This window comes from Polymorphospora sp. NPDC051019, from assembly GCF_040683055.1.
Lineage (GTDB): Bacteria > Actinomycetota > Actinomycetes > Mycobacteriales > Micromonosporaceae > Polymorphospora > Polymorphospora lycopeni.
The window spans coordinates 57672-115342 of record NZ_JBFBCH010000013.1 but is presented as its reverse complement, the minus strand read 5'-3'; the positions used below and the strand labels follow the sequence as shown (position 1 = coordinate 115342).

Here is a 57671-nt window from a genome sequence, read left to right as displayed (position 1 = left end):
CGCCGCCGGCCCGTAGCCGCAGGTCGGCCAGGCAGTACCGGCTGCTCCAGCTTCCGTTGGCGGAGTACACGATGTGCAGCTGCCCGTTCGGGTCGCGGACCGGCTGCGGCGCCTCGTTGATGTACGGGTTGCCGACGACGCGTTCCCACGGTTCCCGCGGCTGCGAGATGATGTAGCGGCCGCCGGTGGTCGTGGTGGGGCTGGTCATCCGGGCGATGTAGAGGTTCTGCTCCACATTGGTGTCGCCGGCCCAACCGGACCACACGAACCAGCGCTGGCCGTTGTGGGTGAACGGCACGCCGTCGATCGCCCACTTGTCGCCGGGCAGGGCGACCTTCGTGGCGGCCGAGTAGCCGGAGTCGGCGGTGGCGGAGCTGATGTGGTACATCCGGTGGGCGGCGCTGCGGCCGGCGGCGAAGTAGATGTGGTATCGACCGTCGTGGTGCACGATCTCGGGCGCCCACACCTCGCCGAGGTTGCCGGTGTCCCGCCACACCTGGCGCTTGGGCGCGGTGGCGATGCCCTCGAGGGTGGACGCCGTCCGCACCGCGACCCCGCCGTCCACGGACTTGGCCGAGACGTAGAGGCCGCCGACCCGGATGACGCTGGGGTCGGCGCCGCCCAGCGTGGTACGGCCGAAGGGCTGCGGCTGCGCGGCGGTGTCGGTTCCGGCCACGGCAGCGGTCGGCGCGTGCCCGAGTGCGAGCGCGCCCACCAGGGCGGCGGACGCGATGCCGGCGAGTCGGCGTGGGTGAGGCATCAGAATGTCCTCCTGATCGCTTGGTCCCGGCGGGCGGCCAGTTGTCAGAGAGCGCTCTCAGAGTATTGCCATGGCGTGAACGGTCGTCAATGTTCTGATACCAATTGTTAGGAAAGTTTTCTGAAGGCTCCGATCCTGCGGCCCGCGCTGTCAGCGGCCGGTGGACCCGTCGATCTGCTCGCGGAGAATGTCGGCGTGGCCGGCATGCCGTCCGGTCTCCTCGATCATGTGCACGAGGACCCACCGCATGGACGGTGCCGGTCCCCGGCGCGGGGGACGCGGGGCAGGATGAGCCAGATCCGGGCAGGCGTCGATGACCTTGTTCGCCCGGTCGACAGTGCTGCGGTAGTCGGCGAGCACACTGTCGACCGTGTCCTCCACGGACGGCCGCATGGTCGCCCGCCAGTTGTCGACATCCTCACCAAGGAAGTAGAACCGCTCGACGTACGTCAGATGCTTGAGCAGCCCGAGAAGGCTGGTGCCCGACGGCACTCCACCTGCCCGCACCTGTGGTTCCGGCGTACCCACGACCTTGTCCGCGATCGACGTACGTAGATGGTCGAGGAAATCCCGCAGGGTGGCCTTCTCGCCGGCGCCGGTCCACGGCGGTCCACTGTCCTTCGCCCGCCTCCCAGGCATGACGTCACTCCTTCCGATCAGATGGTCGCGTGATTCCGGCGGCTCGCCGGACCAGCAGGACGTTGTCGACGACGGTGGCAGTCTCACCACCGGGTCCGGTGGCCCGGCGGCGGGGCATGTCGGCCCGCAAGACGCACCACCGCGCCGGGTCGAGATCGAGTTCGGCGGCGATCTCGATGGGCGTGGGGAAGTGGGCGTCGGGGGCCTGGTTCCACGACCACGGCGCGGTGGAGCCGTGGTCGACGACCAGCAGAAGACCGCCGGGACGCAGGGCATCCGCCGCGGTACGCAGGACCCGGCTACGGTGCAACGCAAACGGGGTGTGGAAGTACTGGGCAGACACGAGATCGAACCGGCCGGCCGGAAAGCTCCTGGCCAGATCGTGCTGCTCGGTGGCGACCCGGTCCGCGACGCCAAGTTCCCGGGCGCGATCCCGCACCCGCTCGACGGCGGTCGTCGAAATATCCACCGCGGTCACGTGCCAGCCCCGCTGCGCGAGCCAGATGGCATCGCCGCCAGCGCCACAGCCCAGATCCAGTACGGCGCCACAGGGCAGCGGTGCGGCAATCTCGGCGAGCAGCGGGTTCACGCGTACGCCCCAGCTGCCCCGGGTGCGGTAGTGCCGCTCCCAGAACGCCTCGGCGTCCCCGCCGTGGTCGCCCGCAGGTCCTCGGCTTCGGGTGAAATCCATCTGTGGGTCGATCCCCTCGTCGGCCGGCGTGCCGCGCGTGATCCGTACGCAGTCGATGCCAGGTTGGTGTACCGCCAGCATCGCCACCACTATTTCCTACTTGCAAGAAAAATTGCGGATCCGCATCATCGGATGCATGGACAACCCCGCAGAAGACGTGCTGGCCGGAGTCGGAGCGCGTCTGCGCGCCCTGCGCCAGGCGAGGAACGCCACGCTGGCGGCGCTGGCAAACGAAACCGGCCTCACCGCGAGCACCCTGTCCCGCCTCGAGAACGGCAAACTCCGCCCCACCCTGGAGCAGTTGCTGCCGCTGGCCCGGGCACACGGCGTACCACTCGACGATCTCGTCGCGGCGCCACCCACCGGCGACCCGCGCATCCACCTGCGACCCGTACGGCGATCCGGGCTGGTGATGGTCCCACTGACCAGGCGGGCCGGCGGCATCCAGGCCTACAAGGTGATCTACCCGCCGGCCGGCCGATCGCCCACGATGAACCTGCAGACCCACGAGGGATACGAGTGGTTCTACGTCCTCAATGGACAGGTTCGATTCGTGCTCGGCGAGCGGGAATTCCAGCTCGGCGTCGGCGAAGCCGCAGAGTTCGACACCCGCATACCGCACTGGATCGGCAGCGCCGACACCCAACCCGCGGAACTGCTCGCACTGTTCGGCGCACAGGGAGAACGCGCCCACCTGGCACCATCGGGGCACTGACCCTTCCAGCCTCCACCGGCCGTGTCCGACGTACGCAGAGTGGCATCCTCCGCCCGAACCACAGCCCATGTGCCGGGGAGCGGGCAGAGGCGGACCGTCTTTGCGTGGCTGCCTGCGGACCACCGCCCCCCGTGTGCCGCAGGGGGGGCGGTCGTCAATCAGTTCGGCGGCAATCTCGGCGTAGGGATCACCCCGCGTGCGCGGGAAGCAGCGACCGGTCACGGTCAACAGCGGCCGCAATCCGGGATCACCCCCGCGTGCGCGGGGAGCAGAGATGGGGTGCAGGGCTCTTGGCTTTTATGGAAGGATCACCCCCGCGTGCGCGGGGAGCAGCATGTCCTTAGCGCTTACGCCACGGGATTTCAGGGATCACCCCTGCGTGCGCGGGGAGCAGCATGATCTCGCCGGTTTCGATGGCAACCCACAGGGATCACCCCCGTGTGCGCGGGGAGCAGGTGTCGCGGTGGGCGGCGCGGCGCGACTCCCCGGGATCACCCCCGCGTGCGCGGGGAGCAGCCTGTCCGTGCCCGACCGTCACCGGAGGCCCCGGATCACCCCCGCGTGCGCGGGGAGCAGCGCGGCTACGGGCGAGCGGTGGCCTGGTCGATGGGATCACCCCCGCGTGCGCGGGGAGCAGTGTTCGGCTCCGAGTTCGGGGCGCACAAGCTGCGCCAGGGATCACCCCCGCGTGCGCGGGGAGCAGCAGCGCTTCGAGAGCACCGAAAACACGCACACGGGATCACCCCCGCGTGCGCGGGGAGCAGGTCAGATCAGCTATCGAGCAGGTCGTGGCCAAGGGATCACCCCCGCGTGCGCGGGGAGCAGTGGCCGAGCGCCTTGAGCACGCGGTCCAGCTCGGGATCACCCCCGCGTGCGCGGGGAGCAGGTCAAGGCCACCGCCGAAGCGTCGGTGGGGGCGGGATCACCCCCGCGTGCGCGGGGAGCAGACGGGGGGTGGTTCGATTGCTTACGCGTGGACCGGATCACCCCCGCGTGCGCGGGGAGCAGGCGGCACCAGCCTCTACCGGAATGGCCTTGTGGGGATCACCCCCGCGTGCGCGGGGAGCAGCCGGTCAGCAAGGCGACGCCGCCACATGCCGGGGGATCACCCCCGCGTGCGCGGGGAGCAGGGGTTTGCGGGATTGGAAAACCCCGGTCTAACAGGATCACCCCCGCGTGCGCGGGGAGCAGGTCGTCGAACACGGCTCGGAGCCCCTCGGTTGAGGATCACCCCCGCGTGCGCGGGGAGCAGAGCGGCACGCTGACCCTTCAGGTGCTCGACGACGGATCACCCCCGCGTGCGCGGGGAGCAGATGCTCAACCGGACCACCGCGCAGCGCAAGGCGGGATCACCCCCGCGTGCGCGGGGAGCAGCTGTCCGGCTGGATGACCCGCGCCGCCCGCCGGGGATCACCCCCGCGTGCGCGGGGAGCAGGACGTGGATCCGCGGGGGTCCCTGCTGTTGGCGGGATCACCCCCGCGTGCGCGGGGAGCAGGCCCCACCCGTTGGTCGTGGGACGGACAGCGAGGGATCACCCCCGCGTGCGCGGGGAGCAGCGGATTCCGACGCAGTGGACGACGCACGTCCGTGGATCACCCCCGCGTGCGCGGGGAGCAGATCGTGACTATCAACGGCCGGGCCGGCTGCCGGGGATCACCCCCGCGTGCGCGGGGAGCAGACGGTCTATAACAAGACTGCCATTGGTGCGAAGGGATCACCCCCGCGTGCGCGGGGAGCAGCCAGGTAGAGATCGCGGCCGCGGCCTCCAGTAGGGATCACCCCCGCGTGCGCGGGGAGCAGACTTCCTGACCGGGTGCTCTAGAGATCAACTAGCCGATTTTCCTTCACTTTAGTCGGCAAGGCCGCCATCTGAACTCCCTGGCTTGGCGCGGGACCAATGTCTGGCCTGAATCATCATGGCGGACGGCTCGTGGAGCCGGAAGTCGTGACCGAAGTGTTGGGGTGACCTTCTCGAGGCGTGGCGGCTTGCCGTATCCGAAGGTTGTGAGGGAGTGGCGGTCTGCTCCCCGTGCGTCGGGCAACTCCCGCCCGATCGAAACCCCACAGTGGACGGATGACCTCTCATTCACCTGCCGGTGGCAGGCGTTGATGACCCGGTCGGCCGTCTGCGTAGTCGAGGATCTGGGTTCGGCGTAGGTGGCGCGGTCAGGCGTTGAGGCGTGTCGGCAGAGTTCGCGGCGACCTCGGTGTGAAAGCGGGTGCGGGCGGCCAAGCGGGCCGGCAGGACCTCCGGAAGCTCTCCGAAAGTTTCAGGGCCAGCGGCTCGATGTCGGGATCGTCGAGCCTGTTGTCGACGCCCGCCCAGAGTTGGCTCGGCCTGCCATCGTGGCAATGGTCAGGTATGGAAGTTGGCGACGTGGCGGCAGTCAAGATCAGGCTTCGGGCGGCATTTCCGGAAGTTGTTGACGAGAAGTCGGCGGCGGATCGATACTCGGGAACACCCAATGCATCGGGTGTCATCGATCAAACGCCTGTTGCGACCTTGCACTCCGGTCGTCGCCGTATGACGACCGGTCAACCTCAATCGTGTTACCACGCCCGCGCGCGGTGGCCGGCGCTCTGACCGCCGACAGCTCGCGGGGCCGTATCACGCTGCCTGGTTCCCGCCAGCCGTCCCAAGGAGGGATCATGCCCATGAACGACGTCACCGCCCGTCCGAGAAGCCGCAGACGCGGGCCAGTCAGGCGGCTCATCGGCAGCGCCAGCGCGGCAGTGCTGATCGCGGCCACCATGATGCTGCCCGGCACCGCTCATGCGGCCGTGACCTCGAACCAGACCGGCACCCACAACGGCTACTTCTACTCGTTCTGGACCGACAGTTCCGGCACGGTCTCCATGGAACTGGGGGCCGGCGGAAACTACAGCACCTCGTGGCGAAACACCGGGAACTTCGTCGCGGGTAAGGGCTGGAGCACCGGCGGCCGGCGGAGCGTGACCTATTCGGGCAGCTTCAACCCGTCCGGCAACGCCTACCTGACCCTCTACGGATGGACGAGGAACCCGCTCGTCGAGTACTACGTCGTCGACAACTGGGGCACCTACCGGCCCACCGGTACGTACAAGGGCACGGTCACCAGCGACGGCGGTACGTACGACATCTACGAGACGATGCGGTACAACGCTCCCTCCATCGAGGGCACCAGGACCTTCCCGCAGTACTGGAGCGTCCGGCAGTCGAAGAGGACGGGCGGGACGATCACCTCTGGCAACCACTTCGACGCGTGGGCGCGCAACGGCATGAACCTGGGCAGTCACGACTACATGATTCTCGCCACCGAGGGATACCAGAGCAGCGGAAACTCCAACATCACCCTGGGGAGCGGTGGCGGTGGCGGTGGTGGCGGTGGTGGCGGCTGCAACGCGACGCTGTCCGCGGGCCAGCAGTGGAGCGACCGCTACAACCTCAACGTCGCGGTGTCCGGCTCCAGCAACTGGACCGTGACGATGACCGTACCGTCACCCGCCGGAATCATCGCGACCTGGAACGTCAGCGCCAGCTACCCCAGCGCCCAGGTGCTGACCGCCAGGCCCAACGGCAACGGCAACAACTGGGGCGTCACCATCCGGCACAACGGCAACTGGACCTGGCCGACCGTCTCCTGTAGCACCGGCTGACCGTCCGCCGGGCACCCCGGCGCCTGTGGGCCCGGCGGCTCCTGGCCGCCGCGCCCCGGGCGCCGCGCCACGGTCGGCCACCGGTCATGCGGTGCGCCGGCCCGCGCACCAGGTGCCGGTGACCCTGATCCCGGCGATCCTCTCGGGGTTGGCGCGTACCGGGTCCCGGTCGAGTTCGACCAGGTCGGCGGCGGACCCGGTACGCAGCACGCCGGCCCGTCCGGCCATGCCCAGGGCCGCGGCGGCGTCCCTGGTGTACGCCGCGAGGGCCTGTTCGACGGTGAGTCCCTCCTCGGGGTGGACGACCGTGCCGCCGGCGACGCGACGGGTGACCGCGGCCTGGATGCCGGCCAGTGGTGACAGCGTGCCGGCCGGGTAGTCGCTGCTGGCCGCCACCGGCACGCCCGCGTCGAGCATCGTGCGCAGCGGAATCAGCCGCAGAGGGGCGGGCAGCGGCAGCATGGTGAGTTCCGCGCCGAGGTCGTACAGGAAGGACGGCTGGGCGACAACGTGTGCGCCAGAGTCGGCGAGTCGGCGCGCGGTGGCGGGGTCACAGATCATGGCGTGCTCGATCCGGACCGGGACGCCGAGCCCGTTGACGGCGTCCAGAGCGTCGGTCACCGCGCCGTTGCCGACGGCGTGCAGGGCCGGCGTCAGGCCCCGGGCGACCGCCGCCCGTACGGCGGTGGTCAGCCGGTCGCGGTCCAGGACACGCAGGCCGTTGTGCCAGCGGCCGTCCGGGCGACGGACCGGGGTCCCGCCGCGGCGGGACAGGGCGAGGGCCCGGCGGCCGTGACGCAGCACCGCCAGCGGCATCCCGGCGGCGGAGCGGAGGAGCTGCCGGCCGGTGAGGCACAGGTCGCACCGTTCGCCGCCGTCGATGAGGAGTTTGAAGCCGCCGAGCGGGGTGCGGGGGTGGCCGGGATCCTGGTCGGGGTCGAGGTCGGGCATGGTGGGATCACCGATCTCGGCGGCGCCGACGTGCCAGCGGTGGACGGTGACGGCGAGATCGGGTGCGGCTCTGGCGTACCGGCCGGCCCCCTCCGGGGGTACGGCGAGGTCCGCGATGCGGGTGATGCCGTGCCGGGCGAGGAGCCGGCTGTGTGCGGTGGCGCGTTCCACCCAGTCGGCGTCTCCGGTGGTGGCGCGCCGGGTGAGTGACTCGGCGATGAAGCTCGCCTGTTCGACGAGGACACCGGTGGGGCGGCCGCGGCGGTCCCGTTCGAGGTGGCCACCGCCCGGGTCGGGGGTGGCGGTGCCGTATCCGAGCGCCGACAGTCCGGCGGAGTTGATGGTGGATTCGTGGTAGCTGACCGATAGCAGGTGCAGCGGCCGGTTGGGGCAGGCGGTGTCCAGTTCGGCGGCGGTCGGCAGGCGGCCCTCGGCCAAAAGGAGCGGTCGTACGCCGTGCAGGCGCAGCCAGCCGGTGCCGGTGTCGGCGCGGGCGATGGCGGCGATCCGGTCGAGGAGGTCCCGCAGCCTCGCCGGGTGGTCGTCGAAGGCTCGGGTGTACCGGTCGCCGGCCACCAGGTAGAGGTGGTGGTGCGGGTCGACGAAGCCGGGCAGCAGGGTGCGGCCGGCCAGGTCATGGTGGGTGGCGCCGGGGCCGGCGGCGGCCCGTACGGTGTCCGCGTCGCCGACGGCGGTGATCACGCCGCCGTCGATCGCCACGGCGTCGACGACCGGGTGGACCGGGTCCATGGTGCGGATCGTGCCGCCGCTGAAGACGGTGCTCACGTCAGACTCCGAGCTGGGCGAGCAGCCCCGCGGTCCAGGCCGCGAGGAACCGTTCCTGTTCGACGTGCCCGGGCGGGCAGCCGTAGGTGAACTCGCTGATCGCGAAGTAGAACAGGGACGACAGGGCGACGGCGGCGACGGCCGTCGCGTCGAACCCGGGCCGGTCACCGGCGAGTTGTGCCAGCCACCCGGCGACCTCGTCGAAGCCGGGTTGGAACAGCCGCTGGTACACGTCGGAGAGGTCGACGGGCAGGTCGCCGCCTCGCAGGACGAGCCGGTAGAGGTCCCGGTCGGCCGCGACGTAGGCGAGCACGGCGCGGCCGGCGACGCTGATCGCGATGCGTGGGTCGTCCAGGTCGGTGATTCTCGGCATGTTCTGGGCGGCGCGGCGGCTGTCGAGGACCCGGTCGAAGGCGGCGACGAGCAGTTCGCGTTTCGATCCGATGTGCCGGTAGAGCCCGCCGGCGCCGGGGGAGAGGCCGGCGGCGGCCTCGATCTGGGTGATCGTGGTGGCCTTGTAGCCCCGCTCGGCGAAGAGACGTAGGGCCACGTCGATGATCTCGTCGCGTCGACTCACGGCGAAAGTAAATACTTACTTACCCACCGGCGCAAGCGCGACCCCGGCCGGCGTCACGCGGCGGTGGAGGAGGGGACGGTTGCTAGCCTGCTCCCGGGGTCAAAGTTCGTCGAACGGGAGCAGTGATGACACCCGCGCCAGCGGTCGCCACCGCGGTGACCTTCGTGTGGCTCGGCATGGTGCTGGCCATCTCGTTCCTGGAAGCACCGTTGAAGTTCCGCGCTCCCGGCGTCACCCTGCCGATCGGGCTCGGTATCGGCCGGCTCGTCTTCCGCGCCCTCAACACCGTCGAAGTCGTGCTCGCCGCCGTACTCGTCGTCGCGCTCGTCGCCGGCCACCCGTCGCGCGGCGCGGTCACCGCCGTGACGGTGGCCGTGGTCGCGTTGATCGTTCAGCTCACCCTGGTCCGGCCACGGCTGACCCGCCGGTCGGACCGCGTCCTCGCCGGTCACGATGCGCCCCGGTCACGTAGCCACCACGCCTACATCGCCCTGGAGATGATCAAGGTCATCGCCCTGATCTCTGCGGGAATCCTGCTGCTGACCGCCTGACAACGCCGCCATCCGTCTGGTCGACCTCGTCCGGGTCACCGGAGCGCAGACGGGGTCTCGCCCTCATCGGCCGTCGGATCAACGGCAGCCGCGAAGGCTTCCGCCAGACACTCGTAGTCGCGCACGAGGGGGCCGACCAGGCGCGGCTCGGCTTCCAGGGCATCGACCAGGCCGTGCGCGAGGTCCCGGATGCGATCGGCCCGTGCGGGGCGACGAACCCGCGAGCGCCGGTCGAAGCTTCGCCACCGTCGAAACGCCACCTTGGCGATCCGCTCGCGTTGCTCGGCGGTGGGAAGCGGGCATCCGGCCGCGTGCAGCCGCTCGAAGGCTGCGATCACCCTGGCGTAGTCGTCCACTCCGCTCCTCCGAACCGCGCTGCCCGTCCCACCACCACGATCATGACCCGTGCCTCCGGCTGCGGCGAGACCGGGCGAACACCGGGCCGGCCGGCCGGCCGGCGGAGCCGACGGGCCCGGTGCGTACGCGATCAGCCGGTGGCGATCGAAACGCCGTAGGTGCGCAACGAGGCGTTGATCGGGACGTAGTACACGTAGTTGTAGCCCGGGGCGTAGATGGCGCTGGGGCAGGCGCTGTTCGGGACGGGGTTCTGGCCGGCGGTGATGGTGCCGAGGGCGTTCGCTGTGCCGTCGGGCCGGTAGGCGATCACCGGGCCGCCGCTGTCCCCTGGCGCGACGGCGCACCGGCCGGCGACCTGTCGGGCCTGGATCAGCGGTCCGACGGTGTCGCACGGGATGCCGTTGACGGCGAGGAAGAGGTTGACCGCGGTGACCTGGACGCCACCGAGTTCGCCACTGGAGGCTCCGTTGGGGATGACCCAGTTGCCGACGAAGCTGTCGGCGGTGCCGCTGACGGCCACGCTACCCGGTGCGAGGTCCTTGAAGACCCGGCCGAAGGAGGGGGCGTCGATGATCTCGATGTCCTGGCAGAGGATCTTGCTGTGGATGCTGCCCATGGGGACGCCGGCGCCGGTGGTGACGGTCTGACCGTTCTCGCCGCAGTGACCGGCGGTGAGCATTTGCTGGGGGCCGCCCAGGTTGATCGCGAAGCCGGTGCTGCACGCACCGATCGGTGACCAGAACCGGCCCCCGCCGTAGTAGGGGGAAATGTCGGCCTGCCGGCTGTGGGTGGCCACCGGCCGCTCACCGGTCACGACCGAGACCGGGACGGCGGACTCGCGTACGGCCGGCGCCATGCCGACCTGTGCGCTGTCACCGGTGACGGTCAGTTGGACGCCGCTTCCGTCGACCTTCGGGATGACGTTGACGACGTTCGGTACGGCGGCGAGCCGGCGGGCCGCGCCGGCCAGTTCGACCTCCGAGAACCGGGCCGGCAGCAGTCTCACCGGGACGGTGCGGTTCAGGTCGGTGATCAGTGAACGCACCGTCCCGCCGGGATCACCCTTCCAGTAGACCCGTACCTCACGGTTCTCCGGGGCGGCCACGATCCCGGCGAAGCCGGCGTTCCTGGCCGAGGCAATCTTCTCTGCCACGGCGTTGAGCCGGGTCTGGACGTCGACCAGTTCCGACCAGGTGGCGAACCCACCGGGTACGGAGCCGACCAGCCCCGCGCCGGGTGCGGTGGGCCTGGCGTCGACCGCCGGGGGTGCTGCCGGCGCCGGACCGGCGAGCGACGCGGCGACGAGCACGGCGACGCCCACCGTGACCAGGGCGCGACGCGGCATCGCACGCCGAGCCGAGGACTGTGCTCCGATCATGATCATGTGCGGGCCTCTTCCTCCCGAATCGGAGCGGCCGGTCGACCGCTCCGATTCGGGAGTGTTCCGCTTCAGGCACGTACCGTCACCCTGCGTGATGATTCTTTCGCGCGCGTTCCCAGTTGCCGGGTGCACCAGTTGCATTGATCTCATCCGGTGCATATACCTCCAAAATCCACTATCGCCGGCGGCAGTAGTGGCATGGGACAGCGCTGGGGGCAGGCCGGGCGCTGTTGACGTAGACCCGGTCCTCCAGCCCGCAGTTGACGGCCGCCCGAGCCAGGTGATCATGTGGAGCGAGGTGTCCGACCCGGCCCGGCGCGGCCGTGACGCGGCACGGATCAGCCGGCCGGCTCCAGGACGAAGACGGGGATCAGACGCTCGGTCTTGGTCTCGTACTCGGCGTACGGCGGGAAGGCCGCGACGGCCCGCGCCCACCATTCGTCGCGCTCGGCGCCGGCCACCTCGCGGGCGACGTACGGGTCGATCGCGGTGCCGTCCTGCAGCGTCAGGGCCGGGTTCGCCTTCACATTGTGATACCAGGAAGGGTGTTCGGGGCTGCCGCCCTTGGACGCGACCATCGCGTACCGGCCGTCGTGCTCGACCCGCATGACGGGGACGTAGCGCTCCTTGCCGGTCCGCGCGCCGGTCGTCGTCACCAGCACGATCGGGCGATCCAAGATCAATACGCCCTCGGTGGTGCCCTGCGTGAGGATCTGCTCGGTCTGCCTGCGGACCCAGTCGGTCGGGCTCATTTCGGGATTCGTCGTCACAACTGGCCCCAACCGTCCATCCGGCATCACTATTCCGCCGGTGACCGACCGATCACCGGTGCGGTTCAGAATCCGCACAGCAACTGCTGCAACCGCTGTAACTGGCCCGGCGGCAGCCCGCTGCGGACCCGCCGGGGATCCGAGGGGCGGCGGCCCCACAACAGCAGCAGCCGGGCCGCCGGATCCGTCTCCACCGCGGGACCGTCGTCGGGTTCGACCAGCGCGAACCGCCCCTCGCCGCGCCGTACCTCGACGACGAGATCGGGCTGGTCGGGGCACCGCAGCCGGGCGGCGAAGTCGGCCCCGGTTCCGCCCGCACCGGCCAGACCGGTTGCGAGCAGCGAGTTCTGCAGCATCCGTACCGAGTGCGCGAGCAGTTCGGGCCGGGCCAGCACCTCGTCGCCCTGGCCGTCGTCGCCGACGAGGTCCCAGCGGTGCACGGCGAACTCCTGCCGCATGTGCAGGACCAGTTCCCCGACCGGCATGCCCCACCCCAACCCGGGAACTGCCGCGGTCGGATCGGGGGCGGCAAGGTGCTTGAAGAGTTCGGTCATCTCCCGTTCGCCGGTCTCCAGCCGGCGGCGCAGCACCCGGTCGTCCAGCGCCTGGTACGGCAGCTCCCGCGCCGCCCAGTCGGTCACCGCCGGAGCGGGCCGCCCCTCGAGATGGGCCCGGGCCTGCTCGGTCAGGAGTTCTACACCGGAGACCAGGTGGGCCACGACCTCGTGCGCGGTCCAGCCCTGGCAGGCGGTCAGCGCGTGCGGTGGCACGTCCTGCAGGGTGTCGAGGAATACGTCGATCTCCGGCCGACCCCGCGGGTCGTCGCGGTCCGTCGCTGCGGATGGCACGTTGAGGACCATTCACCCTCCCGGCGGTGATCTTGTTTCGGATGCTAGCGCACGGAAGGCCGGCTACCGTCCGCCATAAGTGCAGGTTGCGGCCACGTTCGGCGGGTGCGGGGCGAGCCGGGCCCGGGCCGGTTCGGTACGGTCGCCGGGTGAGCGACGACGAAGACTTCGCCGACCTCATCGAGCGGCACCGGGGCGAGCTGCGAGTGCACTGCTACCGGATGCTCGGGTCCTTCGACGAAGCGGAAGACCTGGTTCAGGAGACGTTGCTGCGGGCCTGGCGGGGCCGGCACGGATTCCAGGGGCGCTCGTCGATCCGCGCCTGGCTCTACCGGATCGCGACCAACGCCTGCCTCGACGCCCTCACCGGTCGGGCGCGGCGCGTGCTCCCACACCACGTCGGACCGCCGTACGACCCGGGCCAGCCGCAACCCGCCGTCGTCGCCCCCTCCTGGCTGCAGCCGTTTCCCGACCACCTGTGGGAGCCGGTCGCGCCGCACTCCGACGAGCCGGAAGCGAGGGTCGTCGCGAAGGAGACGCTGGAGTTGGCGTTCCTGGCCGCGATCCAACACCTGCCACCCCGGCAGCGCGCCGCGGTGATCCTGCACGACGTGCTCGGCTGGCCGATCCGGCAGGCGGCCCAGACACTGGACGGCACCGTCGCATCCGTCAACAGCGCGCTGCAACGGGCACGAGCGACCCTGCGCAAGCACCTGCCACCGGGCCGGGCCGACTGGGCACCGTCCGCCCCGCCCACCGACGAGGAGCGCACGGTGCTACGCCGATACATGTCGGCGGCCGAACGGGGCGACCTCAACGAGATCGCCGAACTGCTGGCCGAGGACGTAAGAACGACGATGCCGCCGTACCCGGAATGGCTCGCCGGCCGACCGGCGGTGCTCGCGGCACTGTCGACGAGCTGGGACCCCAACTCGCCCGAGTACGTGGGCACGTTCCGGATGCTGCCGGCACGGGCCAACGGCCAGCTCGCCGCCGCGGCCTACGTACGACGCCCCGAAGAGCACTCGTACGCGCCGTTCGCGATCGGGGTGCTGTGCGTCGAGAAAGGCCAGATCACGGAGATCACCGCATTCCACAATCCGGCCCTCTTCCCGGCGTTCCGGCTGCCACCGCGCCTCGACCGATAGTTTTTCCGGGCGACCGTAGTCTCAAGAAGCATGACCAGAGTTCTCTACTCCGCGACCATGTCACTCGACGGCTACATCGCCGGCCCCGGCGGTGACATGTCCTGGCTCGCCGAGCACGTCGGCGGCCCCAACCCGGTGGCCGACGACCTCGTCGGAAAGATCGGCGCGCTGCTCATCGGCGCCCGCACCTACTACGGCGACGACCCGAACCGCGACACCGACAAGGAAGGCGCCTTCGGCGGCCAGTGGACCGGCCCGCAGTTCGTGCTCACCCACCGGCCGCCCACCAACCCCGTACCCGACACCACCTTCGTCGACGACCTGACCAGCGGAGTGGCCGCGGCCAAGGCCGCCGCCGGCGACCGGTACGTCAACGTCCTCGGCGCCGACGTCGCCGCCCAGTGCCTGGCGGCGGGCCTGCTCGACGAGATCCTGGTGTTCATCGCACCCGTACTGCTCGGCGACGGCGTACGCCTGTTCCACCACCCCGGTGGCGCCCATGTGCGGATGGACGAGGTCACGACCGCGCAGGGTCCCGTACCGACCATCTGGCTGAAGGTCCGGCGGTAACGGAGGCCGCGACAGGCGTGCCGCTCCACCGCGTCCGGCGGGGGAGCGGCACACCACGCGCACTGCCAGTGTTCCGCGTATGAATCCCGCCTACCGGGTCAGCGGGCGGCGACCCGTCAGGCCGCACGGACGGAGCCGCTGCGGACAGTAGGGTCGTCAACGTGGTGAGCGTACCGGTGGGTAGGCACATAGTCGTCGTCGGAGCTGGCATCGTCGGCGCGTCGGTGGCCTACCACGCCGCCCGGGCGGGCGCCGCCGTGACGTTGCTCGATGCCGGGCGGCCAGGCGCCGGCGTGACGGCGGACTCGTTCGCCTGGGTCGGAGCGTCCGGCGTACGTACCGGTCCGGCGGCCGGGATCCGGGCCACCGCGACGGAGGAGTACCACCGGGTCGAGGCCGAGTTGCCGGGACTCCCGGTGACCTGGTCCGGCTCACTGAGCTGGCGCGCGGAAGGCAGCGCGCCGGAGGCCGGACCCGGGCAGGAGATCGTGGACGCGGCCACCGTGATGACGCTCGAGCCCAACCTTCGACAGCCCCCGGAGTGGGCCGTATGGGCACCCGACGACGGCGCCGTCGACCCGGTCGGCGTGACCGAGCGGCTGGTCGCCGGCGCCCGCGCCCATGGCGCCCGGGTACATCTGGACACCGCAGTCACCGCGGTCCGCCGGGATGCGGCGGGCCAGGTGGCCGGGGTCGAGACGGCCGTAGGACCCCTGTCCGGTACGACTGTGGTGTTGGCGGCCGGCGTTGCCACGGCCGCGCTCGGCGCGTCGCTCGGCGTGCGTGTCCCGGTCGAGCCTTCACCGTGCCCGCTCTTCCGGCTTCGCGCGCCGGCCGGCCTGGTCCGCACCGTGGTCAACACTGAGGACTTCGATCTCCGGCCGGTCGCCGCGGACCGGCTGATCGCCGCCGCGGACTCGCCCGCACGGACCCTCGCCGCCGTCCGGTCCACCTTCCGTGGTGCCGGGAGCGTCGAGCTGCTCGGCACACGGCTCGGAGTACGCCCGATGCCGGCCGACGGTGAGCCGATCGTCGGTCCGGTCGCCGACGTACGCGGTCTCTACCTGGCGGTGATGCACTCGGCGGTCACGCTTGCCCCGGCCATGGGTCGCCTCATCGCGCGGGAACTGGTCAACGGCATCGACGAGCCGGTGTTGTCGGGTTGCCGCCCCGATCGCTTCTAGCGTCCCGCATCTGAATCTCGCTCACCGGTGGTGTGCGGCAGGATCTCGGCGGCGGTCTTGGTCCAGGTGAAGGGGTGGCGTCGGTCGTTCCAGCCGTCGATGAAAGTGCGGATCGCGGCGATGAGTTCCTTGACGTTGTCGAACGACCCCGCGCAGACCTCGACGAGGTTGAGCCGAGATCCGGAGGGGTCGGGGTGAAGTGCGCGCGTGCACCCTGGGGTTCTTCTTCAGCTGGCGATCTCGGGGCGCTCGTGGGTGTGGTGGTTGTCAGGCCTATCCGCGCCGGCAGTTGCACCTCGTGCTGTGGCGATCTTTCGCAGGAAGTCGCCGAACTCAGCCTTGCTAACTGAACGATCCCGACCACGACCGGCAATCAAGCGGTCCACATGGGAGCACTCCACGTGCGCGGGGAGCAGCTGCGCCAGACGGACGACCAGTGATCGCCGACGGGATCATCCCCGCATGCGCGGTGAGCAGTACGAGCGGCTGTACCGGCGCGGCTCCGCCTCCGGATTACCCCCGTCTGCACGGGGAGCAGCCCTGCTGGTACACCTCCTTCGCGATCTGCTTCGGATCAACCCCGCATGCGCGGGGAGCAGCTTGACCTGCAACTCGCTCGCGGTGATGCCGAGGGATCACCCCCGCGTGCACGGGGAGCAGGATGTTGCAGACGGATCAGTGTGGGCCGACCGGGGACCACCCCCGCGTGCGCGGGGAGCAGCTCAGGTCGCTGAGGTCGCGGGCGAGCGCCTCGGGATCACCCCCGCGTGTGCGGGGAGCAGACCATGTTTCGCTGGGCATAGTCCTTGTGCTGGGGATCACCCCCGCGTGCGCGGGGAGCAGGGGTGAACACGCCGCTCGCCCCACTCCGGCACGGATCACCCCCGCGTGCGCGGGGAGCAGAGGGCGATCCGGCGGGCTCTGCTGCTCGACAAGGGATCACCCCCGCGTGCGCGGGGAGCAGTTGTGGCGGCTGACGGTCTACGACGACCGGGTGGGATCACCCCCGCGTGCGCGGGGAGCAGCTTGTCTTCCTTGACCCCCTTACGCGGGACCAAGGATCACCCCCGCGTGCGCGGGGAGCAGGATCAGGACTACATCATCTGACCCGACAATCAGGGATCACCCCCGCGTGCGCGGGGAGCAGATGTGTTGGCCTAGCCTCAGCCGCTAAGGCACGGGATCACCCCCGCGTGCGCGGGGAGCAGAGTGACGCACGACCTAACGCTGTGGTCGGCCCGGGATCACCCCCGCGTGCGCGGGGAGCAGGTCGCGGTCCGTGAATTCCGCTCGTACTGCATGGGATCACCCCCGCGTGCGCGGGGAGCAGGGTGAGTACAACAATGGATGACAACAGACGACGGGATCAGATCACCCCCGCGTGCGCGGGGAGCAGAAGGACAGCGACGTGTCCCCGGTGGACCGGGCGGGATCACCCCCGCGTGCGCGGGGAGCAGGCTCATGCGGTCCGTCCGTGACATGCAGGCCAGGGATCACCCCCGCGTGCGCGGGGAGCAGATGCGGGGAAAAGAACGTCGGTCGGATGCCGCGGGATCACCCCCGCGTGCGCGGGGAGCAGCGCCTCGGGATCGCCTTCTGCCTGAACGTCGAGGGATCACCCCCGCGTGCGCGGGGAGCAGATGTCACCGCGCTTTAGCTCCGAACGGCTCACCGGATCACCCCCGCGTGCGCGGGGAGCAGGAGGCTCCAGGTGTTGACCTGACACTCGAACTGGGATCACCCCCGCGTGCGCGGGGAGCAGGGGTCCACGATCGCCCGCCAGAACGCCCGGACCGGATCACCCCCGCGTGCGCGGGGAGCAGGCTTTCTGACCTGGTGCTCTAAAGATCAAGTAGGCCGTTTTTCTTCACTTTGGTTGGCAAGCTTCCATCTGGATTTATCGATTCGGCAAAACCAGCGTCCCGTGCGAACTATTGAGACTAGAGGCTAGGGTTCCGGCCTTCAGCTCCATTGTAGAAGGGCGGGTAGTCCGGACCTCTGTTCGTACGGGAGCGTGCCGTGGACGCCAAGGCCGGCACCACCGACGAGGCCCGGGTTTCCGTCCCGTCAGCTGTCACCGGCTACCCGCGTAGAAGTTCACCGTCGTTGCGCTGTGTCCGGTATCCGTGGGCGGCCGCCCAGGGCCCGTAGCGCGTTGACGATGACGGCGACGTCGATGCCCTCCTGAAGAAACGCGCCGGCAACGGGCGGCAGCAGCCCGAACGCGGCCGCGACCATGGCGACCACTGCCATCCCCATGCCGGCGGTGGCGCTCTGCACCGCGATCGCCCGGGACCGGCGGGCGATCTCCACCGCATCGGCGAGCCGGTCCAGCCGGTCCACCGACAGCACCGCGTCGGCGACGTCCGCCGACGCGGTCGCTCCGGTCGCCCCCAGTGCCACGCCTACCCCGGCGGCGGCCAGCGCGGGGGCGTCGTTGATGCCGTCGCCGACCATGACGGTCACGCCGTGCTCCGACTCGGCGCGTACCCGGTCGACCTTCTGCTGCGGGGAGCAGCGGGCCACCACGTCGTCGACGCCGACCGCCCGGGCCACCCGGTCGGCCGCCTCGGGCCGGTCCCCGGTCACCATCACCAGCTTCGAGAAGCCGGCCTGCCGCAGCCGCCGTACGGTGTCGGCGGCGTCCGGGCGTACCGGGTCACGCAGGAGAACCGCACCCGTCGGACTGCCGTCGACGCTGACCCACACCGTCGACAGGCCGTCGGTCTCGGCCCGGTCCCGTTCGCGTACGGCCCATTCCGGCAGGTCGCCGCCGTGCTGCCCGACCCGGACCAGCCGACCGTCGACCCGGCCCCCGGCCCCTTGACCGGGATCCTCGGTGACCTGCTCGGGCACCACCGGCCGCAGCCCCCGCTCCCGGGCCGCCCGCACGATCGCCGCCGCCAGCACGTGCGCCGACAGTTGCTCGACCGAGGCCGCCAGCCGCAGCACCTCGTCCCGGTCACCGCCGGGCGCCGCCACCACCCGATCCACCCGCGGGCGGCCGGCGGTCAACGTCCCGGTCTTGTCCAGCAGCAGGGTCCGGGCCCGGCCGAGCAGTTCCAGCGATCCGCCGTCGCGAACCAGCACCCCGAGGCGGGCCGCCCGGGACAGCCCGGACACGATCGCGATCGGGGTGGCCAGCAGCAGCGGGCACGGCGTCGCCACCACCAGCACCGCGACCGCCCGTACGAACTGCCCGGACACCGCCCACGCGAGACCCGCCAGGACCAGGGTGAACGGTACGAACGCCGCCGCGTACCGGTCGGCGAGCCGGACCATCGGCGCCTTCGCCGCGTTCGCCTCCTCGGCCAGCCGGACGATGCCGGCGTAGGTGCTCTCGGCCGCGGTGCCGGCGGCCCGCAGCCCGAACGCCGCGCCGGCGTTGACGACGCCGCTGGCCAGCCGGTCCCCGGCCGGCCGCTCGACCAGCCGCGACTCGCCGGTCACCACCGACTCGTCCAGCGTCGCCGGCTCCTCGGTACGACCGTCGACCGGTACGACCTCGCCGGGGCCGACCAGTAGCCGGTCGTCGCGGCGTACCCGGTCGACGTCGACGGTCTCGATGCCGCCGTCCGCGGTGCGGCGGCGGGCCGTACGCGGAGCCCGGGCCAGCAGTTCGTGCAGGTCCCGGCTGGCCCGGCCCTGGGCGTATATCTCCAGCGTGTGACCGGTGGCCAGCATCAGCGCCACCACCGCCCCGGCCAGGTACTCACCGGTCAGCAGGGTGCTGACCAGGGCCAGGGTGGCGATCACGTCCACGCCGATGCGCCGCTGCCGCAGCGACCGGAGCAGCCAGCGCAGCGTGACCAGCAGGGTGACCAGGGCCGCCACGGCCCAGCAGGCGTCGGCGGCCCGGCGCGATCCGGCGATCCAGAAGCCGGCGCCGAGCAGCACCACGACCGTCAACACGGCCAGCGGCGCGAAGTCCCGCCACCGCCGCCAGCGTGGTGTCCCACCCATGCTTGCCACATCCCCGGCCGAGGCACGCCCGAACATGCCGGCCGGACCCGTCGGGGTGACTCCGCCGAGGTATCCGGAACCACCGGCACCGGCCCGGTCTGTTGGGCACGATGGAGGCGACGGGGGTGGGGATGGCAGGCGACCGCCTCGAACTCTTCGCCGCCGCCCGGCATTTGCCGGCGATCGAAGAGTTGGCTGCGGGCCAGCGAGGCGCTGGCTCACCGCGACACGGCTCGGGATCTTGATGGTCCCGCTGAGCTGGGTTGTCGAGGTGTCCGCGGCCCGGCAGACCCTGCGTGGAATCCTGTCCGGCCTCGGCCAGCCCGGATGCGGGACGAGCCGGTGCCGCGTACGCCCCGCCTGCCGGTCAAGCAGGTCATGAATGGGGCCGGGCACCGCCGCGACTTACCTGAGCGCGGTACAGGACCGTGACGGCTGGTCTGGCAGGCTCGGCCCACATGAACCACGGAAAAGACTGGTACGACTGGCACCGCCCTTACGCCGACCACGGCTCGCCGCTGGCACACAGGCTGCGCCTTGTTCAGCGGCACATCGCCGCGTGGCTCGACGAGCGGCCCGGCAAACCCGTGACCGTGGTCAGCGTGTGCGCCGGCCAAGGCCGCGACATCCTCGACGTGCTGGCAGCGCGCCCTGACGCCACGCGGGTCGGTGCCACCCTGATCGAGTACGACCCGCGGAACGTAGCCGCAGCCCGAGCAACAGCAGCCGCCGAAAACCTCGACACGGTGACTGTCATGCAGGCCGACGCGGGCGACCTCGCCTCGTACCGACAGGCGGTGCCCGCCGACCTCGTCATCATGGCGGGAGTCCTGGGCAACATCAGCGACGCCGACGCCCGTACCACCATCAACGCGCTGCCACAGCTCTGCGCCCTCGGTGCCACGGTGATCTGGACCAGGACCCGATCTACGCCCGACCTCACGCCAGCGATTAGAACGTGGCTGGCCGACGCGGGATTCGCCGAAGAGGCATTCCACGCCCCCGACGGTGTCCTGTTCTCCGTTGGCGTCCACCGCTTCACCGGCACCCCGCAGCCGTTGCCTGCTGGCGGCAAGATCTTCCAGTTCATCGCATGATGTCAAACCGAAGCGCCGACGCATTGGGAGATCGGAGGTAGGTCTGGTTGCTCGGCCGGGCTCATCCCGGGCGGTTGCCTTCTCACGGGCTGCGGGCTGTCATTCGGCGATCGGCGCCACCATCATCCCGACCGCCCCGCAGGTTTGCGGCGCGTTGGCGAACTGGTCACCGTCGAGGACGTAGAGCAGCCCGTTCCACCGGCGTGACGACGGAGATGCGCTGGCCTCTGGGGAGGGGCTGTCGTCCATCGCCTTGACGCAGGGGTAGAGGTGGCGGGGGGCCGCGTCGTCGAAGAGCTGGCTCCACGATCTGCGGCAGGCATCCACCGGGGACTCCTCGGCGGAGGAAGCCGCCTCACCCATGCGCTGCAGCCCGGCGGTGGCGCACAGGAAGGCATCCCCGTTCGCAGGAAGGGCCTCCCGGGGGGCGGTGGGCGCGCCGTACCCGCCGATCGCGGCGGTCGCGCCCCCAGCAAACAACACTCCTGCTACCACCGCACCCGCGATCCCCAAAGCCCGTCGCCGGGAGCGTTGTGCGGGCTGCCGTGCTGTGTCGAGAACCTTCGCGAGCATCGCCTCTCCTTGCGCGCTGGCTGCGAACCCAGGCGGATGGTCGGGACGCGCGCTCCGGATCGACTGTTCGGTGTCGTGCCGCTTCACTGGAGCCCTCTCGTATATGCCGTCAGACTGGTCGTGGACGCGGCCGGTGTTTCCGCTGGTTGCCGCTCGTAGGCGGCCTGGAATCGTCGGCGGGCCCGGTGAAGCCGCACGGCGAAGGTCGCCGTGGAGCAGCCCAGCACCCGGGCCGCCTCGCCGCCGCTGAAGTCGTACCAGTACCGCAGCAGCAGCACCTCCCGATCGCCCTCGGCCAGCACCGCCAAGGCCCGGAGCACGTCCGCTCGCTGCGCGGCCTCCGGCTCCGGATGGTCAGCCTCACCAGCAGCGGGCTGGGCGTGTAGCCGGGCCCGAAGTGCCACGTCTCCCCCGCGTAGGCGCTGGTGTTGCAGAATCAGCCGCCGGGCCACCCCGAACAGCCAGGGCCGCTCCTGGCCCTCCCTGACTGTTTCCAGCCTCCGCCACGCCACTACGAACACCTCGGCCACGAGGTCCTGGGCATCGTGGCCGCCCAACCGGTCACTGGCGTAGGCCAGGACCGCATCGCCATTTCGCCGAAACATATCGGTCAACCGTTGCCGGTCGGCGGCGGCCCGCTCCGATTCCCGAATTGGTGCTGTCACACCCGTACTTGTCGCCCCACGACGAAATCCTTACCGACCCCGGAGGACTTTCCAAGCGCACCCTCTACGCTGTTGGGACTGGTGACGGGACAACACCGAGAGCGCCGGTGGTGAGGCCGTCGCCGATCTCGCGGGCCAGGGCCGCTCCGGCCGCCGCCGCCTGCTCGAGCGTGTGGCGAAACTCGACAAGCTGACGGAACGCCTGCCCGTACGCCTGCTGCTGGTCGAGCGGTACGACAGGAATCGTGAGCCGGCGGATGTCGATGCGTAGGGTGCCGCTCGCGGTGCTCGAGGTTCGGCCGGCGATCCGCAGGTTGTCCGTGCGGGAGAGGACACCGGCGACGAACCATGGGTCGAAGCGGGTTGTGTCGACGCGTATCAACTGGACGCCGGGGCCGAGTTCGGCGCCGACCTGTTCCGGCGTGGCGACCCGGGCGGTGATTCTGCGGCCGATGACCGGGACGAGGATGTCGCCGGCGTCTACCCGCGGTCCGGGGGTGTCGTCGGTGGCACGGGTCGCCTGTCCGCTGGCTGGCCCGCCGGTCAGGATGTCGGCGGCGGTCAGCACGGTGCCGCCGGCGGCGTCGGCTGATCGGCTACGGGAGACGGTGCGCTGGACGGTGATACTGCCGGATCGGATCAGGTCGGTGACGTCGGCCTGGGGAGCTTCGCGCAGCGGTGCTGTCGGTGTCTCGTGGACCGCGGGCAGGCTGCGTCGCATGTGGTCGAGGAGCCGGTCGAAGTCGCCGATCCTGCCGATGATCTCGGTGGGGGTGGTGGCGAGTGTGCCGGCCTGTGGCAGGTGACGCTGTGGTGTCAGGTCGACCTGGTCGTCGAGCAGTTCGATGGCGGGTACGGCGCGGTGGACGCCGGGCATTTCGGCGTAGCTGTCGGAGCGGTACGCGTTCCAGGCGGTGCCGACGATCTGGGTGAGGGGTTGGCCGGCCGGCGCGGTGGTGGTGTCGAGCATGAGCAGGTTTCCGGCGCCCGGCTGGTGCGGATCGGGCTGGGTGAGGACCCAGACGTGTAGTCCGATGGCGGTTGGCGGCATCAGGCCGGCGGGGAGGGCGATGACCGCGCGCAGCGCTCCGTGGCGGATCAGTTCCGCGCGTATCCGGCGGCCGGCGGGGCGCGATGCGGCGGCCGGCGGCATGAGTACGACGGCGGTGCCGCCAGGGGAGAGGTGGGCGAGGGCGTGCTGCACCCAGGCGAGTTCGGGTTCGGTGCGTGGCGGCAGGCCGTAGGTCCAGCGGGCGTCGTAGGCGAGGCGGTCGTGGCCCCAGTCGTGGATGCCGAAGGGGAAGTTGGCGACGACGACGTCGGCCCGCAGGTCGGGTAGGGCGTCGGCGAGCAGGCTGTCGCCGACGTGGACGACGGGCGGTTCCGATGCCTGTCCAGCGCGCCGGGTACGCAGGTGCACGAACCACAGGCGCAGCAGGGTGATCAGCGCGTACTGGGCGTTGACTTCCTGTGCGTGGCAGCGGGTGGCCGTGCCGTCGTGCAGGGCCCGGTCGGCGGCCATGCGCAGGATGGATCCGGTGCCGCTGCTGAAGTCGAAGGTACGGGCTCCTGCGCCGGCGAGGGTCAGCATCACGTCGGCGACGACGTCGGGTGTGCCGGCGAGGCCGGACATGGAGTGGGCCGACGTCACGTACTGGCCGTGCAGGTATTCGAAGGCGGCTTCCGCGCCCTGTTCGGAGCCGAACTGGTCGACCGTGCGCAGCAGTGTGGTGAGCGGCGCGGTCCACTGTTTCGGCAGTACGTCACCGATCAGCTCGGCCAGGCCGGAGTCGAGGGTGCGCAGGTGGCTGACGAGCTGTTTCGGGGTCGGCAGGCTGTCGCCGGGTGGCCCGGCCTGGTCGGCGCGCAGGAGCAGGAGTGCGCCGGCGATGCCGAGGGCGTCGCTGATCTGCGCCGCGGGCTGGTAGCTCTCGATGTGTCGCCAGGCCCATTGCGCGGTGCCGGCCTGCGTGAGTCGTCCGTGGCGATGCAGCCACTGTTCGACTTCGCGGGCGTCGAACGCGGGGCTCGTCGGGGTGCCGCCGACGGGTGTCGGGAAGTCGGCGTAGCGGCGCCGCCAGTTGCTTACCGCTGCCCGGCCGACGTTGGCCAGTCGCGCGATGCCGCTGGCGGTCACGGTGGCCTCGCGTGGGGCCAGGGTCGACTCTTTTGTCACGCGTGAACGCTAGCATGACGATAGGGATTGTGTACACGGTTCACAGGGGCTATGTTCTTGGGCAGTTCCGATCCCCGACTCAGGGAGGACCAATGCCGCGTCGAGGGCGCAGCAGCACCATCGGAAAGTTCGCGAAGCTCCATCAGGACCGCCGGGTCTCCGAGATCAGGGTGCTCGGCGAGCTGCTGCGGCGTGAGCAGGACCCGAGGCCCGGCGAGGGCCCGCGACGAGACCTGTGCGATCAGGGCCCAGCGGTCCGCTGACCCGTATCCGCCTGACCCGACTACCGAAGGAGGACCATGAACACCCTTGTTCGTACCCACGCCGCCGACCGCCCCGTCCGACAGCTTCCCGCCGGTCACGTACGCGTGCCGTGGCTCCCGGCGGTACGTGTCCCCCTCCACGCTGAGCCCGGCCCCTCACGCGTACGCGCGAGTGCGCCTTGACCCCGCCGTCGGCGTGGCCATCGCCGACGCGTACGCGTCGGCACCCGTGCGGGACGAGCGGGCCTACCCGGCGTACGCCGCGTTCTGCCGGGAGACCGTGCGGCAGTACCACTTCATGGTGGGGCGGGCGGAGTTCGGCGGCCTGGGCGTAACGGTCCGGATCGTCGACACCGACCCGTACCCGGACGCCGCCGCGATGCTCGCCGACCTGCGGCGGCGCCGGCTGAAGGTGTGGGCCAGCGCCGCCAGCGGCAACCCCCACCCCTACCTCAGCGACGCGGAGAACGACATGTTCCGTGCGGTCCACGACGTGTTCGGGCACGCGGCGATCGGCCGCGGCTTCGACCGGCACGGCGAGGAGGCGGCCTGGCTGAAGCACAGCACCATGTACTCGCCGCTGGCCGGGCGTGCGCTGGCGACCGAGACGCGCGGGCAGAACTGTGTCCGGATCTTCAGGTGCGGCGACGGCCGTTTTCCGGCGCAGAAGGTGGTGTTGCTGCCGCGGACGTTCAGCGATCCGGGCCTGGTGTGTGCGGAGACGCCCGCCGTCACGTGCTGAGTCGCGCGATCTCCGTACGCAGATCCAGCACCGCCGGATGGTCCGGCCCGTCCACCGGCAGCCGGTCGTCGAGAATCGTCTGGAGTTGCCGCAGCGCCCGGCTGCGCTCGCCGAGCGCCACGTGGGTGCGGGCGGCGCGAGCCCGGTAGTCGAACACCCGGGGATCCTCGTCGCCGTACTGTCGCGCGTGGTGCTCGGCGAGCCGGCGCCAGTGCCGTGCGGCGGCGCGGTGCTCGCCGGCGGCCTGCAACCGTTCCGCGTGCGCGGCGGTCAACTCCACGTCGAACCCGGCGGCGGTCACCGTCGTGGGGCGAGCCTGCTGCGGCACTCGTCCCACGACGGCGGCGTATGCCCGCACCGCCGTCACGGCGTCGGTGACCACTCCGGGTATGGGTGGCAGGTCGTGGGAGAGCGGCGCCAGGACGGCGTAGACGTCGGCGGCGCTCTCCGGCCGGTCCCGGGGTTCGATCGCCAGCAGCGCGTGCACGAGGTCGTCGAGCACGGCGGGGATGTCCGGCCGCAACCGGGTGGGACGGGGCGGCGGGTCGTGCATCTGGTGCCGCAGTGTGGTCGTGGTGGTCACGCCGTCGAACGGCGGGCGGCCGGTGAGCAGGTCGAAGAGGGTCGCCCCCAGGCCGTACAGGTCGGTGCGGTGGTTGGTCTCCTCCCCGAGGACCTGTTCGGGAGCCATGTAGCCCACCGTGCCGAGACTCTGCCCGCTCTGCGTGATCCGCGAGTAGCGGTCGTCGTCGCGCACGACCGCCAGGCCGAAGTCGAGCACCTTCACCGCGCCACTGGTGTCCAGCATGATGTTGCTCGGCTTGATGTCGCGATGGACCAGGTCGATCTCCTGTGCGGCGAGCAGGATGCTGCTGACCTGCGCGCCGATGGCGGCCACCCATCCGACGTGCAGTGGTGCCTGCTCCGCAGCCAGGTCGGCGAGGGTGATTCCGTCGATCTTCTGGAACACGACGTACGGGTGGCCGTCATGCTCGCCGATGTCGTAGACGGCGGGTACGCCGGGGTGGTCGAGCCGGGCGGTTAGCAGCGCCTCACGCCGGAACCGGCGCAAGAGATCGGTGTCCACACTGGCGGCACTGACGAATTTCACGATGACCGGGCGGTCGAGCAACTCGTCGCGGGCCGGCCAGACGACACCCATGCCCTTGTGTGGCAACGGGAGTCGGGCCAGCTTGTACCGGTTCTTCAGGCTCGCACCGGGCACCACGAGGCTCAGCATACCGACCGGACGACCGGTGGTCCGGTACGGCCGTCCGGTCGAAACTGCCCGTCTCCGTGAACATCAACCACCATTGGTCGCTTGCAAAGGTCGTTCACAGAGTGCTTCAATGTGGACCGGCGTGCGGCGGCTCCGTCTACACGCTTCCCATGCTGCGTGACCGGCACGTTCGGCCGTGTCCGGGTCACGACAGGTTCCGACTTTCGCGCCCAGGTGTCGTATGGGTGTGCCACCGACAGGGGATGGTATGGCTGAGCTGGCCCTTGGTCGGGAGTTCCTGCCCGCCTATGCCGTGCTGCCACGTCGCGTGCAGAGTGCCGTCGTCGCCGCCATCGGCAAGTTCGCCCAGCACACCCACGCCGGGCTGCATCTGGAGAAGCTGGCCGGGGCACGGGATCCGAACATCCGCACCATCCGCATCGACCTGTCGTATCGCGGGGTGGTGCTCCGGCTCGGCGAAGAACGGTACGTGCTTCTCAACGTCCTGCCGCACGACGACGCCAACACCTTCGCGGTGAGCCGCCGGTTCACCGTCAACCAGGTGCTCGGCGTGCTGGAGATGCGCGACGAGGCGGGCATCGAGGAGTTCGCCCGCACCGAACCGTCGGAGCCGCCCGTGGCCGGACTGTTCGACCAGGTTTCGACGACCGACCTGGTGCGGCTCGGGGTGGACGAGGATCTGGTGCCGCTGCTGCGCATCATGGTCACCGACAAGCAGTTGGAGAGCCTCGCCGGGCGCCTGCCGGAGACGCAGCTCGACGTCCTGCGTGGGCTCGCCAGCGGAATGACCGTGGACGAGGTCCGGGCCGAGCTGGCCGACCGGATCGTGTCGGGTGTGGACACCGACGACCTGCTCACCGCGGCCCGCCGTACGCCCGAACGGGTTCACTTCGTCTCCGGGCCGATGGAACTCGCCGCCATCCTTGCCCACCCGTTCGACCTGTGGCGCACCTTCCTGCACCCGACGCAACGCGACGTAGCCCGCCGTGAGACGTACAGCGGTCCCGCTCTGGTCACCGGCAGCGCCGGCACCGGGAAGACCGTGACCGGCCTGCACCGGGCGGTGTTCCTCGCCGAACGGCTGCCCGACGGCCAGAAGGTCCTTCTCACCACGTTCACCCGCGCGCTCGCCGACGCCCTGACCAGACAGCTCTACCGGCTCACCACCGACCCGGCGGTCCGGGCGCGCATCGACGTGGTCAGCGTCGACAGGCTGGCGTACGAGATCGTGTCCCGGGACAGCGGGAAGGTCGCCGTCGCCGAGAGCACGATCATCGACCAGCTGTGGGAAGCGGCCGCGAAGGCCGGTCCCACCTACCTGGACCGCGCCGGCCACGTCACCACCTACAGTGCGGCCTTCCTCAGGCACGAGTGGGAACAGGTGATACTCGCGCAGCAGCTGACCACGCTCGAGGCGTACCGCGACGCGTCCCGCAAGGGCCGTGGCGCACGCCTGCGCGCCACCCAACGCGAGCAGGTGTGGGCCGCGATCCACACCGTGACGCAGGAGTTGGCGAAGCGCCGCCTGCGCACCCACACCCAGCTCGCCGACGACGCGGCCGCGATCCTGCGCCGCTCACCGGCCCCCTACCGGCACGTCGTCGTCGACGAAGGACAGGACCTGCACCCGGCGCAGTGGCGGCTGCTGCGGGCACTCGTCACGCCCGGGCCGAACGACCTGTTCCTGCTCGCCGACCCCTACCAGCGCATCTACGACAGCCACGTCTCCCTGACCCAGCTCGGCATCGAGGTCCGCGGCCGGACCCGACGGCTCACGGTCAACTACCGGACCACCCACGAGATCCTCGACCTGTCGGTCAGGATCCTCAACGGTGACGCCGCCGTCGGCCTCGACGGACAGGACGACACGTTGCGCGGCTACCGCTCGATCACCCGTGGCGGCGTACCCGAGGTCGCCGCCGCCGGGAGCCGCGACGACGAGCACGAAGCGCTGATCGAACGGGTGGGGACCTGGCTGGAGCAGGGGGTGGAGCCGCACGCGATCGGCGTGGCCGTCCGCACCGGACAGCTCGTCAAGACCGTCAGCAGGATCCTGAGCGACGCCCACATCACCGTCGCCGACGACAAGCGGGGCATCGACGGGGTGCACGTCGCCACCATGCACCGCATGAAAGGGCTGGAGTTCCAGTGCCTCGCCGTCGTCGGGCTCGACGCGGGCGTACTGCCGGCCCCGAACGCGCTCACCTCCGCCGCCGAGGACCCGCACGCCCACCAGCAGGACCTGCAACGGGAACGCTGTCTGCTGTTCGTCGCCCTGACCCGCGCCCGCGACGTGCTCTACCTGTCACACAGCGGTTCACCCAGTCCGCTTCTGCCGGTGACCCGATGAGCGCCGGCACCGCCGACGACGGTCCCAAGCTGGGCGACGCGGCACGCGCCGTCTGGGGCAAGACCGACCGCAAAGGTACGTCGCCGGTCGGCTGGCTGCCGCTGTGGCGGCACCTGGCCGACGCCGCCGACGTGGCCGGACAGCTGTGGGACCACTGGCTGGGCCGGGCGGTACGCCGACGCATCGCCGATGAGTTGCCCGGCGGCGACGCCGACGGTCGCACCCTGGCCGTCTGGATCGCCGGGGTGCACGACATCGGCAAGGCCACACCCGCCTTCGCCTGCCAGGCACACGCGCTGGCCGAGCGGATGCGCGACCACGGGCTCGACTACCGGCGGGACCTGATCCGCGCCGACCGCAGGTACGCCCCCCACGCCACCGCCGGGCAGATCGTGCTCGCGGAATGGCTGCAGGACCGCGGCTGGACCGACCCCCACCCGTACGCCGTCATCGTCGGCGGCCACCACGGCGTCCCGCCGACCGACGAGGGCCTCGACAACGTGCGACTGCGACCGCATCTGCTCGGCGACCCCGCCTGGCAGCAGGTGCAGGGGGAACTGCTGACCTGGATGACGGAACGGTCCGGCGCGGGGGACCGGCTCGTCGACTGGAACGACGTACCGCTGTCGCAGCCCGCCCAGGCCGCCCTCACCGGCCTTGTCATCGTCGCCGACTGGATCGCCAGCAACGAGGACTATTTCCCCTACGTCCTGGACAGCACCGACACCGACCGGCTGCACACCGGTTGGGACCTGCTGGACCTGCCCGTTCCGTGGCAGCCCGCCGTGCCGCCGCCGAGCGTGGACGAGCGGTTCGCGACCCGGTTCGCGCTGCCCGCCGGGGCGCTGCCACGCCCGGTGCAGCGTACGGTCGCCGAACTGGCCGAAACGATGCCGGCCCCCGGCATGATGATCGTCGAGGCGGCGATGGGGGAGGGCAAGACCGAGGCCGCCCTGGCGGCGGTCGAGATCATGGCCCACCGCACCGGCGCGTCCGGCTGCTACCTGGCACTGCCCACCCGGGCCACCAGCGACGCCATGTTCGGCCGGATGCTGTCCTGGCTCCGCCGGCTGCCCGACACCCAGGTCGGCCGCGGCGACCGCGACGTGCGGCTGGCCCACGGCAAGGCGGCACTCAACCCCGAGTACGACCGGCTGCGGAGGACATCGCTGCCGAGCGGCATCGCCGAGGACGAGGGCGGCACCGACATCGGCGTGCACAAGTGGCTCGCCGGACCCAAGCGGACACTGCTGTCCAGCTTCGTCGTCGGCACCATCGACCAACTGCTGTTCGCGGCGCTGCGCAGCAAGCACCTCGTGCTGCGTCACCTCGGCCTGGCCGGCAAGATCGTCGTCATCGACGAGGCCCACGCCTACGACGTCTACATGGGACGGTTCCTCGACCGGGCCCTGGAATGGCTCGGCGCGTACGGCGTGCCGGTCATCGTCCTCTCGGCGACCCTGCCGGCCAATCGGCGGGCCGAACTGTTGGAGAAGTACGACAACGGCCGGCTCGGCCCGATTCCCCGGCCCACCTGGCGCGACCGTGGCAAGCCGCGCGTCGACCCGTACGCCCCGCTCCGCACCGACCTGCGGTACCCGCTGGTCACGGTCTCCACCGCCGACCGGGGTGGCACCGCCGTCAGCTGTGCCGACTCGGGACGGGGCGTCGAAGTCCAGGTACAGCGGCTGCCCGACGACGTGCCGGCGCTGGCGGACCTGCTGCGCGACCGGTTGACCGACGGCGGCTGCGCGCTCGTGGTCCGCAACACCGTGGCGCGGGTCCAGGAGACCGCCGCCGCGCTGCGTGCGGCTCTCGGACCGGACACGCCGGTGTCGGTGGCGCACTCCCGGTTCATGGCCGTCGACCGCGCCGCCAAGGACCGCTGGCTACGTGACACCTTCGGCCCGCCCGGCACCGGCAGCCGCCCGCACCGGCACGTCGTGGTCGCCAGCCAGGTCGCCGAGCAGTCCCTCGACATCGACTTCGACCTGCTCGTCACCGACCTCGCCCCGGTCGACCTCGTGCTGCAACGCATCGGCCGGCTCCACCGTCATCCCCGCGACGGCCGGCCGGCCCGGCTGACCACACCGACCTGCTGGATCACCGGCGCCGACTGGACCACCGAACCGCCGCAACCGGTCAGCGGCTCCCGCCGCGTCTACCAGCCGGCCGCCCTCCTGCGCAGCGCCGCCGTGCTGCTGCCACACCTCGACAGCACACCGTTGCGACTGCCGTCCGACATCGCCCCGCTCACCCAGTCCGCCTACGGCGACGCGCCGCTCGGCCCGCCGTCGTGGCAGCCCGCGATGCTCGAAGCGGAGGCGAAGCAGCGGGACGAGATCACCGCCAAGGAACTGAAGGCCGACGGCTTCCGCCTGCCCGAGGTCGCCGAACCCGGAGTGCCACTGACCGGCTGGCTCTCCGGCGGCGTCGGCGACGCCGACGAGCGCGTGGCCCAGGGTCACGTCCGCGACACCGACGCCGAATCCCTCGAGGTCCTACTGCTGGTACGGACAGCCGACGGCCTGACTCTCCCGGCCTGGATCGACGGCGGTGGAGTACCGGTGCCAACCGCCAGCCTCCCGCGCTGGCCGCTGCCCCGGATGATCGCGCGCTGCACCCTGCCGTTGCCACGTTCGATGACCGCCGCCGACGTTATCGACGACGTCATCGCCGACCTGGAGCGACGTCACGACCTCGGCGCCTGGCAGGACAACCCCTGGCTGGCCGGCGAACTCGTGCTCGACGTCGACGCCGACGGGGCGGCCACCGTGGCCGGCTTCGACCTGCACTACGACCCCACCGAAGGGCTGCGCGTCGGCCGGGCCACCACCTGATCCCCACTCCGATTCACGAAGGAGGTGATGCCGTGAAGGGCTCACCACACCCAGCCGGATTCTCCCTGCTCGACCAGGCGTGGATTCCGGTGCTGGACGCCGCGGGCCGGCGCCGCGAGGTGTCGCTGCTCGGCCTGTTCGAGCAGGCCGACCGTGTCCGCATGATCGCCTGCGATCTGCCCACCCAGACGTTCGCGATCCTGCGGCTCGCCCTGGCGGTCCTGCACCGGGCCGCCGACGGCCCGCCCGGCGAGGCCGCCTGGCGGGCACTGTGGCGGGACCGCAGGCTGCCGGTTACCGACATCGCCGACTACCTCGGCGAGTTCCGCGACCGGTTCGACCTGCTGCACCCGACGCACCCGTTCTACCAGGTCGCCGACCTGCGGGCGGCGAAGGAGAACACGTACGGGCTGGAGCGGCTTCTCGCCGACGTACCGAACGGCATGCCGTTCCTTACCACCCGCGCCGGTCCGGGAATGGATTCGGTCTCGCCCGCCGAGGCGGCCCGCTGGTTGGTGCACTGCCAGGCATACGACACCTCTGGCATCAAAACGGGGGCGGTCGGAGATCCCAATGCCAAGAACGGCAAGGGATACCCGATCGGTGCCAGCTCGGTCGGCTGGCTGGGTGGCGTATACCTGGAAGGCGCGAACCTGCTGGAGACGCTGCTGCTCAACCTGGTGCCGGTCGCGCCCGGCTGGCAGGTGGCCGACGAGCGGGATCTGCCGGTGTGGGAGCGGGAACCGCAGACCGCCGCCGAGGAAGCCGCCACCACCCGTGGCCCGTACGGCCTGCTCGGCCTCTACACCTGGCAGTCCCGGCGGATCCGGCTCTTCGACGACGCGAACGGCATCACCGGCGCCATGATCTGCAACGGTGACCGGTTCGAGTGGCAGGACCGGCACCTGCTGGAGCCGATGAGCGTCTGGGGGCGCAGCGGGCCACGCGAGAAGGAACAGAAACGGATCCCGATCTACCTGCCCCGGCCGCACGACCACAGTCGGGCGCTGTGGCGCGGGCTCCAGACGCTGCTGCCGGCGCCGCCACCGTCGAATGCCGAGCCGCCGCAGCGGCTGTCACCGATGGTCGTGCAGTGGCTCGCCCGGCTGACCGTCACCGGCGTGGTCGGGCCCGACTTCCAGGCCCGTACCCGCGCCACGAGCATCACCTACGGCTCGAAGCAGTCGGTCGTCGACGAGGTGTTCAGCGACGCACTGACCATGAACGTCCTGCTGCTGGTCGAGGACTCGGCGCTGCGGGCGGCCGCCGTCGCCGCCGCAGACGATGCCGAGAAGGCGGTCGTCGTCCTACGCCGGCTCGCCGAGAACCTGGCCCGCGCCGCCGGCAGCCGGGACACCGACAGCAGCGAGGCCGACCGGGCGGCCGAGCGCGCGTACGCCCTGTTGGACCGTGCCTTCCGCGACTGGCTGGCCCGGCTGGGCCCGGACAGCGACCCGGTGGCCGAACGCGCCGGGTGGCAGCGGCTGGTCCGCCGGGCCGTCGACCGGCTCGGCCGCGACCTGGTCGAAGCGGCCGGGCCGAAGGCGTGGATCGGCCGGACCGGCACCGACCGGACCGGCCGGGAGGTGCAGTACTCCAGCTCGCAGGCCGAGGCGTGGTTCCGGGCCGGGCTGGCCAGGGCGCTGCCGATGGCCACCGAGCCCGCGCAGCAGAGACAGGAGGAGACAGCATGACGGTCCTGGAAAGCGACCAGCCGACCCGTAGGCCACGGGGCCGCTCGCGGAAGGACCTCGGCGAGCACGTCGCCAAGACGGTGGGCCAGCTACAGGCGCGGGTGCTGAGCAGCGCACCGCACCCGGAAGCCACCAGCGCGCTGGCCCGGCTCCGGCGCGGCATCGGCCGTACCCCGGGCTTCGACTACACCCTCGAGCGGTACCTGCGTGTCCCGGAGCACCTGCAGGGCTACCGGCCGGCCGACGACACGGAGGCGTCGGACGCCGAACACGCCGTGCACGACGCCGTGACCCTGTACGCGCTGCACCAGCAGTCGCGCCGGGAGCAGATGCACGTGTCGGGGCGTGGACTCGGCCAGGCGCTGTCCGAGCTCGTCCGCCGGTCCGCCGGGCCGGAGGGCGTACGGCGCCGCTTCGCCGCCCTCGGCACCGCCAGCACCTACGCCGAGAGCATCTACCACCTGCGCAGCCTGACCACGATGCTGCGCGAGCACCAGATCCCGCTCGACTACGGCCTGCTCGCCGACGACCTGCAGACCCTTCGCCGCCCGGCCGGCCGACCCAAGGTCCAGGCCATCTGGGGACGCGAGTTCTTCCGCAGCCGGCCCGACACCGACGTTGACAGCCCCGCCACCGACGCACTCCAGGAGGAGCCATCATGAACCGCACCATCATCGACGTCTACGCCCTCCAGACGGTGCCGCCGAGCAACCTCAACCGTGACGACACCGGCTCGCCGAAGACCGCCGTCTACGGCGGCGTACGCCGGGCGCGGGTGTCGAGCCAGGCGTGGAAGCGGGCCATCCGGCTGATGTTCGCAGACCTGCTCGACCGCTCCCAGCTCGGCGAGCGGACCAAGCGGGTGGGTGAGTCCCTCGCCGCCAGGATCCAGGCCCTGGATTCGAGCCTCACGGCCGAGGCCGCGTCCGCGCTGGCCACCGACGTCTTCGTGACCGGTGGTCTCGCCAAGCTCGACAAGAAGAAGGGCGAGGTGAAGGACGTCGAGTCCGGCTACCTGCTGTTTCTGAGCCACCGGCAGCTCGACAACCTCGCCGCCGCCGCGCTGGAGGCACACCGGGCCGGCACCGCTCTCGACAAGGCCCGGTTCAAGGCGCTCGTCGACACCGAACACTCGGTCGACATCGCGATGTTCGGCCGGATGGTCGCCGACATGACCGACATCAACGTCGACGCCGCCTGCCAGGTGTCCCACGCGATCAGCGTCCACGCCGTCGACAACGAGTTCGACTACTTCACCGCCGTCGACGACCGCAAGGCCGACGCCGCCGAGACCGGCGCCGGCATGATCGGCACCGTCGAGTTCAACTCGTCCACGCTGTACCGGTATGCCACCGTCGACGTCGACGCGCTGCACCGTACCCTCGGCGACGCGGCCGCGACCCGGGCCGCCGTCGAAGCGTTCCTGACCGCGTTCGCGCGCAGCATGCCAACCGGCAAGCAGAACACCTTCGCCCACCGCACCCTGCCCGACGCCGTGCTCGTACGGCTGCGCGACAGCCAGCCGATCAACCTGGTCGGCGCGTTCGAGACCGCCATCGGCGAGACCCACGCCACCGGCCGGATCGAGCAGGCCGCCGCCGCACTGGCCAGGCACACCGTGGCCGTCGAGACCGCCTACGGAGAGCGGCCGGTCGCGAGCTGGGTCACCCAGGTCGGGGAGAAGACCGCCGTGCTCGCCGATCTCGGCAAGGCGGTCAGCTTCGGCGAACTCGTCACCGGCGTCGGCGAGCAGGTCAGCGTGGCCCTCGGACAGCCCGCATGAGTGTCCTGCTGCTCCGGCTGGCCGGCCCGCTGCAGTCCTGGGGCTCGTCCAGCCGCTTCGCCCGCCGGGGCACCGACATCGCCCCGACCAAGAGCGGCGTGATCGGACTGCTCGCGGCGGCCAAGGGCATCCGGCGTACCGAGCCGCTCACCGAACTGCTCGGCCTGGAGTTCGGCGTACGGCTCGACCAGCCCGGGCAGATCCTGCGCGACTTCCAGACCGCCCGAAGCCTCGACGGCCGCCACAGCGCACCGCTGACCTACCGCTTCTACCTGTCCGACGCGGTCTTCCTCGCCGCCGTCAGCGGCGACCCCGAACTGCTGTACGGCCTGGCCGAAGCGCTGGGCCGGCCACAGTTCCCCCTCTATCTCGGCCGCCGGTCGTGCCCGCCGGTCGGCCCGATCAGCCTCGGCGTACACGACGGGACCCTCGACAAGACGCTGACCGAGTGGCCGTGGCTCGCCGCCGAGTGGTATCGCAAGAAGGCGGCCCGGACGGTCCGGCTGGAGATCATCCGGGACTCCCGTCCTGGCGAACCGGTCCACGAGACCGTGCCCGACGAACCGGTCAGCTTCGACCCCGCGCATCGGCAGCACACCTGGCGGTCGGTGCTGCGCCGGCACGTCGACGTCACCAACGACCTCGCGGAGCGGGCCGGTGTGGCCGAACACGACCCGCTGAGCCTGCTGGGAGGCTGAGCATGTACCTCACCCGATTCCAGATCAACCCGGCCCGCCGCAACGCGCGCCGGCTGCTCTCCTCGCCGCACGCCATGCACGCCGCGGTCCGCAGCGCCTTCCCGGCCGTCGAGGACTACGAGCGCACCGGCACCCGTACGCTGTGGCGCCTCGACACCACGGCCACCGCCACCGTCCACCTCTACATCGTCAGCCCCGGCCGCCCCGACCTCACCCACCTCGTCGAACAGGCCGGCTGGCCCACCACCGGCGAAGCCTGGGTGACCCGGGACTACGACGGCCTGCTCGGCGCGCTGCGTACCGGCCAGCGGTGGGCGTTCCGGCTCACCGCCAACCCGACGCACAGCGGACGCAAGACCGCCGACGCCAAGGAGACGCAGCGCTTCGGCTACCTGCGCGAACCCGAGCAGGTCGAGTGGCTGATCCGGCGGGCCGAGCGCAACGGCTTCGCCCTGGCGAGCCAGCACGACGGCCGCCCCAACGTGAAACTGCACCGCCGCCACACCCAGACGTTCAAACGCGGCATGGGCACCGTCACCCTCACCACGGCGACGTACGATGGCGTCCTCCAGGTCGCCGACGCCGACACCTTCCGCCGGACGCTGACCGGCGGGATCGGGCACGCCAAGGCGTATGGCTGCGGCCTGCTCACCCTCGCCCCGGTCCAGGCCGGCACGTGAAGGTGCCCGGTGTCCCACCGGCCGAACTGGCAGACCTCAACCGCGCCCAGGACCGGCTCAGCTTCCTCTACCTCGAACGCTGCGTCGTCCACCGCGACAGCAACGCCATCACCGCCACCGACGACCGGGGCGTCGTACACATTCCGGCCGCCACCCTCGGCGTACTCATGCTCGGCCCGGGCACCAGCATCACCCAGCAGGCGATGCTGCTGCTCGCCGACAACGGCGCCACCGCGGTCTGGGTCGGTGAGCACGGCGTCCGCTACTACGCCCACGGCCGTCCGCTCGCCCGGTCCAGCCGGCTGCTCCTCGCCCAGGCCGCTGCGGTGTCACACCGCGACCGCAGACTACGGGTGGCGCGGGCGATGTATCGGATGCGGTTCCCCGGTGAGGACACCAGCACCCTCACCATGCAGCAACTTCGCGGCAAGGAAGGGGCCCGGGTCCGTCGCTGCTACCGCGAGCACGCCAAACGCACCGGCGTGACGTGGAACAACCGCGAGTACGACCCGGACGACTTCACCGGAAGCGATCCGGTCAACCAGGCACTGTCCGCCGCCCACGCCTGCCTGTACGGCATCGTGCACGCCGTCATCGTCGCCATCGGCGCCTCACCCGGACTCGGCTTCGTCCACACCGGACACGACAGATCCTTCGTCTACGACATCGCCGACCTCTACAAGGCCGACATCACCATCCCCGTCGCCTTCGACATCGCCGCCGGCAACCCCGCCGACGTCGGACCGGACACCCGCCGGGCGGTCCGCGACCGGGTCAACGACGGCACCCTACTGGAGCGCTGCGTACGCGACATCCGGACCCTGCTGCTCAGCCCCGGCCCCAGCGGATCAGGCGACGACGAATGGCTCGACGAGGAAATCGAGAACGACACCGTACGGCTCTGGGACGAAGCCGGACCGGAACAGGCCAGCGGGCGCAACTACGGCGGCGGCGAGGTGGACTTCTGATGACCGTCATCATCCTCACCGCCTGCCCGGAGGGCCTTCGGGGACACCTCACCCAGTGGCTGCTCGAGATATCCGCGGGCGTGTACGTGGGACATGTCAACAGCCGAATCCGGCAACGACTCTGGAACAGGGTCGTCGACATGGCCGGCGCTGGTCGCGCGCTGCTCGTTTACCAGCAGCCGGGCGAGCAGCGGCTCTCCTTCAAGGTGCACGACCACCACTGGAAACCCGTGGACTTCGACGGCATCACGCTGATCCGCCGCCCTACCGAACGCAAGCCCTACAACCCGTCGCTACCCGAAGGCTGGAGCAAGGCAGCGAAACGCCGCCGATTCGGCAGACGGTCCGCGGCTCCGACGTCCGCCCCTGCGTTCCTCAGAAGGGGTGAGCGAGACAGCGAGGGTTGAACAGGGTAGCGGGGATACCTCACATCGAGACGGCTCTCTACGAAGGATGGAAAACGGCTCGGTCAGCCGACGTCGGGCGCTGCACTAGGGTGCGAGCGTGACGAGTACCCCTCGGGAAGCGGAAACGCGCATCGGTCCGATCGGAGCACTGCTCTGCCGACTGGTGTTCCTGGCCATCTGCCTGCCCGGACCGGTCCTGCTCGCCGCCGCGATCACGCTCGACCAACCGCGGTCGCCCGCAGACTTCTGGGGGCTAGTCGCCGGTGACGTACTGGTGACGATCATCGGTGTCGGGTTCGGCGCCTTCGGCTGGCGGCTGGTCACCCGCTCGCGCCGCGACGCGCGTCGGCTGTCCGCCGCCGGTGTCGCCGCGACGGCGGAGGTTCTGACGGTGGCGAACCACCTGGGTGGCGAGGACCCTGGGCTGGAACTCCACCTGCGTATCAGCGGGCCCGGGTTCGCTACGTTCGAGGCAGACGTGATTCGCGCCGACGACCCGGGCCTCGTGCCCGGCGCGTTGTTGACCGCCGTCGTGAACCCCACTGATCGTCTCTTTGCCATCACCTAGCGGCGAACACGTCGGCGGCCGCACGGATGTGGCGCCACAGGGGGCATCGATTGCCGTTCTCCGAACGGATCCGACCCACGGGATCACCCCCGCGTGCGGGTTCGACCCATCTGTCGCCGCCAGCCTCATGATCAACGGAAAGTTTCTTCCGTGGGGGTAAATGGATCGGGGCGCTGATGCGTAAACCCCGTGTGGAACGAGAACGGAAGGACTTCGCGGACTTCTATCAGCGCTTCCGGGACAACTGCCTGCGTGCCGTACTGGCTGGTACGGGGGATCGCGTGCTGGCCGAGGATCTGGTCGCTGAGGCGTTCGCGCGAGCCTGGGCCTCCTGGCCGCGGGTGAGTCAGCATCCGGCACCGGCGGCGTGGGTGGTGCGCACCGCCCTCAACATCCGGGTGTCCTGGTGGCGGCGAAGCCGGCGGGAGGTGGCCCTCGACGGCCACGAGCGGGTGTCCCTCATCGAGGACGACCTCGCCACGAACGACGCCCTGCTGGCCGCCGTTCGCCGGCTGCCGAGGCGGCAGCGTGAGGTGGTCGTGTTACGTATCTGGCTCGACCTGGATACCAGGTCCGTGGCCGCGGTGTTGGACATCTCTCCCCAAACCGTAGCCGTCCATCTGTCCCGTGCCACCGCAACCCTGCGGGCGCAGCTCGCGCCCGTAGCCCGTTAGGAGATTCGATCATGAACGACGATGAGGTGTGGGACGCGGTGAAGCAGACCCTTTCCGACGTACGGATGGATCGCCCGGTCGAGGCGATCGAGCAGCGCGGTCGGGCGCGGCGGCGCAAGCGCAACCTGTTCGGCGTGGCCGCCGGTGGTGGCGTCGCGGCCGTGGCCGCGCTCGCGCTGGCCCTGCCGATGGCCACGGGATCCGGCACGGCCTCGGCTCCGACCGGCCCGGACAATCAGGCTGGGTCCGCCTCCACGGCACCGGCAGGCAACATCAGGCTCGTTTCCCTGGCGGCCAGCCTCACAGCGGAGAACGCCTCGCAGCCGGGCGACGCGTCGCTGATCATCGAGAAGGTCGATGTCCGCCGGGGCACCGTGCCATCTCGTACCCAGTACCACCTGTACACCGACAGCGGCGAGTACTACTACACGGAGGCCAGGCGCGAACTCCCACGGGTGGTCGCTCGTGGTGAGAACCTCGGCAACGGCTTCCATACCCGTGGGGTGGCGGCGGCGCGGTACGCGGCAACCGGTGACCTCGCCAAAGCCCGGGAACAAATGATCAACTCGGTGTACGACGAGGGAAAGCCCCCTACTGGCGCCGAGCAGGACCGAACGGAAATCCTTCGGCAGAAGGGGATCGCAAACCCGTCGCCGCGCACCGATGAGGACCGGGCGAGCATCGCCGCCAACAACCACCTCTGGATCAACAGTGTTGACGTGCTCTCCGCGGCGGGGGGCGACCCCAAGGTACGGGCGGGCGTACTTCGCCTGATCTCCACCATCCCCGATGTCACCGTTGTGGATTCGACGACCGGCGGGCAGCCCACCCTGACCATCACCGCGAGGGTGTGGGGGGACGACAGCCAGCACGTGCTGACGATCAACGCCCAGAACGGGGTGCCGATCCGTTCTGTGCTGGATTACCCCGACCTGCGGACCTCCTTTGTGGAAACCTTCGAGGTTTCCCGTGTGAAGGTGGCCGACATCAGGGCCAGCAGGTTCTGACCCTCGATCCTCAACCGTGCGCGCCGTCCACACCACTTGGGCGGCGCGCACGGACCGCGTTCAGGGACAACGCGTCAATCCGGCGGAACCTGGTACGGCAGCCGCCGTTCGGGATCATGGTGGAGGTTCGAGGTTGAGGCGGCGTGCGTAGTGGGACCGTCGGGCTCGGGCTTGATGGAGGCGGCGCCAGCTGACAAGTGCAATCGATGGGCGAGGTCGCTGACCGGTCGGATGACGAAGAGGGTGATCCGGCGGCGGGTTCCGTTGGTCGTGACCTTGATCAGGCCGCTGCGTTGCTGGCGGCGTCGGCGGCGCAGATTGTCAGGACGGCGAGGGCGGCCAGGGCGAGCGTGGCGGAGCAGGGCACCGCCGCCCCGGGTGCGTTGGATGCCCACGGGATCACCCCCCGCGTACACGGGGAGGAGACGACTGGCGTCCTGTGGCCCGGTCCGGCGTCGGGATCACCCCCGCGTGCGCGGGGAGCAGACGGGAGGGGGGTCTCGTTACCCCTCTCCCGTGGGATCACCCCCGCGTGCGCGGGGAGCAGGTCTGGGCACAGTGGTGCTACCGGCACGGAGTGGGATCACCCCCGCGTGCGCGGGGAGCAGGAGTGGCTGTTCTGGATCGACACGGACATGGGGGGATCACCCCCGCGTGCGCGGGGAGCAGGTCCCCACGTGAGGCGTTCCGATCGTTGCCCCGGGATCACCCCCGCGTGCGCGGGGAGCAGGGCGTGGTGCAGGTGGCCGCCGGCGACCATGCGGGATCACCCCCGCGTGCGCGGGAGCAGGCCCCCGCCCCGGCAGCGGCCTTGCGGCCCGACGGATCACCCCCGCGTGCGCGGGGAGCAGTCCCTGTCCGACTCCGTCGGCGGCGCCGACTACGGATCACCCCCGCGTGCGCGGGGAGCAGGTCGTCGCGCAGCGCGCCGGCATGACCGTCGAAGGATCACCCCCGCGTGCGCGGGGAGCAGAGATCGGCCAGCCCGGCGCGCAGGATCTCCAGGGGATCACCCCCGCGTGCGCGGGGAGCAGCTCACCTACGCCCGCTCCCCGAAACGCCGCGAGGGATCACCCCCGCGTGCGCGGGGAGCAGCATGGGGGTCGCTTTACTGGCAATTCGCGGCCCGGATCACCCCCGCGTGCGCGGGGAGCAGGGAATGTTGAATTCTGGCGCTTCCGGCACCTGGGGATCACCCCGCGTGCGCGGGGAGCAGGCGATCGCCACGTCGGTCGGTACCGGGTCGACGGGATCACCCCCGCGTGCGCGGGGAGCAGGCAGCAGGAGGGCACCCGTTGGAGCAGCACGAGGGATCACCCCCGCGTGCGCGGGGAGCAGTGGTCCTCCTCCTTCTTCTTCTTCTCCGGCTCCGGCGGATCACCCCCGCGTGCGCGGGGAGCAGGCCTCCGACTCCACGGCGGCGGTCATCCGCAGGGGATCACCCCCGCGTGCGCGGGGAGCAGGCGCGTATGAGCATGAGTGGTGTTGGTGATCAGGGATCACCCCCGCGTGCGCGGGGAGCAGCCCTAGTCACAATCCACGGTGTACTAACCAATGGGATCACCCCCGCGTGCGCGGGGAGCAGGTCAGGCGGGGCAGCAACCGGTGGTGCACGTCGGGATCACCCCCGCGTGCGCGGGGAGCAGGAGGACGGCCTTTCGTCCGCGCGAGCTGTCGCGGGATCACCCCCGCGTGCGCGGGGAGCAGGCACCGCTCACTAACGGCACCGGCCGCCGGACGGGGATCACCCCCGCGTGCGCGGGGAGCAGGGCGCCGGCTATCTGCCGCGCCTGGCTCAGTGGGGATCACCCCCGCGTGCGCGGGGAGCAGAAAAAGAAAAGGCAAGAGGTTCCAACCCATGCGGGATCACCCCCGCGTGCGCGGGGAGCAGGCCGCAGCGAGGTCAGCCATATACGCGCGGCTGGGATCACCCCCGCGTGCGCGGGGAGCAGGGAGGAATCGACACGAAATTGATTGAAGATACGGGATCACCCCCGCGTGCGCGGGGAGCAGTGTCCTGGCCATCCTGTTCGTAGCGCAGCATCGCGGATCACCCCCGCGTGCGCGGGGAGCAGATCCGCGAAGCATTCACATGCCCTAAGCCTATGGGATCACCCCCGCGTGCGCGGGGAGCAGAGATACGCTCGGCGTTCATACGCGGGTAGGCCGGGATCACCCCCGCGTGCGCGGGGAGCAGGCTAGTCAACACTTCGACGGTACGCTGAGTCCAGGATCACCCCCGCGTGCGCGGGGAGCAGAAAACTCCCCGGAAGGTAAAGGTAAGAAACTGGGGATCACCCCCGCGTGCGCGGGGAGCAGTTCCCACGGCGCTCAGCCTCGGCAAGGCCCCAGGGATCACCCCCGCGTGCGCGGGGAGCAGGGCCCGACTGTGGCCGGTGCTCTGGCGGGCCCCGGGATCACCCCCGCGTGCGCGGGGAGCAGCAATTCACCGGTACCAATCGGATACGTCCCCGGGGATCACCCCCGCGTGCGCGGGGAGCAGCAGAGTGATACGAGCCGACGCCTGGCCGACCCGGGATCACCCCCGCGTGCGCGGGGAGCAGGCTTCGTCGCTAACCTCGATGACGATCTGCTTGGGATCACCCCCGCGTGCGCGGGGAGCAGATGACGGCAAGGGCAGCAATGCGGCGATGGCGGGGATCACCCCCGCGTGCGCGGGGAGCAGGGCGCCGGCCTCGACCAGGTCCCCGCCATCCGCGGATCACCCCCGCGTGCGCGGGGAGCAGGCGGCTTGGGCGGTGCGGCAGGCATCCAGCCAGGGATCACCCCCGCGTGCGCGGGGAGCAGCAGGGGCCGCCGTAGTCGCGCTGCGGCTCCCAGGGATCACCCCCGCGTGCGCGGGGAGCAGCTGTGCAACCCCTGCAACATCTCTCTCGGCAAGGGATCACCCCCGCGTGCGCGGGGAGCAGGGGGATCGTTGTCGGGCAGGACGATTACTGCGGGGATCACCCCCGCGTGCGCGGGGAGCAGTCCACGGTGGCAGAGCGGAAGACTCGCAGAACGGGATCACCCCCGCGTGCGCGGGGAGCAGTACCGCCAGGGGGAGATCATCGCCTACGACCCGGGATCACCCCCGCGTGCGCGGGGAGCAGGGCTTCTCCAGCCGGCAGCAGATGGCCGCGTGGGGATCACCCCCGCGTGCGCGGGGAGCAGCACTACGGGTCCGGTCGCAAGGCAGCGACCGCGGGATCACCCCCGCGTGCGCGGGGAGCAGATTGTCTTGCCCGACCTCGGCCTGGCGGGGAAGGGATCACCCCCGCGTGCGCGGGGAGCAGTTCCAGCGCGGTCCGGTCCGGCGGTACGCGACGGGATCACCCCCGCGTGCGCGGGGAGCAGCCCATCGGTATTGCCCTCCGTCCGGGTGGATGCGGATCACCCCCGCGTGCGCGGGGAGCAGTTCCAGCGCGGCGCGGTCCGGCGGTACGCGACGGGATCACCCCCGCGTGCGCGGGGAGCAGGTTCCAGGACATGCCGGGCCGGATCAGGACCGCGGGATCACCCCCGCGTGCGCGGGGAGCAGGGGAGCAATGAGCCCGACGCTCTGAAGATCCTGGGATCACCCCCGCGTGCGCGGGGAGCAGGTCGAGCTGACCATCGACGGCGACAGCACCCCGGGATCACCCCCGCGTGCGCGGGGAGCAGGGGGTCTTCTCCGGGGTCTTCTCCGGGGTCTTCGGATCACCCCCGCGTGCGCGGGGAGCAGAGCAAGGCCGGCGTCGAGTCGCCGGAGTGGAAGGGATCACCCCCGCGTGCGCGGGGAGCAGGAGTGCAGCATATTCGGTAATCTTTAGTGCCGAGGATCACCCCCGCGTGCGCGGGGAGCAGATATGCGACACAGGGCCATTCTTTCAAACATCCGGATCACCCCCGCGTGCGCGGGGAGCAGATACTGTGGAAACTGTCGAGACTCCCCCGACTGGGATCACCCCCGCGTGCGCGGGGAGCAGCCCTGGCGGTGCTCCCGTGACGCGGCGCCCGACGGATCACCCCCGCGTGCGCGGGGAGCAGTGCGGCACTGACCACGATGCCCGGACCCGATGGGGATCACCCCCGCGTGCGCGGGGAGCAGACTTCCTGACCTGGGGCGCTAGAGATCAACTAGCGCGTTTTTCTTCACTTTCATCGGTAGGTCTGCCACCTAGACTCCCTGGATCAAGGGGGCTGATGTCGGGCACGTACGGCTTGGGTCAACGTCCCCGTTTCAGCAGGCATCGGTAGCCGGCTCGTGCAACGACCCTTGCATTGCTGAGGGCATTCTAGGGGATCAGGCGGTTGCGGGCCCCTGTGCACGCCTTGGCGATCCGGTGGTCACCTCAAGGCTCTGGCGGCGGCGCCATCCCCCAACGGCAAGAACGAATGACGCTGGCGCAGGCCGGTGCGGAATCCGTGACACACGTCGTCCGGCGGCGCAGTCGATGTCCACGGTGGATAAACCCTCGGGCCGCTGGCGGCCAGCGTGTGTGGGGGAGTAGTCGACGCCCACCCCGCCAGCACCGTGGCTTCGTCGTGAGCCCGGTGGAGGCGAGACCGGCAAGGTCTGGGTGCGGTGGTCGGCCCGGCAGCAAACGGTATCCGGGCGGGGTTCGGTCAGACAGGATGTGGCTAACCCTGGATGCGCCCGGCCTGGTTGCGGCTCCGACATCCCCGATGGTGGCGGCGTGACGGGCGGTGGATACGCCGGCCTTGCGTACGGGTTCTATGGTTGCCGGCCGTGGGACTGGCGATCAGTATCGGGAATCCGTGTCTCGGCTTCGACGCCGAGGGGGAAGAGCACTACCGGAAGCAGTTCGACCTGCTGCACCGTGAACTGGCGGGGCAGGGCGTCGACTGGTCGCCGCCGGACGACCCGCCGCCGGCGGGAGCGACCCGGCCGCACCTGGGTAGCTTTCCGTACGGCTATCTGCACCACCTGCGCCGGGCGTACGCCCTGGTCTGTGACCGGCAACCGGTGACCCCGGTGTCCGGACCGGAGGATCTTGAGCGTGCCCGGTCGGACATCGACGAGGTCATGTTTTCGGTGCAGCCGCACCTGTTGTGTCACTCCGACTCCGCCGGCTACTACGTTCCGGCGCCGATGGACGGCCCGCTTTTCCTGTCCGACGAGATCGGCGGCGGCGGGCTGGTCGGCTCCTGTCAGGGCCTGCTGCGCGAGCTGACCAGGGTCGCCGCGCCGATCGGGGTGCGGCTGGAGGCCGACGGCTCGCTGTCGGACGCCGAGGCGGCCCGGCTGTTCGACAACGGGGACGATCCGTTCGGGATCGAGCAGGCGGTGTGGCTGACGCTGTACGAGACGTGCCGGGTGAGTGTCGCCTCGGGGCACGCCGTCGTCTACACGTAGGAGCGATGGCACGGGTCGGCTGGCCGGCCTGTGCCATGATCGTCCGCGTGAGTGAGTGGATCTACAACGACCGTCCGGCCGGCGTCCGGTTCCTGACCGACCGGATCGCGGAGCCGGGCCGTACCGAGATCGAGAACGAGATCTGGGAACGGCTCGTGCGCGGCGACGACCACGCCGAAGAGTTCGTGGACTTTCTCGACCTGGACGAGGCGCGCCATGGAGCCACCGACGAGGAGTTGGTGGCGGCGTTCGAGAAGGCGGTGGCCGCCCGGCGGAACCAGCAGCGCGGGTGGGGTGAGGTGCGCGGCAATCTCTCCCAGGCCTTCGCCGAACTCAACGAGCTCGGTGTCCTGGCGCGGGAGGATTTCACCTGTTGCGGCACCTGCGCCGCCGCCGAGATCCACGACGAGCGCGACGAGTCCCGGCACTGGCACGGCTATCTCTGGTTCCACCGGCAGGACACCGAGGCGTTGATCGCCAGCTCGGACGGCGAGGTCTACCTCGGCTACGGCGCCTACCCGCCAAAGGACTTCGACCAGGCCGCGTACGACGCGCTGCCGCAGGCCGAGCAGCAGGCCAGCTACCAGGTCGACCTGGAACGGATGCTGGACGAGATCGCCTTCCCGGTGCTGCGTAGGCACGGCATGCGGGTGGAGTGGAACCGGGACCAGGCCCGGCGGATCCTGGTCACCGGCGCCCGGTGGTACGTGCCGCTGCCCTGAGGCACTGAAAGGCCGCCGTGGGCGATGGCCGGCGGGTGCCGGCCGTCGCCCACGGAAACGGTTGTCGGTGGAGCCGTCGCTCACTTGGTCAGCCGGGCGGCCTCCCGGTCGCGCCAGGCCGCGGCGAATCCCGTACGGCCGCCGGTCTTGAGCAGTGACCCCTCGTAGATGCGGGCGCCGACGAACAGCATCGCCACCGCGGTCGCCGCGAGGATCACCAGCGACAGGATCGGCTCCCAGCCGGCCGCGTCGCCGTCGAACAGCCGTACCGGCATCGCGGTCGGCGACGACACCGGCAGGTACGACAGCAGGGTCATGACCGTCGGGTTGTCCTGCAGGAAGATGACGGCGAAGAACGGCAGCATCACGATCATCTGCATCGGCGTCGACGCGGCGCCGATGTCCTCCTGCCGGCTGACCAGGGCGCCGACGGCGGCCCACAGGGCGGCCAGCATCACGAACCCGACGACGAAGAACGGCAGGAACCAGGCGATCGCCGGGCCGAGCAGCGAGAGCAGATCGCCCGGTACGCCGGCTGTCGACACGCCGATGTAGGCGACGGCGGCGATCAGCGCGATCTGCCCGAAGGCCAGGATCGCCCCGGCGATCACCTTCCCGGCGAGCAGTGCCCGGATCGGCACGGTCGCCACCAGGATCTCCACGACCCGGGTCTGCTTCTCCTCGGTGACGCTCTGCGCGATCTGCAACCCGAACGTCAGGGACGTCATGAAGAAGACGAACGCGAACGCGTACGGGATGAGGAACGCGAGCGCCGGGTCGACCGCGTTCGGGTCGAGCAGTTCGACTGGCGGACGGGCGCTGAGGGCGTTGACCACGTCCGACGGTGCGTCGTCCATCGCCAGTACGCGCGGACCGGTGACCACCGCCGCGTCGACGTCGCCGGCACGGACCAGCCGTTCGGCCTCCGCGTCGTCGCCCACCGTGCGGACCTCGAGCCCGGCGTCGGCCAGTGCCGTGGCGGCGGGGCCCTGGACCACGGCCACCGAGGACGGGCCGCCGCCGAAGATGTTCGGCAGCACCGTAGAGGCGGCCACGATCACCAGGAAGATGATCGTGCTCCAGATGAACGTCTTGTCCCGCAGCTTGACCCGGATTTCCCGGGCCGCGACGATGCGGGCGGCGTCGAAGGTGGTCATCGGACGACCTCCCGGAAGATTTCGGCCAGGGAAGGGGTGACGGGGCGGAACACGCGTACCGGCCCGCGGTCGAGCGCGGAGCGCAGCACCGACTGGTCGTCGGTGCCGGCGGCCAGGTCGAAGACGGCGTGCGCGCCGTCGAGGTCGACCAGGGTCACGCCGGGCTGGTCGCGCAGCCATCCGGCGTCGCCGTCGACGCGGATCTCGTAGCGCGGCAGGGCGTGGGCCTGGCGCAGCTGCTCGCGGCTGCCGGCGGCCCGGATCGCGCCCTCACCGATGATGACCAGGTCGTCGCAGAGGCGCTCGACGACCTCCAGTTGGTGGCTGGAGAACAGCACGCCGACGCCCCGCGCGGTGTATTCGCGCAGCACCGTCAGCACGGTGTCGACGGCGAGCGGGTCGAGTCCGGAGAACGGCTCGTCCAGCACCAGCAGGTCCGGTTCGTGGACGAGTGCGGCGGCGATCTGCGCCCGCTGCTGGTTGCCCAGTGACAGCTTCTCCAGCTTGTCGCCGGCCCGTTCGGCCAGCCCGAGGCGGTCGAGCAGGGCGTCGACGTTGCGGGTGGCGGCGTCCGCGCCGAGGCCGTGCAGCCGGCCAAGGTAGATCAACTGCTCGCTGACGGACATCTTCGGGTAGAGCCCGCGCTCCTCCGGCATGTAGCCGAAGCGGCGCCGGTCGTCGCGGGTCAGCGGGGCGCCGTCCCAGGTCACCGTGCCGGAGTCGGCCGCGAGAGCGCCCATGATGATGCGCATCGTGGTCGTCTTGCCCGCGCCGTTGGCGCCCACGAATCCGGTCAGGCGGCCCGGTGTAACGTCGAAGGTGACGTCCCGGAGCACGCTGCGATCCCCGAAGGCGCGGTGTACCGCCTTCAGTTGCAGGAGCGAAGTCATGCATCGACGGTAGGCGCGGCGGATGCCGATGACCTCCGTCCCACGATCGATCGTCAGGGTCCGCCGCGCGACGGATGCCGTCCTCCGGGGGTGACGACGCCGTGCTCGTACGCGTACACGACCGCGTGCGTCCGGTTACGCAGTCCCAGCTTGGTCAACACGTGGCTGACGTGGGTCTTCACCGTCGCCTCGCCGAGGAAGAGAGCGGTCGCGATGTCGGCGTTGGTGGCGCCGCCGGCCAGCAGCACCAACACCTCGTGCTCGCGCGGGGTCAGTTCGGACAGTCGGGCGCCGTCGGTGCGGCCGCTCTCCGCCATTCCGCCCGGCCCGGTGAAGCGGGCGATGACCCGGCGGGTGATCTCGGGGGCGAGCAGGGCGTCGCCGCGGGCCACCACCCGTACGGCGTGGATCAGTGCCTCCGGTGTGCCGTTCTTCAACAGGAAGCCGCTGGCGCCGGCCTGCAGGGCGGCGAAGAGGTAGTCGTCGCGGTCGAAGGTGGTGAGGACCAGCACGGCGGGTCCGGCGCCGGCGGCGACTATCCGCCGGGTCGCCTCCAGCCCGTCGATGCCGGGCATCTCGATGTCCATCAGCACCACGTCGGGCCGTTCCCGCTCGGCGAGGTCGACCGCCCGCAGCCCGTCGTACGCCTCGCCGACCACCTCGATGTCGTCCTCGGTTTCCAGGATGACCCGGAACCCGGTCCGTACGAGGTGGTGGTCGTCGGCGAGCAGTACCCGGATCGTGTTCACGCCGTCACCCGTACCAGGGGGAAGCGGGCCCGGACCCGGAAGCCTCCGGTGGGCCGTGGGTCGGTCGTCAGCGTGCCGTCGTGGGCGGTGACCCGCTCACGCATGCCGATGAGGCCGAGGCCGGCGCTGGGCCGTCCCGCCGTGCCGCGCCCGTTGTCGGCCACGTCGATCTCCAGTTCGGCGGCGTGGTAGCGGATCCGTACGTCCAGGTTCGTCGCGCCCGCGTGCTTCAGTGTGTTGGTGACGGCCTCCTGGACGATCCGGTACGTGGCCTGTGACAGCGACTCCGGTAGCGGCGCCGGCTCGCCGTACACGCCGAACGAGGTCTCCAGGCCGGCGTCCCGGGCGTTGACGACGAGTTCCCCGACCTGGTCGACGCCCGCCCCGGGCGGCTCGTCGGGGACGGTGCCGCCGGCGCGCAACAGGTTGAGCATCCGGCGCAGTTCGTCGACGGCCGTCCGGGCGCTCTGCTCGACCGCCGCCAGGGTGGTGCGGGCCTTGCCGGGATCCTTGTCCATCACCCGCCGGGTCGCCGCGGCCTGCACACCCATCACCGACACATGATGGGCCACGACGTCGTGCAGTTCGCGGGCGATACGTACCCGCTCACCCATGACCGCGGCCTGCGCGGCGTCGGCCTGCGACCGGCGCAGTTCCTCGGCCTGCACCTCCAGTTGGTGTTGCCGGCGGGCGGACGTCCACGCCGTGTCGCCGAAGAGATACGCGAAACCGAAGAACAGCACGTTGACGAGCACGCCGCTGACGATGGACGCGAGCAGCGGCTCCAACGGACCGCTCGCGTTGGGGAACGCGTTCGGCGGCAGGTCGGCCAACGACAGCATCGCGGAGACGGCGAGCCAGCCGAACATCGCGGCGATGATGCCGAGCCGCACCCGGCGGGCCAGGACCCGATCGAGGCCCCAGGCGCCGACCGTGTACAGGGCCACGTAGAGCGCCCCGCTGGCGACCTGCTGCTCGGGCGAGTGCCGGTACTGGCCCCCGATGAGCGCCACGGAGATCACGATCGCGACGGCGATCGGGAAGCGTCGGCGCGCGACCAGCGGCAACGTGCAGGCCAGCGTCCAGAACACCTGCTCGGGCCACGCGGGCGGCGGGCCGAGGAAGAACTGGCCGACACTGTTGACCAGGGTGAGGTTGAGCATCGCCCCGGCCGCCACCGCCACACCCGTCAGGACGTCGGTGCGCCGCTGCTCACGCGACGGCCCGGGGCGCTGCCACGGCGTCAGTTCCACGCTCATGCCGCGACGATGGCACACCGGTCCGGCGGGTGACGAACCGCCCCGCGGAGGTGGTTCGCGGGATTGGCCGCTTGCGGCGCCGCTGACCGTTGTGGCCGGCGCGTGCCACACTTGCGGCCGCCCGAACGATGCCGCGGGCCGGGTCGAGGAGTGCGAGATGAGCAACTATGTTTTCGTGGACGTGGAAGCCCTCGGCACCAGCCCGGTCAACGGCACGATGACGGAATTCGGTGCCGTTCACGAGAAGACCCGCCGGACATTTCACGGCGTGCTGTTCGAGGGAACGCCCGACCCGGCCAATCCGGCGGTTCCGGTGGTGGGGGCCAGGATCAACGACGCCGCGACCGTGGCCGTGGAACTCTCCGACTGGCTGCGCGAGGTCGGTGGCAAGGAGCGCCCCGTCTTCGTGTCGGACAATCCGGCCTACGACTTCATGTGGATAGCCGGGCTGTTCGACGAGGCCGGACTGCCCAATCCGTTCGGTCACAGCGGCCGGAGGCTGGGCGACTTCTATGCGGGGCTGATGAACAACTGGGGTGACACCCAGGCCTGGAAGCGTTTCCGTCAGACGCCGCACGACCATCACCCGGTGAACGATGCGATGGGAAACGTCGAGGCATTCCAGGAGCTGAAGCGGATGGCGAAGGAGCAGCGTGCCGCCCGGTAGGGCGCCGCGGGTGTGAGCCGTACCCGGCTCAGGCGGCCGGGTACGGGCGGGCCGCCGACAGGTGCGCCAGATGCGCGGTGACGTGGTGTGCGCCGTGCCGCCGCCGGGCCGAACCATCGTGCGGCCATGGGTCAACTCTCCGCGTGGCAGTGGTTGCTGACAGTGTCATCGGGTGGGCGTCCGGCGAAGGGGCCGACCTTCGTGACACCCGGCGCATACGAAGGTCGGTAGCGGCGTGCCCGGTGCGTTGATGCAGTTGAGGACATGATCGAAACGTTCCGTCTCACCAGACGACATCGGGTGCTCACCGCGGTCGAGGACCTTTCGATCACCGCCCCCGACGGGCAGGTAACCGGGTTCGTCGGCCCGAACGGATCGGGCAAGACCTCCACGATGCGGATCGTCGTCGGCCTGGACCGGCCGACGTCCGGCCGCGCGACCGTCGACGGACGGCCGCTGCGGGAGCACCGTTCACCGCAGCGGGTCGTGGGGATCGTGCTCGACGCGCGCGGCGCACCCGGCGGCATGACGGCCAGGGACCACCTGCGCTGGCTGGCCGCCGCCGGCCGGATTCCCGACCGGCGCGCCGACGAGCTGCTGGAGGAGGTCGGCCTGGCGCCGGCGGCGTCCCGCCGGATCGCCGCGCTGTCGCTCGGCATGCGACAGCGGCTGGCCATCGCGGCGGCCCTGCTCGGCGACCCGGGCACGCTCATCCTGGACGAACCGGTCAACGGCCTCGACCCCGACGGCGTGCGATGGGTACGCCACCTCGTGCGCCGGCTCGCCGCCGAAGGCCGCTGCGTGCTCGTCTCCAGCCACCTCATGGCCGAGATGCAGCAGACGGCGGACCGGGTGGTGGTCATCGGCGCCGGCCGGCTGCTGGGCCAGTTCGACATCGGCGATCTGGAGCACGGCACCTCGCTCGAGGACGCCTACCTGGACCTCACCGCGGGCGTGGCCGAGTACCGCGCCGCCGTCACGGGAAGGAAGAAGCGGTGAACGGCGCGCAGTCGACGACGCCCTCGGGGTTCGCCGCCACCTTCGTCTCCGAGTGGCGCAAGATGCGCGCCCTGCGCTCGACCCCGATCGGGATCGCCCTGATCGTCCTGGTCAGCGTCGGCGTCGGCGGCTTCATGACCGTGATCGGAGACAGCTCCGCCATCGCCGACGCCCAGGCGGAGAGCGAATACTCCGTCATCTTCTACAGTTCCGGGCTGGTCACCTGGGCGTACGCCTACCTGGCGGCGAGCTTCGTCGCGGCGGAGTTCCAGGGACTGGGCGAGTCGACCTTCGTCGCCACCGCCCGCCGCGGTCGGGTCCTGGCGGCCAAGCTCGTCCTCGTCGCGGCCGGCGGTCTGATCGTCGGCCTCCTCGCGTCGGTCATGACGGTGGCGGCGACCCAGGGCGTGCTCGCGCTCCGCGGGTCCGGCTCTCTCGACCTGGCCGACCCGGGACTGGGCCGGGCGATCGCGCTGCTGGTGGCGGTATCGATGGCGGTCCAGGGACTGCTGGCGGCGGGCTTCGCGGTCCTCGTCCGCTCGGCGGTCGCGGCGGTGGTCGTCACCGGGCTCATCTCGCTCCTGCCGGTGAGCCTGGCGCCGTTCCTCGGCGACGGGTACGCCGCGAGCGTGCCCCGCTGGCTGCCGGGCGCCGCGGTGGAGAGCCTGGCCGGTGTCGCGGCTCCCGGCTCCCACGGTTACCTGGATTGGCCGCTGGCGCTCGCGTGCGTGACCGCATGGGTCGCCGCCGTCGGCACGGCCGCCGCACTACGTCTTCCCCGCATGGACATCCGCTGACCGGACCGAGAGGAGCCACCGATGGCAAGGGTGAAACTCGCCGCAGACGCCCGACCGGAGCAGGTGTTGGCGACCGTACGGGAGACCTTCGAGAGCCGCGACTACCTCTGGGAACGGACCGGCCCGCTGACCGCCGTCGCCAGCGAGGGGGGCGAGCCGGTGCGGCACGCCCTGATCTCCCGGCGACTGCGGGTGGACGTACGCGTCGATCCCGAGGCACACCGCCTGGAGTTGACCCAGCGGACACACGGGGCCGCGTACGCCGCCAACGACGCGCCGTACTTCTTCGTACGGCTGACGGTGCGCTTCCGGCGGATGGCCAGGGCGGTGCGGGAGGACCTCGCCGCCGCAGCCCACCACTGAGCAGTACACGCCGACGACCATCGAGCAGGAAGGCGGGTGCCGTGCGGAAGCAGGTCGACCGGGAGGCGGTGTGGCCGGCGATCGGGCTGGTCACGGCCGCGGTGCTGGGCGCGGTCATCGGCGTCGTCGCGATCCCCGCCGCGACGCCGGTCATCGTCGCGATGGCCGGCGCGCAACTCGGTGTCACCGCGCTCGGGTTCCTGGCCCCGGACCGGCCGGTGCTCTGGGCCGTCGCCGTCGCCGTCGTGGCGCTGGGCTCTCCGCTGCTGGACCCCCGGCTGGCGGAGCTCACCTACACCGGGGCCGTACCGTGGATCGCCCTCGGCATCGCGATGGGCGCGCTGAACCTCTACCGCCGCGCCGGCGACTGGATCGCCGTCGCCGGCGGCACCGCCGCCCTGGCGGTGGGCTCGGCCGGGGTCGTGGCGGTCAGCGTCCGGGCCGGTGTACCCGCCGCGATGGCGATCCTGTCGGCCAGTGTCCCGTTCCTCATCGGCGTGCTCATCGCCCTGATGCGGCACCTGCGGGAAGCGCGCGCCGACCGGGTCCGGCGCCCGGCGATGTCCGTCGAGATGACCGGGTACGACGAAGGGGCGGACCTGCCGGCCGGGAGCCTGGAGGCGGCCCGGCGGGCCCTGGCCATCGTCGCCCTGCGCAGCGACGAACTCGTCGCGTCGGCGGGTGACCCGGCCACCCGTCGCGCGGCGGCGGACCTGCGTGACGTCGCCCGGCGCGGGCTCACCGGGAGCAGCGCGGGCGGGAACACGGTGACCCGGATCGAGCTGTACGACTCGACCGCGGCCCCGCCGTCCGGAGTGCCCGCCAGCAGACCGGCCGGACCGCCGGTGCCGGACCTGTCCGACCGCGAACGCGAGATCCTGCGACTCGTCGCCACCGGCTCGTCGAACGCGGCCATCGGGCGCAGCCTGTATCTGAGCGAGGCGACGGTGAAACAGTACGTCTCCCGGCTGATGCGCCGGTTCGAGCGCGAGAACCGGACCCAGTTGGCGTTGCTGGCCGCGCGCTGGTTCGACGAGGACCCGCGACCGGACGGTCAGTAGGCGAGGGCCGATTCTTCATCGCCGGTGGCCCGGGCGACGACGGCGTCGGCGATCACGAGGTCCTGCCAGGACATGCCCGAGCTTTTGAAGACCACCGGGCGGTCGACCGCCAGCGCCGTCGCGCCGGTCACCACCGACCGCACCGGCACCAGGTCCCCGACGTCGACCGTGCCCTGCTTGACGGCCATGACCACGTCGCCGCACTCGCGCAGCGCGGTCGCGACGTCCTCGACCACGACCTGGGCCCGGCCGAGCAGGGCGGCGTCGAGTTCCCGGGCGTCGGGCTCGTGGGAGCCGACGGCGATCACGACGGCGTCGGCGCGTACCAGGTCGGCGGTGAAGAGCGGGGTACGGGCGGTGGTGGCGCACACGACGACATCCGCGGCCCGTACGGCCCGCTCCGCCTCGCCGGTGCCGGCGCCGACGACGCGTACGTCCGCTCCCGCCAGTTCGGCGTACGCCGCCGGACGCCGTACCACGTACGTCAGACCGGCGATCTCGCGGTGTCCGTCGACGACGGACCGCAGGGTGGCGGCGTGTCCGACGGCCTGCGGTCCGCCGCCGTAGGCGACGATCCGCAGCGGTGCGGTGTCCCGCAGGAGTGCGGGCCTGACCGCCGCGACGGAGACCGCCGGGGTACGCAGCGCGGTGAGCGCGCCCGCGTCGATCAGCGCGGTCGGTGCCAGGGTCTGCGCGTCGAACAGCACGTAGACGCCCTGGATGCGGGGCAGGGCCCGGCCGGCGTTGCCGGGGCTGACCGTGGCGATCTTGATGCCGGTGCTGGCGCCGATGTCGCTGGGCATGAGCAGGAAGTGGCCGTGGCGCACCTCGACCTGGCTCCGGACGGGGTCGGTGGCCGGGTCGAACCCGTCACGCAGTGCGGCCTCGATGGCCTCGACGGCCGCTCGCGGCGACAGCAGTTCGGCGACCCGCTCGGCGGTGAGGTAGGGCAGGGATGCGGTCATCGCGGCGGGGTCCTTCGGCAGCCGGGGGCCGGTATTCGTCCTGCTCCCTCCGGCACCCCCACAGGGTAGCCGTCCCCGGATGCCCGGCCCAGTAGTAGGTCAAATGGTACATGTGGTATGAAAGTGCGTCGGCCCTCGGGTGCGGGAGAAGGAATGAAGAGAACGAGACTCACCGAGCGCCTGGGCGCCCGCGAACAGGTGGCGGCAGGTGAGGTGCTGGTGGCCACGGCGGTCGACCACCCCGAACGCGGGACGGTGCGCTGCCCCGCCGCGCCACTGATCGGGGGATCGCTGACCAGGCTCGGCCGCACGGTGCGGTACGGCACCCTGACCACCACCTCGCCCGAGCCTTCGGCCACCACCGTGCTGGCCACCACCTACCTCGACCGGCACGGCGCGGCATGGGGGATCGCGGCGGCCGTACGTCCATCCGACGACGAACTCCGGCGGGTGGTGGAGGAGGTGCTCGGCCGGTGGTCCGCGGTGTTCCGGACCCGGCGGCTGCTGACCGGGGCCACCCCACCGGCGTGCGCCGGGGTGCGCCGGACACTCGCCCTTGTCGACCGGGCTCTCACCACGTCGGCGGGACCCGTGTTCATGCTGAACCCTCCACCGGAGATCGAGCCGCTGCTCGATGCGCGGGACGTACGCGCCGTCGGCGACCTGACCGGCGTACCGACCGGATCGGTGGTGGTCGTCCCCGCCGCCGGCGCGCATCCCGACCTCCCGCGAAGCGCCTCGGCGAGAGGGCTGACGCTCGTCGAGGCGACGTGCCCGTTCGTCGCCGCGGCGCGGGCCGAGGCCGACCGTCGCGTCGCCGAGGGCGACCACGTGGTCGTCGCGGGCAGGGCCGGATACGCGGCCTATCCGGGGATCACCGCCGGGCTGCCCGTCCCGCCGCGGCTCGTCGAATCGGAAGCCGACGTGGCCGCACTGGTCCTGGCGGAGTCCGATCCGGTCTCCTGCGTGGTGCAGCCCGGGACCGCGATGTCCGAAGTGCTGCCGGTGGTGGCCGCCCTGCGTGGACGCGTACCCACGCTGCGCGGTTCGCACCCCGACGACTTCTGCTACGAGGCCACCGACCGCTCGGACCTCGCGCACCACCTGGCCCGCCACTGCGACGTGGTGCTGATCTGCGGTGCGCCCGACGCGGAGGACACGACGGTGCTGCACCGTTGGGTGGCCGGCGCGGGAGGTGAACCTCTCGTGCTCGACGCGGTGGAGGCGATCAGGCCGCAGTGGCTCGTTCCCGGCGCCGTGATCGGCCTGCTCCCGTCGACGTCGGCGCGGCCGTCGCTCGCCCGGGACGTCATCTCGGCGCTGTCCGGGCTGGGCCCGCTGAGCGTCGTACGCCGCCTGGCGCACAGCCAGGCCGACGGCGACCCCTCTGCGGATCCGCTCACCGGCGATCCGCGACCGTCGGCGGCACCGGCCCGGAATCCGCCTGGCGTGCCCGGTGAAGAAGCGCCGCGACCTCGGGTACCCGCCGATAGGGCCGTAGCCCCGCGTCAAGGGAGGCCCGCGCCCGGTGGATTCGGCCGGAATCCAGATGCGGAAAGTCGTCCAGGAACAGGCGCCACTCACGAACGGCCCTGAGTACGTGCCCCTGGCCGAGGTGCAGCTCGGCCAGGCGGGCCCGCAGGAGCGCACGGGACCGGCGCTCCCGCACCGGCCGCAGGCGCGTTGAGGACTGCAGTGCCCTGATCGCGGCACCCCGCTCACCCAGCGACGCGTGCACCGCGGCCCGCTGATGCGCGAACGCGGCCGCGTGGTACGAGCCCAGCAGCGGGCCGTCCCGCTCGGCGCGCTCCAGTTGCGCGCCGCAGGCCCGTAGCTGAGCCATCGCGGCAGGTCGGTCACCGGCGGCCGCGTACGCCACGGCGAGCTGGCCGTGCAGGAACGCCCGGGTCGGTGGCGGTGTCCGGGGACCCGCCGCGGCGATCGCCCCCTCCGCCAGCCGGCGCGCGTCCGCGTGGTGACCGAGACTTCGGGCCTGGACGCTGAGCGCCCGCAACGCCATCGCCGCGAGGCGCCGGTCGCCGGCCTCCGACGCCAGTGACCGGCCCACGTGGAAGTACCGCTGGGCCGCACCGTGCTGCTCGTCGTCGAAGCACATGAATCCACACAGGTAGGCCAGTTGCGAGGCGCTCGACAACAACCGGGCACGCAGGCGCGGTGGACCGCCGGCGCGCAGGAGGGGCGAAAGGCCGGTGGCCAGGTAACCGCCCAACGCCACCCTGCCCCGGCCCCCGCCGAAGACGGCGTCGACCTCGTCGAAGACCTCGATCATCCGCTCGGCCGCGGACACGTCCCGGGAGGTGAGGGTCCGGCCCGGCTCCGTCACGACGAGCGGGTTCACCTCGTCGTACGCCGGGGGTGTGTCCCGCCGGTAGACGAGGGGCCTCGCCACGGCCCGCCGTCTCGCTCCGTTGCCGTAGAGCTCGTGCAGTTCGTCGACGAGGTCCAGGTGCCGGGCCGCCGTGGCCGGTGCCGGTCGCTGTGCCGGTAGCCCCACCTCGGGCAGGGAGATCTCGCGGTCGAGCCGGCGGCTGAGTGCCTCGACCACCAGCGCGGCCACCGGGTGTCGGGGACGGGATCCGGCGAGCCAGTGCGCCACCGAGGTGCGGTCGTAGCGGAGCGTCATGCCGGACTCCGCGCCGCAGGCGTTGACCGCCCGGGCGAGGTCCGCGCCCGTCCAGGCCGCCTCCCGCAGCAGTGCGCGGAGACGCG

Annotated in this window: 47 protein-coding genes and 3 CRISPR repeat arrays (1 of these 50 only partly in view); of the genes, 28 read left to right on the top strand and 19 right to left on the bottom strand. The window is 71.1% G+C overall.

Annotated elements, in window-relative coordinates; translation table 11 throughout:
• The 3 genes from AB0M79_RS22645 to AB0M79_RS22635 form a co-directional block, all read right to left on the bottom strand.
• Window positions 1-760, bottom strand: the 5' portion of a protein-coding gene (locus AB0M79_RS22645) for a glycoside hydrolase family 43 protein (RefSeq protein ID WP_364217007.1). 335 nt of this gene lie to the left of the window's left edge; only the first 760 of its 1095 coding nucleotides appear in the window; its start codon is at window positions 758-760; the stop codon falls past the left edge of the window.
• 150 nt (window positions 761-910) lie between these two features.
• Window positions 911-1399, bottom strand: coding sequence for a DinB family protein (locus AB0M79_RS22640; RefSeq protein ID WP_364217005.1), 489 nt, complete (start codon window positions 1397-1399; stop codon window positions 911-913).
• Window positions 1400-1403: 4 nt separating this feature from the next.
• A complete protein-coding gene (locus AB0M79_RS22635) occupies window positions 1404-2171 on the bottom strand; it encodes a class I SAM-dependent methyltransferase (protein ID WP_364217002.1) in 768 nt (255 codons plus the stop codon).
• 55 nt (window positions 2172-2226) lie between these two features.
• Here AB0M79_RS22635 and AB0M79_RS22630 point away from each other — a divergent pair, with 55 nt between their 5' ends.
• A complete protein-coding gene (locus AB0M79_RS22630; protein ID WP_364216999.1) occupies window positions 2227-2805 on the top strand; it encodes an XRE family transcriptional regulator in 579 nt (192 codons plus the stop codon).
• 183 nt (window positions 2806-2988) lie between these two features.
• Window positions 2989-4606: a CRISPR direct-repeat array (repeat unit 28 nt; unit sequence GGATCACCCCCGCGTGCGCGGGGAGCAG).
• An 849-nt stretch (window positions 4607-5455) separates the two neighbouring features.
• The gene (locus tag AB0M79_RS22625) at window positions 5456-6442 is read left to right on the top strand and encodes a glycoside hydrolase family 11 protein (RefSeq protein WP_364216997.1); all 987 of its coding nucleotides are present in this window, start codon (window positions 5456-5458) and stop codon (window positions 6440-6442) included.
• Window positions 6443-6526: 84 nt separating this feature from the next.
• On the opposite strand, the gene AB0M79_RS22620 is transcribed toward AB0M79_RS22625, so the two are convergent.
• Complete coding sequence (locus AB0M79_RS22620; protein ID WP_364216994.1) at window positions 6527-8179, bottom strand: amidohydrolase family protein; 1653 nt, start codon at window positions 8177-8179, stop codon at window positions 6527-6529.
• Window position 8180: 1 nt separating this feature from the next.
• On the bottom strand, window positions 8181-8756 hold the full coding sequence (locus tag AB0M79_RS22615) for a TetR/AcrR family transcriptional regulator (RefSeq protein WP_364216991.1): 576 nt from the start codon (window positions 8754-8756) through the stop codon (window positions 8181-8183).
• A gap of 125 nt (window positions 8757-8881) precedes the next feature.
• Here AB0M79_RS22615 and AB0M79_RS22610 point away from each other — a divergent pair, with 125 nt between their 5' ends.
• Window positions 8882-9307: a hypothetical protein gene (locus AB0M79_RS22610; RefSeq protein ID WP_364216988.1), complete on the top strand. Its 426-nt coding sequence runs from the start codon at window positions 8882-8884 to the stop codon at window positions 9305-9307.
• A gap of 35 nt (window positions 9308-9342) precedes the next feature.
• Here the strand turns inward: AB0M79_RS22610 and AB0M79_RS22605 are convergent, their stop codons facing one another.
• From AB0M79_RS22605 to AB0M79_RS22590, 4 genes are all read right to left on the bottom strand, one after another.
• Window positions 9343-9663 carry a hypothetical protein gene (locus tag AB0M79_RS22605; RefSeq protein WP_364216985.1) on the bottom strand — a complete coding sequence of 107 codons (321 nt, stop codon included), beginning with the start codon at window positions 9661-9663 and terminating at the stop codon, window positions 9343-9345.
• Window positions 9664-9794: 131 nt separating this feature from the next.
• Entirely contained in the window at window positions 9795-11009 is a 1215-nt protein-coding gene (locus tag AB0M79_RS22600; RefSeq protein WP_364216982.1) for a hypothetical protein, read from the bottom strand.
• Window positions 11010-11383: 374 nt separating this feature from the next.
• Entirely contained in the window at window positions 11384-11797 is a 414-nt protein-coding gene (locus AB0M79_RS22595) for a nitroreductase family deazaflavin-dependent oxidoreductase (RefSeq protein ID WP_364216979.1), read from the bottom strand.
• Window positions 11798-11880: 83 nt separating this feature from the next.
• Window positions 11881-12663: a maleylpyruvate isomerase N-terminal domain-containing protein gene (locus AB0M79_RS22590; protein ID WP_364216976.1), complete on the bottom strand. Its 783-nt coding sequence runs from the start codon at window positions 12661-12663 to the stop codon at window positions 11881-11883.
• 149 nt (window positions 12664-12812) lie between these two features.
• On the opposite strand from AB0M79_RS22590, the gene AB0M79_RS22585 reads away from it, so the two are divergent.
• The 3 genes from AB0M79_RS22585 (at window position 12813) to AB0M79_RS22575 (ending at window position 15565) form a co-directional block, all read left to right on the top strand.
• A complete protein-coding gene (locus AB0M79_RS22585) occupies window positions 12813-13811 on the top strand; it encodes a sigma-70 family RNA polymerase sigma factor (RefSeq protein WP_364216973.1) in 999 nt (332 codons plus the stop codon).
• 30 nt (window positions 13812-13841) lie between these two features.
• Window positions 13842-14381, top strand: coding sequence for a dihydrofolate reductase family protein (locus AB0M79_RS22580; RefSeq protein WP_364216970.1), 540 nt, complete (start codon window positions 13842-13844; stop codon window positions 14379-14381).
• Window positions 14382-14557: 176 nt separating this feature from the next.
• Entirely contained in the window at window positions 14558-15565 is a 1008-nt protein-coding gene (locus AB0M79_RS22575; protein WP_364216967.1) for an FAD-binding oxidoreductase, read from the top strand.
• Window positions 15566-15953: 388 nt separating this feature from the next.
• Window positions 15954-17388: a CRISPR direct-repeat array (repeat unit 28 nt; unit sequence GGATCACCCCCGCGTGCGCGGGGAGCAG).
• 274 nt (window positions 17389-17662) lie between these two features.
• On the opposite strand, the gene AB0M79_RS22570 is transcribed toward AB0M79_RS22575, so the two are convergent.
• On the bottom strand, window positions 17663-19528 hold the full coding sequence (locus tag AB0M79_RS22570) for a heavy metal translocating P-type ATPase (protein ID WP_364216964.1): 1866 nt from the start codon (window positions 19526-19528) through the stop codon (window positions 17663-17665).
• Window positions 19529-19956: 428 nt separating this feature from the next.
• On the opposite strand from AB0M79_RS22570, the gene AB0M79_RS22565 reads away from it, so the two are divergent.
• A complete protein-coding gene (locus AB0M79_RS22565; protein WP_364216960.1) occupies window positions 19957-20625 on the top strand; it encodes a class I SAM-dependent methyltransferase family protein in 669 nt (222 codons plus the stop codon).
• Window positions 20626-20724: 99 nt separating this feature from the next.
• Here the strand turns inward: AB0M79_RS22565 and AB0M79_RS22560 are convergent, their stop codons facing one another.
• From AB0M79_RS22560 to AB0M79_RS22550, 3 genes are all read right to left on the bottom strand, one after another.
• On the bottom strand, window positions 20725-21198 hold the full coding sequence (locus AB0M79_RS22560; protein ID WP_364216957.1) for a hypothetical protein: 474 nt from the start codon (window positions 21196-21198) through the stop codon (window positions 20725-20727).
• An 83-nt stretch (window positions 21199-21281) separates the two neighbouring features.
• On the bottom strand, window positions 21282-21803 hold the full coding sequence (locus AB0M79_RS22555) for a sigma-70 family RNA polymerase sigma factor (RefSeq protein WP_364216954.1): 522 nt from the start codon (window positions 21801-21803) through the stop codon (window positions 21282-21284).
• A gap of 124 nt (window positions 21804-21927) precedes the next feature.
• Window positions 21928-24039 carry an N-6 DNA methylase gene (locus tag AB0M79_RS22550; protein WP_364216951.1) on the bottom strand — a complete coding sequence of 704 codons (2112 nt, stop codon included), beginning with the start codon at window positions 24037-24039 and terminating at the stop codon, window positions 21928-21930.
• Between the two features lie 435 nt (window positions 24040-24474).
• On the opposite strand from AB0M79_RS22550, the gene AB0M79_RS22545 reads away from it, so the two are divergent.
• Window positions 24475-25044 (top strand): hypothetical protein, encoded by a 570-nt coding sequence (locus tag AB0M79_RS22545; protein ID WP_364216948.1) that lies wholly within the window; start codon window positions 24475-24477, stop codon window positions 25042-25044.
• On the opposite strand, the gene AB0M79_RS22540 is transcribed toward AB0M79_RS22545, so the two are convergent.
• A complete protein-coding gene (locus AB0M79_RS22540) occupies window positions 25034-26272 on the bottom strand; it encodes a serine/threonine-protein kinase (protein ID WP_364216945.1) in 1239 nt (412 codons plus the stop codon). The two genes, AB0M79_RS22545 and AB0M79_RS22540, sit on opposite strands and share 11 nt — an antisense overlap.
• Window positions 26273-26531: 259 nt before the next feature.
• Here AB0M79_RS22540 and AB0M79_RS22535 point away from each other — a divergent pair, with 259 nt between their 5' ends.
• From AB0M79_RS22535 to AB0M79_RS22470, 14 genes are all read left to right on the top strand, one after another.
• Window positions 26532-28634, top strand: coding sequence for a UvrD-helicase domain-containing protein (locus AB0M79_RS22535; RefSeq protein WP_364216942.1), 2103 nt, complete (start codon window positions 26532-26534; stop codon window positions 28632-28634).
• The gene (cas3, locus tag AB0M79_RS22530; RefSeq protein WP_364216939.1) at window positions 28631-31474 is read left to right on the top strand and encodes a CRISPR-associated helicase Cas3'; all 2844 of its coding nucleotides are present in this window, start codon (window positions 28631-28633) and stop codon (window positions 31472-31474) included. The genes AB0M79_RS22535 and cas3 overlap by 4 nt, the downstream gene beginning before the upstream one ends.
• Window positions 31475-31506: 32 nt before the next feature.
• On the top strand, window positions 31507-33168 hold the full coding sequence (gene casA, locus AB0M79_RS22525) for a type I-E CRISPR-associated protein Cse1/CasA (protein ID WP_364216936.1): 1662 nt from the start codon (window positions 31507-31509) through the stop codon (window positions 33166-33168).
• A complete protein-coding gene (gene casB / locus AB0M79_RS22520) occupies window positions 33165-33830 on the top strand; it encodes a type I-E CRISPR-associated protein Cse2/CasB (protein ID WP_364216933.1) in 666 nt (221 codons plus the stop codon). The genes casA and casB overlap by 4 nt, the downstream gene beginning before the upstream one ends.
• Window positions 33827-34951, top strand: coding sequence for a type I-E CRISPR-associated protein Cas7/Cse4/CasC (gene cas7e / locus AB0M79_RS22515; protein WP_364216930.1), 1125 nt, complete (start codon window positions 33827-33829; stop codon window positions 34949-34951). Before casB ends, cas7e begins: the two co-directional genes overlap by 4 nt.
• Window positions 34948-35649 (top strand): type I-E CRISPR-associated protein Cas5/CasD, encoded by a 702-nt coding sequence (gene cas5e / locus AB0M79_RS22510; protein ID WP_364216927.1) that lies wholly within the window; start codon window positions 34948-34950, stop codon window positions 35647-35649. Before cas7e ends, cas5e begins: the two co-directional genes overlap by 4 nt.
• Before the next feature lie 2 nt (window positions 35650-35651).
• Window positions 35652-36329: a type I-E CRISPR-associated protein Cas6/Cse3/CasE gene (gene cas6e, locus AB0M79_RS22505; RefSeq protein ID WP_364216924.1), complete on the top strand. Its 678-nt coding sequence runs from the start codon at window positions 35652-35654 to the stop codon at window positions 36327-36329.
• The gene (gene cas1e / locus AB0M79_RS22500; RefSeq protein WP_364216921.1) at window positions 36326-37297 is read left to right on the top strand and encodes a type I-E CRISPR-associated endonuclease Cas1e; all 972 of its coding nucleotides are present in this window, start codon (window positions 36326-36328) and stop codon (window positions 37295-37297) included. Before cas6e ends, cas1e begins: the two co-directional genes overlap by 4 nt.
• Entirely contained in the window at window positions 37297-37704 is a 408-nt protein-coding gene (gene cas2e / locus AB0M79_RS22495; protein ID WP_357542916.1) for a type I-E CRISPR-associated endoribonuclease Cas2e, read from the top strand. Before cas1e ends, cas2e begins: the two co-directional genes overlap by 1 nt.
• A gap of 97 nt (window positions 37705-37801) precedes the next feature.
• Window positions 37802-38272 carry a hypothetical protein gene (locus AB0M79_RS22490; protein ID WP_364216918.1) on the top strand — a complete coding sequence of 157 codons (471 nt, stop codon included), beginning with the start codon at window positions 37802-37804 and terminating at the stop codon, window positions 38270-38272.
• A gap of 176 nt (window positions 38273-38448) precedes the next feature.
• Window positions 38449-38946, top strand: a complete 498-nt coding sequence (locus AB0M79_RS22485; RefSeq protein ID WP_364216916.1) for a sigma-70 family RNA polymerase sigma factor — start codon at window positions 38449-38451, stop codon at window positions 38944-38946.
• Between the two features lie 11 nt (window positions 38947-38957).
• The gene (locus AB0M79_RS22480) at window positions 38958-39953 is read left to right on the top strand and encodes a hypothetical protein (protein ID WP_364216912.1); all 996 of its coding nucleotides are present in this window, start codon (window positions 38958-38960) and stop codon (window positions 39951-39953) included.
• Between the two features lie 397 nt (window positions 39954-40350).
• Window positions 40351-44043: direct repeats of the CRISPR family, unit length 28 nt; unit sequence GGATCACCCCCGCGTGCGCGGGGAGCAG.
• A gap of 642 nt (window positions 44044-44685) precedes the next feature.
• Complete coding sequence (locus AB0M79_RS22475; protein ID WP_364216909.1) at window positions 44686-45312, top strand: hypothetical protein; 627 nt, start codon at window positions 44686-44688, stop codon at window positions 45310-45312.
• A 47-nt stretch (window positions 45313-45359) separates the two neighbouring features.
• A complete protein-coding gene (locus AB0M79_RS22470; RefSeq protein WP_364216906.1) occupies window positions 45360-46034 on the top strand; it encodes a hypothetical protein in 675 nt (224 codons plus the stop codon).
• Window positions 46035-46114: 80 nt separating this feature from the next.
• Here the strand turns inward: AB0M79_RS22470 and AB0M79_RS22465 are convergent, their stop codons facing one another.
• The 4 genes from AB0M79_RS22465 to AB0M79_RS22450 are packed head-to-tail and all read right to left on the bottom strand — an operon-like array spanning window position 46115 to window position 50089.
• Window positions 46115-47191 carry an ABC transporter permease gene (locus tag AB0M79_RS22465; protein WP_364216903.1) on the bottom strand — a complete coding sequence of 359 codons (1077 nt, stop codon included), beginning with the start codon at window positions 47189-47191 and terminating at the stop codon, window positions 46115-46117.
• The gene (locus AB0M79_RS22460) at window positions 47188-48081 is read right to left on the bottom strand and encodes an ATP-binding cassette domain-containing protein (RefSeq protein WP_357539070.1); all 894 of its coding nucleotides are present in this window, start codon (window positions 48079-48081) and stop codon (window positions 47188-47190) included. The genes AB0M79_RS22465 and AB0M79_RS22460 overlap by 4 nt, the downstream gene beginning before the upstream one ends.
• Window positions 48082-48134: 53 nt before the next feature.
• Complete coding sequence (locus AB0M79_RS22455) at window positions 48135-48830, bottom strand: response regulator transcription factor (protein ID WP_364216898.1); 696 nt, start codon at window positions 48828-48830, stop codon at window positions 48135-48137.
• A complete protein-coding gene (locus AB0M79_RS22450; protein ID WP_364216895.1) occupies window positions 48827-50089 on the bottom strand; it encodes a sensor histidine kinase in 1263 nt (420 codons plus the stop codon). Before AB0M79_RS22450 ends, AB0M79_RS22455 begins: the two co-directional genes overlap by 4 nt.
• A gap of 157 nt (window positions 50090-50246) precedes the next feature.
• Between AB0M79_RS22450 and AB0M79_RS22445 the strand changes: the two genes are divergently transcribed.
• The 5 genes from AB0M79_RS22445 (at window position 50247) to AB0M79_RS22425 (ending at window position 53976) form a co-directional block, all read left to right on the top strand.
• Complete coding sequence (locus tag AB0M79_RS22445) at window positions 50247-50756, top strand: hypothetical protein (RefSeq protein WP_364216892.1); 510 nt, start codon at window positions 50247-50249, stop codon at window positions 50754-50756.
• 264 nt (window positions 50757-51020) lie between these two features.
• Entirely contained in the window at window positions 51021-51755 is a 735-nt protein-coding gene (locus AB0M79_RS22440) for an ATP-binding cassette domain-containing protein (RefSeq protein ID WP_364216889.1), read from the top strand.
• Window positions 51752-52552: a hypothetical protein gene (locus AB0M79_RS22435; RefSeq protein WP_364216886.1), complete on the top strand. Its 801-nt coding sequence runs from the start codon at window positions 51752-51754 to the stop codon at window positions 52550-52552. Before AB0M79_RS22440 ends, AB0M79_RS22435 begins: the two co-directional genes overlap by 4 nt.
• 21 nt (window positions 52553-52573) lie before the next feature.
• Complete coding sequence (locus AB0M79_RS22430; RefSeq protein ID WP_364216883.1) at window positions 52574-52915, top strand: hypothetical protein; 342 nt, start codon at window positions 52574-52576, stop codon at window positions 52913-52915.
• Between the two features lie 41 nt (window positions 52916-52956).
• On the top strand, window positions 52957-53976 hold the full coding sequence (locus AB0M79_RS22425) for a helix-turn-helix transcriptional regulator (protein ID WP_364216880.1): 1020 nt from the start codon (window positions 52957-52959) through the stop codon (window positions 53974-53976).
• Here the strand turns inward: AB0M79_RS22425 and AB0M79_RS22420 are convergent.
• Window positions 53970-54941, bottom strand: coding sequence for an ornithine cyclodeaminase family protein (locus AB0M79_RS22420; protein WP_364216877.1), 972 nt, complete (start codon window positions 54939-54941; stop codon window positions 53970-53972). The two genes, AB0M79_RS22425 and AB0M79_RS22420, sit on opposite strands and share 7 nt — an antisense overlap.
• Window positions 54942-55094: 153 nt before the next feature.
• On the opposite strand from AB0M79_RS22420, the gene AB0M79_RS22415 reads away from it, so the two are divergent.
• Window positions 55095-56537: a hypothetical protein gene (locus AB0M79_RS22415; RefSeq protein WP_364216874.1), complete on the top strand. Its 1443-nt coding sequence runs from the start codon at window positions 55095-55097 to the stop codon at window positions 56535-56537.
• Window positions 56538-57671 lie beyond the last annotated feature (1134 nt).

Bases quoted from the DNA above. Each gene is read 5' to 3' on its own strand.
- AB0M79_RS22640 (WP_364217005.1), bottom strand. From the start codon at position 1,399: ATGCCTGGGAGGCGGGCGAAGGACAGTGGACCGCCGTGGACCGGCGCC.
- AB0M79_RS22635 (WP_364217002.1), bottom strand. From the start codon at position 2,171: ATGCTGGCGGTACACCAACCTGGCATCGACTGCGTACGGATCACGCGC.
- AB0M79_RS22630 (WP_364216999.1), top strand. From the start codon at position 2,227: ATGGACAACCCCGCAGAAGACGTGCTGGCCGGAGTCGGAGCGCGTCTG.
- AB0M79_RS22625 (WP_364216997.1), top strand. From the start codon at position 5,456: ATGCCCATGAACGACGTCACCGCCCGTCCGAGAAGCCGCAGACGCGGG.
- AB0M79_RS22610 (WP_364216988.1), top strand. From the start codon at position 8,882: ATGACACCCGCGCCAGCGGTCGCCACCGCGGTGACCTTCGTGTGGCTC.
- AB0M79_RS22600 (WP_364216982.1), bottom strand. From the start codon at position 11,009: ATGCCGCGTCGCGCCCTGGTCACGGTGGGCGTCGCCGTGCTCGTCGCC.
- AB0M79_RS22595 (WP_364216979.1), bottom strand. From the start codon at position 11,797: ATGAGCCCGACCGACTGGGTCCGCAGGCAGACCGAGCAGATCCTCACG.
- AB0M79_RS22580 (WP_364216970.1), top strand. From the start codon at position 13,842: ATGACCAGAGTTCTCTACTCCGCGACCATGTCACTCGACGGCTACATC.
- AB0M79_RS22570 (WP_364216964.1), bottom strand. From the start codon at position 19,528: ATGGGTGGGACACCACGCTGGCGGCGGTGGCGGGACTTCGCGCCGCTG.
- AB0M79_RS22560 (WP_364216957.1), bottom strand. From the start codon at position 21,198: ATGCTCGCGAAGGTTCTCGACACAGCACGGCAGCCCGCACAACGCTCC.
- AB0M79_RS22555 (WP_364216954.1), bottom strand. From the start codon at position 21,803: ATGTTTCGGCGAAATGGCGATGCGGTCCTGGCCTACGCCAGTGACCGG.
- AB0M79_RS22535 (WP_364216942.1), top strand. From the start codon at position 26,532: ATGGCTGAGCTGGCCCTTGGTCGGGAGTTCCTGCCCGCCTATGCCGTG.
- cas3 (WP_364216939.1), top strand. From the start codon at position 28,631: ATGAGCGCCGGCACCGCCGACGACGGTCCCAAGCTGGGCGACGCGGCA.
- casB (WP_364216933.1), top strand. From the start codon at position 33,165: ATGACGGTCCTGGAAAGCGACCAGCCGACCCGTAGGCCACGGGGCCGC.
- cas7e (WP_364216930.1), top strand. From the start codon at position 33,827: ATGAACCGCACCATCATCGACGTCTACGCCCTCCAGACGGTGCCGCCG.
- cas5e (WP_364216927.1), top strand. From the start codon at position 34,948: ATGAGTGTCCTGCTGCTCCGGCTGGCCGGCCCGCTGCAGTCCTGGGGC.
- cas6e (WP_364216924.1), top strand. From the start codon at position 35,652: ATGTACCTCACCCGATTCCAGATCAACCCGGCCCGCCGCAACGCGCGC.
- cas2e (WP_357542916.1), top strand. From the start codon at position 37,297: ATGACCGTCATCATCCTCACCGCCTGCCCGGAGGGCCTTCGGGGACAC.
- AB0M79_RS22485 (WP_364216916.1), top strand. From the start codon at position 38,449: ATGCGTAAACCCCGTGTGGAACGAGAACGGAAGGACTTCGCGGACTTC.
- AB0M79_RS22480 (WP_364216912.1), top strand. From the start codon at position 38,958: ATGAACGACGATGAGGTGTGGGACGCGGTGAAGCAGACCCTTTCCGAC.
- AB0M79_RS22465 (WP_364216903.1), bottom strand. From the start codon at position 47,191: ATGACCACCTTCGACGCCGCCCGCATCGTCGCGGCCCGGGAAATCCGG.
- AB0M79_RS22460 (WP_357539070.1), bottom strand. From the start codon at position 48,081: ATGACTTCGCTCCTGCAACTGAAGGCGGTACACCGCGCCTTCGGGGAT.
- AB0M79_RS22450 (WP_364216895.1), bottom strand. From the start codon at position 50,089: ATGAGCGTGGAACTGACGCCGTGGCAGCGCCCCGGGCCGTCGCGTGAG.
- AB0M79_RS22445 (WP_364216892.1), top strand. From the start codon at position 50,247: ATGAGCAACTATGTTTTCGTGGACGTGGAAGCCCTCGGCACCAGCCCG.
- AB0M79_RS22440 (WP_364216889.1), top strand. From the start codon at position 51,021: ATGATCGAAACGTTCCGTCTCACCAGACGACATCGGGTGCTCACCGCG.
- AB0M79_RS22430 (WP_364216883.1), top strand. From the start codon at position 52,574: ATGGCAAGGGTGAAACTCGCCGCAGACGCCCGACCGGAGCAGGTGTTG.
- AB0M79_RS22420 (WP_364216877.1), bottom strand. From the start codon at position 54,941: ATGACCGCATCCCTGCCCTACCTCACCGCCGAGCGGGTCGCCGAACTG.
- AB0M79_RS22415 (WP_364216874.1), top strand. From the start codon at position 55,095: ATGAAGAGAACGAGACTCACCGAGCGCCTGGGCGCCCGCGAACAGGTG.